The following is a 57671-nucleotide window of genomic DNA, read 5'->3' as shown; positions in this document are numbered from 1 at the left end:
CACGGACGTACCCGACGAGAGCGAGCGCGGCAAGGAACACCAGGGTCCCGACGGTGAGCGCCGTGAACGGTCCCTGCGGGACTCCCCAGATCTCGATGAAGTCGTATTCCAAGCCGAAGAGCCGCTCCAGTGTGCCGGGGAAGATTGCGACCCATGAGCCGAGCAAGACCCAGAGGAATGCAACGGCACCGAGCATGGTGAACCAGACGTTACCGCCGCCCACCTTGAACGGGCGCTCGAGATCGGGATACTGCCAGCGCAGCTTGACGGCGGCGGGAATGATAAGCAGATAGCTGAGCAGGAAGGTGGAGATTGAGATCGTCAGCACGACGCCGAAGAGCGCACCAGCGTCACCGCTCAGTTGCATCGCGGCGATGAGGAAGAGCGTGGCGACCGTTCCGGAGAGCAGGTTCACGTTCACCGGCGTGCCGAGACTGCGAGAGATCTTCCCGAAGAACCCGCCGAAGAACGACCCATCGGCTGCGGTCAGAGCCTGCATGCGGTCGCTCATAATCATCCACGCCGCACCCTGCGAGGCGAGGATGACGACGAACATGATTGCCGCTAGCGTCACCATCGCGTCGCCGGCCGGGCCGTAGACCGTGAACACCGTCTGCACCGCGTCGAGCAGGCCGCCGATGCCGGTGATCGTCTCTTGAGGCAGGACCAGCAGCATTGCCAGCACGGGGAGCAGGTAGCAGAGCGCAGACACGATCCCGGAGCGGGCGATCGACACCGGGATGTCGCGCTTCGGATTCTTCATCTCGTCCGACGCTGCGTTCGATGCTTCGAAGCCGAGGTATGAGAAGAGCAGCAACGGCACGAGCCCGAGGAAGCCGCTCAGGGTGGGGCTGAAATCGGCGAAGCTGAGCGGCTGCACTCCGTTCTGCGCGGCGTAGATAACCGTTGTGATCAGGAAGAAGGCGACGAAAATGATCTTGAGGAGTCCGCCCATAGTGGGCAGCCACTTCGCTTTGGCGAGTGAGAGGATCGCGGCGAGCACCGTGATCCAGATGAAAACGATCTTGAAGATCCAGTCGCCGACCGAGCCGGTGGCCAGGGGACTGATGAACTGATTCCACGTCTCGGTTGCGAGGAACGCCATCGATCCGCCGACCCACACGGGCTGGGTGACCCAGCTCAGAATCGACGCGATCGCGCCGGCGGGTCGCCCGAATGCCTGACGCACCCACAGGTACGCGCCGCCCTCTCCAATGAAGGTGCTGCCGGTCTCTGCGAAGATCAGCGCATACGGCACGAGGAAGAGCACCGCGAGCACGAGCGTCCAAGTGAACGTCTCGGCCCCGAAACCGGCGGTCTGCGCGAGCACTTCGATGCTGAGCACCGCGGACATCACGATGAGTACGATGTCGAAGCGCCCCAGGGTCTTTCGTAGGTGCTGCTTCTGTTCCTGCGCGAATGCGGTCGTCTGTTCGGGTGAAGTCACCGTCCACCTCCTTGTGAGTGGGCTTCATTCAAATTCTTTGATTTGCAACCAAAAGAATTGCACGGAACACTCAGAAGGGGTAGCAGAAGCGGTGGGATGCCCATACTGATCGCCGTTGCACTGGATCACTTGAGGAGATGGTCGTGATGGCGAGGCCCAAGAATCAAGCAGAACGAAGAGCTCAGCTCGTGGATGCCGCGAAACTTGCGATTGCGTCGCGGGGCGTCAACGGCCTACGCGCGATCGACGTCGCCGCTTTCTCAGAGCTCGGAGCAGGCTCCGTTGCCTACTATTACCCCGATCTCTCGGACCTGATCCGCGACGTACACCGCCACGCAGTCAGCCGCTTTTACTGGAGCCGGAGGTCACAGGGTGCGCCGAACGAGAGCGCAGGGACGGGGGATGCCCGGGTTCGGCTGGTGAACACAATCCGGAGTGGCGTGCCAGCATCGCGCGATGACGTCGACTTTCAAGTCCTGAACGAACTGCACACACATGCGTATCGCGATGAATTCCATGCGGGCCTGATGGCGGAGCTCTACCGTCTCGAGGCCTCCCTGTATTCGGATGTGCTCAACGAGGGCGTGACGGACGGCGTGTTCCGCATGCGTGTGCCGGTGCAGACCGCGGCGAGCAACCTCGTCGCGCTGGAGGACGCGTACGCCCTGCATCTCATGGGCGGTACGCCGCTCGACTCCGCGCGCATCTTCGAGCTGATTGTCGCGAACGCCGAGGTGCTCACCGGGTGCGCGCTGCAGTAAGCCGGCGCGCTGCGTACCCCTGCCCAGGCTCGCCGGCTCAGCGCACGTAGCCGCCGTCGCGCAGCCCCGCCTCGATCTCGAAGCGGTTGCGCAGCGGGTTGCGACCCGAGATGAGATAGAGGATCGGCAGCGCCATGCCGTAGTGCTGCCACTGGGCCCGGTGCACGCGCTCGTGCCTGAGCACCCGCCCCGAGACGTTGCGATCGGTGAGGTAGCACCCGCCGACGCAGCTCCCGCCGCGACCGAACGTCCACTTCGGCATCCCCTCGAACACCCACAACCCATCGCGCCGCTCAATGCGCCCGCGGCTCCAGATCGCGCCCCACACGAAGCCGACGACGGTCGCGTAGACGTAGCCGAGTCGCGCGAGCGGCCAGGCCGGCGTCCCGCGCGTGACACCGGTCTCGCCGCGCGCAGCTTCGCGCTCACCGGCCGATCCCTCGCCGACAGCGTGCCGCCCGGTGGCGCCCGCACCTGCGGACTCGGCCCGGCTCACGCGGCAGCTCCTGCCGTGGATCCCGAACCCGGCTGCGCCCCCGAGGTCAGCGCCGCGAGAATCCGCAGCACCGTGGGCAGATCGTCGGCCGCGGTCTGCTCGCTTGCCGGAGCGAATTCGCAGATCGCCGCGCCGACGAGGGGCACGGCCTCGACGGCCACCCGGAGCGCGTGCGTCAGCTCGGCGATCGTGATCCCGAACGGCACCGGCGAGTGCACCGAGGCGAATTCCGAGGGATCGAGCACATCGAGATCGAGGTGCACGTAGAGCGCGTCGGCGCCGGCAATGCGCTGGCGGATCGCGCGGCCGAGTGCCTCCGCATCGTTTTCGGCGGAGCCCGCCTCGGGGAGCACCGCGATGCCGCGCTCCCGGATCTCCGTGACCTCCTCGGGGTCGAGCGCTCGGGCACCGACGAGCGTGACCTGAGCCGCGTCGACGGACCGGCGCGCCGAGAGATCGGGGGATCCATCGCCCAGCGCGTGCCGCAGCGTCATTCCCGATGCGGCGCCGGAGGGTGAGGTGCTCGGGTGCTGCAGATCCGCATGGGCATCGAACCACAGCACCGCGAGACGATCATGCGCCATCGCCGCGGCCTCAAGACCCGGCAGCGACGTGGCGCAGTCTCCGCCGAGGATGATGGCGGGCCTGCCCTCCCGCACCACGGGCGCGAGCTCGGTGCGCGCCGCGTCCCGAGCGCGGATCAGGCTGCTGAGCCGGGCGACCGGGGTGCCCATTGCGTCGCCCGCCTCGAGCGGTACGGCGATCTCGCGCATCGCCGACGCGGGCAGATCCTCGCGGAGCAGCGCCGCCCCGTCGGTGAGCTGCATGGCTCGTGAAGACTCGGAGCCCTGCCACTCGGGCATGAGCAAGAACATCGGGCTGGCCACTGCACCCTCCTCGCGACTCGACCTCATCAGAATACGCTCGTGGGTGCTGTGAGCGCGCGGGGGAAGCGCGGAGGCAGGAACCGTGAGCAGCAGCCTCAGCCGACGGTCACGAAGTCGATGAGGTGCTCGACCCGACCGACGAGCTCGGGCTCGAGGTCCCGGAAGTTGCGCACCCGTCCGCGGATGCGCGACCAGGCGTCAGCGATGTCGGCGGGTTCGTCGCTCGGCCATCCGAGGGCTCGGCAGATCCCGGCCTTCCACTCGATGTTGCGGGGGATCGTGGGCCAGACTTCGAGGCCGACCCGGCCGGGCTTCACCGCCTGCCAGATGTCGACGAAGGGGTGGCCGACGATGAGCACGTGCGCCCCGAGGGGGCCGCGTGCGATGGCGTCGGCGATCCGCGTCTCTTTGCTGCCGATTACGAGGTGGTCGAGCAGCACGCCCGCGCGCCGCTCCGCGCACGGCCCGAATTCCGCGAGCACCTGCTGCAGATTGTCGGCGCCCTGCAGCAGCTCGACCACGACGCCCTCGACGCGCAGATCGTCGCCCCACACCTGTTCGACCAGCTCGGCGTCGTGCTTGCCCTCGACGAAAATGCGACTCGGCATCGCGACGCGGGCGCGCTGCTGGGGCGCCGCGAACGAGCCCGATGCCGTGCGCGTTCTGCCTCCCTTCGGGGCCGCCGGGCGCACGAGCCGCACGGGCTTGCCATCGATGAGGAAGCCGTCGCTCAGCGGAAACGTGCGCACCTTGCCGCGGAAGTCCTCGAGCTGCACGAAGCCCTCGCGCGCTCCGACCACGGCGCCGCACCACTCCGACTCGGTGTGCTCGACAACGAGGCCCTTCGCGAGCGGCACATCGGTGCGCTCGACGGGCCCGCGACGCGGTTTCATGCGGGCGACGGGATCGAGATCGTAGCGGTCGTCGAACATGGGATCGAGCCTATCGCCGCACTGGCACGGCGCAGGCCGCGCGCGCCGCGCACGCCGCGCTGACGCTGCATGCTGCGTCCGCTGCGTCTGCTGCGTTTTCCGCGCACACCGTGACTCCGAGGGTCCTCGAGCGCCGGTAGTCTAGGGCGGTGAGCGAACGGAGCGGTGAGTCGGAGAACCGCCGCCGCAGTCTCCGCTCGCTGCTCGTCGATACGACGCCGCTCCGCGCCAGCCCCGCATTCGCGAAACTCTGGACGGGCACCTCGATCGCTCAGATCGGCGCGCAGGTGACGATCGTGGCGGTCGGCCTGCATATCTACGAGCTGACGCACTCCACATTCGCGGTGTCGCTGGTGGCGCTGTGGGCGCTCGGCCCGATGATTCTCGCGGGGTTCGTCGGTGGCGCGCTCGCCGACATGTTCGACCGCCGCCTCGTCTCGCTGGTCACGGCGATCGCGGCGTGGGGGAGCATCGGCACGATGACGACGATCGCGTTCATGGACGTGCGGGCGACGTGGCCGTACTACGCGCTCGCCGCGGTGAATGCGGCATCGGCCACCATTATGGGCGCGACGCGCGGGGCCATGCTGCCGCGCCTGCTCCCGACGCAGTTGCTCCCGGCGGCAGCTGCGCTCAGCGGCATCACCATGGGGCTCGCGATCACGGTCGGCCCGGCAGTCGCGGGCGTGCTGGTCGCGACCGTCGGCGTGCCCTGGACCTACCTCCTCGATGCCGTCCTCTTCACGGGCGCGTTCCTCGGCATCCTGAGTCTGCCCCGCATGGTTCCCGAGGGGGATCGCGTGGCGCCGGGCTTCGGCTCCGTCATCGGCAGCTTGAAGTTTCTGCGGCGAGCGCCGAACGTGCGCGCGACCTTCATCTGGGACCTCGTCGCGATGATTTTCGGCACGCCTCGCGTCGTGTTTCCCGCAGCGGGCGCGCTCGTGCTGGGCGGCGGGCCGGTCACGGTCGGCGTGCTCACGGCCGCCTTCGCCGTCGGATCGCTGCTGAGCGGGCTGTTCTCCGGCCCGCTCGGAAGCGTGCGACGGCAGGGGCGTGCGGTGACGCTCGCGGTGGCGACGTTCGGGGTGTTCACGGGGCTGTTCGGCCTGGTGCTGCTTGTGACGGCATTGACAGCGGGCACGGCGGAGCGTTCGGATCACCCGATCCTGCCGGCCATCATTCTCGCCGGGGTCGCGCTTGCGGGCACGGGGGCCGCGGACAACGTGAGTGCCGTCTTCCGCACCACGATCCTGCAGTCAGCAGCGCCCGACGATGTGCGCGGCCGCATGCAGGGCCTGTTCTACGTGGTGGTCGCGGGGGGCCCGCGCGTCGGAGACCTGCTCGCGGGCGGAGTCGCAACGCTGGTGGCGCTCTGGGCGCCGCCGCTCTTCGGCGGCATCGTGATCTTCGCGGTGATGCTCGTGCTGCTCCGCACGGCGCGGGGATTCCAGCGCTACGACTCGCACCACCCCACGCCGTAGAGCGGGAAGCGGGAGGGCGGGAGCCGCCGACACATCGGCCGCCAACGGTATCGCGCCGTAAGAGCCTCGACGGTCGATGTCCGCGGCCGATGCTAGCGTGCAGATATGAGTCACGCCGAGCCGCATCGCGACCCCCAGCCGACCCCTGAGCCCCTCGTGCTCGCACGCCGTGACGGCGCTGTCACTCACCTCACCTTGAACCGACCGCGCGCGATCAATGCGCTCTCGAGCGAGATGTTCAGCCTGCTCGACGAGGCCATCACTCGAGTGCAGACGGACGGCAGCGAGGCGATTCTGCTCGACGGAGCTGGCGAGCGCGGCTTCTGCGGTGGCGGAGACATCAAGGAGATCTCCGGCGGCAACGGGCGTCGCATTCTCGCGACCGAGTATCGCGTCGATCACGCGCTCGCGGTCTCAGCAGTGCCCGTGGTTGCGGTGATGGACGGCATCGCGATGGGTGGTGGCATCGGCTTGGGCGGGCACGCGCGCGTGCGCGTGGTTACCGAGCGGAGCAGGCTCGCGATGCCCGAGGTGCGCATCGGGATCGTGCCCGACGTGGGTGGCCACCTGCTTCTCGCGCGTGCGCCCGGCAGGCTGGGCGAGCTGCTCGCGGTCACCGCCGGGGAGATGAGCGGCGCCGACGCGATCGCTCTGGGCTTCGCCGACTACTTCGTACCGTCGGAGCGGCTGGGTGCGCTGCGGGAGGCACTCGTCGCGGGCGAGGAACCCGGCGCGGTCGCCCGTCGACTCGCGGAGGCAGCTCCGACCTCGGAGCTGCTCGACGCGGCCTCGTGGTGGGAGCCCCTCCTCGAGACGGCGGTCGAGCGCGCGGGCGGCTCAGCGTTCAGAGCGCCGAAGCAGACGGCGCTGCACCTCGTCGCGCTGCTCGAGGAGGAGTCGCACGCGCGCCGCTCGGCGGTGGCGGCGACGATGCGGGCGATGAGCCCGACCTCCATCGCCGTGACCCTCGCCCAGCTCGAGCGCACCCGCGAGCGCTCCCTCGATCTCGCGGCGGTGCTCGCCGACGACCTCCGGGTGCTCGGGCGGCTCGACGACCTTCCCGACTTCGCGGAGGGGGTGCGGGCACAGATCATCGACAAGGACCGCGCTCCGCGCTGGTCGCCCGCGAGCCTCGAAGACCTGAACGACGAGGTGCTCGCCCGGATTCTCGACCCGGAGCCTCGGGTTGGAGAAGCACCACTGGTGCTGTGAGGGGCGGCGAGCGGTAGCCTGTGAGCGTGACTGAGCCCTGGAGCGCCGACGGGCCGAGCCGGGTGATCGAGGGCGACAACCTGCCGATCCTGCGCCGCCTACCGAGCGCCGCATTTGCCGTCGCCTATCTCGACCCGCCGTTCAACACGGGGCGTGAGCGCCGCACGGAGCGGGTGCGCGGCACGCGAGTCGAGCCGGGGCAGAGCGGCGAGCTCGGCGGGCGACTCGGCTTCCGCGGGCAGGGCTACCGCGTCACGCGTGAGATGACGCACGCGTACGACGACCGCTTCGGTGACTACTGGGACTTTCTCGAACCGAGGCTCGAGGAGGTGTGGCGGGTGCTCGCGCTCGACGGGCTGCTCTATCTGCACCTCGACTACCGCGAGGTGCACTACGCGAAGGTGCTGCTCGACGCGCTCTTCGGGTCGGAATGCTTCATCAACGAGATCATCTGGGCCTACGACTACGGGGCGCGCTCGAAGCGACGGTGGCCGGCGAAGCACGACAACATCCTCGTGTACGCGAAACACCCCGACTGGTACTACTTCGATGCAGAGGCGGTGGATCGCGAACCGTACATGGCGCCGGGGCTCGTGACGGCGGAGAAGGCCGCCCTCGGCAAACTGCCGACCGACACGTGGTGGCACACGATCGTCTCGCCGACCGGGAGCGAACGGACGGGGTACCCGACTCAGAAGCCCGTCGGGATTCTGCGGCGGATCATCCAGGCGTCGAGCAGGCCCGGGGACTGGGTGCTCGACCCGTTCGCGGGGAGCGGCACGGCGGGCGCGGCGGCAGCGGAACTCGATCGCCGGTTTCTGCTCATCGACGAGAACCCGGAGGCGCACGCGGTGATGCGCGCGCGGCTCGACCGCAGCGGGGCGCAGTTCTCATGAGCGGTTCTGAGGGGGTCGCGGCCGCGGGCGCCGCGGGCGGGCGCCATATTGACGATTTCCCCGTGCATCTCGATCGCGACTCGGACGCCCCGCTTCCATCGCAGCTCGCGGCCGCGCTGCGCGAGGCGATTGACGCGGACCTCATGCGGCCGGGGGAGATGGTGCCCGCGACGCGCGAGCTCGCGAGGCGTTTGGGCGTAGCGAGGGGCGTCGTCGTCACCGCGTACGAGCAGCTCGCCGCCGAGGGGTATCTCGAAGCGTCGCAGGGGCGCCGGACGCGCGTACACCCGGCGCTCGCGCGAGCGGCGGAGAGCGTGCACGCGGGTGCTCGTGGCGACGGCGCTGTTCGGGGCCATTCTGCTGACGGTGAGGATCGTCCGCACGTCGGGCGCCCCAACGCAGAGGTCTCCGCGCAAGCGCCCGCGGGCAGCGGCGGTGCGAGTGAGGTCTCCGCACCCGATGGAACCTCGGGTGCGGGCAGTCCTGGAGCCTCAGCTCGTCGACCGATTCCCGCGTCAGCGGCGTCGCTGTTGGAAGGGTCGGCGGCCGGCGCGGAGCCGGGCTCAGGTGCCCTCGTTGCCGGATCCGATGGTGAACTGGAGAACACCGGCGCTCCGTCTCCGCTCGCCCCTGGGGTCGCGATCACTGAGGGCGTGGTGGGTCCATCCTGGCGCGCGGCGTGGCGGGCCGCCGCCAGTGACGCGACGGCGGCACCGGCGCTCGGCGATCCCGAGCTGCGCCGGGAGATCTCCGAGCACCTGCGCCGCACCCGAGGGACACCGCGCGCCGCGCACGACGTGCTCGTGACGGCGGGCACCCGTGACGGGCTGTGGCTGCTCCTCACGGCGCTCGGCGTCACCCGTGGTCGCGAGCTCGTGGTCGGCGTGGAGGATCCGGGTCTGCCGTCGCTCCGCGGCGTCGCCCTGCGCGCGGGCGCCCGGATCGTCGCGCTCCCCACGGACCAGGACGGCCTCGACACCGCGCGGTTGCCCGATGGGGTGCTCGACCTCGTCATCGTGACGCCGAGCCACCAGTACCCGCTCGGTGGTTCGTTGCCGCTCGTGCGGCGCCGCGAGTTGCTCGCGTGGGCGAGACGCAACGGTGTTGTCGTGGTCGAGGACGACTTCGATTCCGAGCTGCGGTACACGGGGTCGCCGCTGCCCACCCTCGCGGCGCTCGACGATCCGGCGCACGGGGTTGTAGTGCTGCTCGGTACGTTCTCGCGAACGCTCACCCCCGCCCTCGGCGCGGGCTATCTCCTCGCTCCCGCGGGGCTCCGCTCGCGAATCGAGCCGCTGCGGCGAGACCTCGGTGGCCCGGTGTCGAGCGTCGTGCAGGCGGCGCTCGCGCGCTACCTCGCGAGCGGAGAACTCAGGCGTCACACCACGCGGATGCTGCGCCGATACGCGGCACGACGCGATCTCGTGTCGGATCGACTCGCGGGGGCCAACGACGTGCGTGTGCGCCCCATGGACGGCGGGTTGCACGCGGTGCTGCAGTTCGTCGGGGAGGCGACCGCGGCGCGGCGGCGCGAGGCCCGCGCGTTCGCGGCGTCGGAGCGCGACGGGCTCGGAGCCCAGGCGCTCGGACGCTACTGGCAGCGACAGACCACCGACGGAATGTCGGGACTCGTGATCGGTCTCGGCGGAACCGACGACGTCGTCTTCGATGCGGCGCTGGGGCGCCTCAGGGGAATTCTCGACGCGCACTGACGGCGGTCACGCGCTGCGGCGGAAAGCCGAGGGGAGCGCGGCTCGCGACCAGCCGAGCGCGGGTGCGACCGCGAGCATCTCCATGGCCGGGGAGCTTGTCACGCAGTCTCGCACGGGTGCTCACTGAGTTCGATTGCGTATCAGCGGCGCGGCTGCGCCCCGGGGCCTTTAGCCGGAAGGCTTCCTTCAATTGCGCCCACGACGAGCTAGACGAACCCGCGGGTGCTTGTTATGCTTGCCGAAGCGTTTCGGCTCGGGTGTCCTTGTGACTCCATTCAGTATCGAAACGTTTCAACATCAGCATCGCGGCTGCAACCGCGGGAGGGAATGGCAGAGACCATGACGGAACAGACAACGACGTCCTTCGATGAGACGATGTGGAACGGCCTGCTGCACGGTGGCCTCGGCGGCACCTTCATGGGCGTGCCGAAGGTCGAGCTGAACCGGGACGCGATCCGGGCGGCCGGCGCCAAGGCGGTCGTCTACGGCTTCCCCTTTGATGCGACGACGATCAGCCGCAGCGGCGCGAACTACGGGCCGCGCGCGATCCGCGAGACCTCGGTGCAGTTCACGAACTTCCAGGCGACGTTCGACTTCGACCTCTTCGCGCACCTCCCGCTCCTCGATGGCGGCGACTGCCACGTCGCGCTCGGCAACACGCCGAAGACCTTCGAGCGCGTCGAGGCCGACATCGCCGAGATCGTCGCCGGTGGCGCGATCCCCGTCGTGTTCGGTGGTGACCACTCCGTCAGCATCCCCGTGGGCAAGGCGGCGAAGCGGCCGAACACGAGCCCGGGCTGGGTGCAGTTCGACACCCACCTCGACGCCGCCCCGAACGTCGGCGGTGAGGAGCTCAACCACTGCTGCACCATCACGCGCGCGGTCGACAACGGCTATGACCCGGCGAAGATGGTGCTCGTCGGCATCAGCGGCTGGATGAACCCCAAGACCGAGCTGCAGTACTGCCGCGACCACGGCATCCGAGTGATCTGGCTCGAGGATATCTGGCAGCGCGGCGCTGCGTGGGCGGTCGAGCAGATCCTGGAGCGCGTCGGCGACGACGGTTTCTACCTCACCTTCGATGTCGACGCTCTCGACGCGGCGTTCGCGCCCGGCACGTGCGCACCGACCCCGGGCGGCATGACCATGCGCGAGGCGCTCGAGATCGTGCGCGGCATCGGCTCCGCCGGACTGATCGGCCTCGACATCGCAGAGCCCGCTCCCTCGCTCGACCACTCGACGCGCACGCAGCTCGTCGCGGCGCGCATCGCGCTCGAGGCGCTCGCTTCGCACGCGGGCGCACCCACGACGCCGATTTACGTCGGCTAAGTCGCAGGATCGACCTGCCGCACCCGCTTCGACGGGCGCGGCAGGCGCTCGGCGCCGGCTCACCCGAGACGCGGCGCACCTTACTCGTTTCACCCGCAATCGATCTCGCGCAAGATACGCGAGATCACGTAATACCAAATCGTTTCGGCCCGAGTAGCTTGTCCCACGATCGATGATGCCGTGGGCAGAGGAGGCCAGGAGTCGAGCGATCAGTCAACTGGGGTGCGGCACCGCGCCTCGCCCTTTCGCCGCTCTAAACAAGGGAGTTTGTATGACCACGGCGCCAACGGTGATGAAGAGAGAATTCACCATGTTTTCCGCGTTGTCAGTGGCCTTCGCGTTCGTGTCTCCGATCGTCGCGGTCTACAGCGTGCTCGGGATCGGCCTCAGCGCCTCGGGTCCGTCCTTCGTGTGGGGCGGCCTCGCGCTCTACGCCGGACAGTTCGTCCTGGTGCTCACCCTCGGCATTCTCGCGTCGAAGTGGGCCGATTCCGGCGGTATCTATCAGTGGTCGCGACGGCTGCTCGGCCACCGCTACGGCTGGTTCGCTTCGTGGGTGTACATCTGCACGTTGCTGATCACGCTGCCGGCCGTAGCGTACGCGGGAGCGGTGCTGCTGCCGCCGATCTTCGACATTCCCGACGCGGGACACGTCGCGGTCACCTGGCTCGCGGTCGGTCTGCTGGCCTTCTCGACGATCGTCAACCTTGCGGGCCGCGGCTTCATCAAGGTCCTCGTGGTCGGAGTCATCGTCGCGGAGGCGATCGGCTCGGTCGGTGTCGCCGTCTGGCTGCTCTTCTTCGAGCGCCACCAGACCCTCGACTACATCTCCCCTGCGAATCTCGGCGACTTCCAGGGGCTCTTCTTCTCGGCCCCGTTCATCATGGCGATCGCGTTCTCCAGCTACTTCGCCATCGGCTTCGAGAGCGCCAGCTCGATTGCCGAGGAGGTGCAGCGACCGAAGCGCGCGGTGCCGAAGGCCATGGTGGTCTCGTTCTTCGCCATCATGATCATCGTCATGCTCAGCACCCTCGCGTTCACGCTCGCCGTTCCGAGCGACGCGTTCCTGCAGGACCCCGACAATGCCGCTGACCCGGCCGTGGCCATCCTCGCGATGTCGTTCCCCGCCCCGGTGTTCCGCGGCATCCTGGCGCTCTTCGTGATCGCGTTCGCCGCGAGCCTCATGACGATTCAGATCACGGCCTCCCGCCTTATCTGGGCCACGGCCCGGAACGGCGAGCTGCCCTTCGCTCGCAAGCTGACGGCCCTGTCGGGTGACACTGGACTGCCCCGCACCGCGGTGCTCGTCGCGGCGGTGCTCGCGGCGCTCCTGTTCATCCCGTTCCAGAACGAGGGCATCCAGATGGCGCTCATCTCGTTCTCGTCGGTCGGATTCTTCATCTCGTTCCTCTTCCCGGTGCTCGGTCTCGCGATCGCTCGAGTGCGGGGGAGCTGGCGGGATGAGCCGGGATTGTTCCTCGGACGCGCGGGTCGCGTCGTGAGCTGGCTCGCGCTCGTCTGGCTCCTGTTCCAGATCGTCAACGTGGCCTGGCCCCGAGAAACCGGCGCCGGATGGGCGACCGACTGGTCGACCATCATCGGTGTCGGAGTGGTGGGCGTGCTGGGCGTCATCGTCGAGGCGTGGGTGCACCGGAAGCGGCTGCACGCGGCCAGCACGGGAAGCACCATCGTCGTCTTCGAGCGCGATGAGTCGGAGGACGACATCGAGGAGTTCAATTCCGTCAGGGCGTGAGTGCCGCGGCTGGACGCCGCAGTCACAGCCGAAGGGCGGCGCGCGGGAGCACCCGTGCGCCGCCCTTGGCGTGTCGCTGGCACGCGACGAGCGATCCGCCCCGCCCTCTCACGTGTCAGTCGGAGAGCGTGGACTCGCGCACGTTCAACGAGATCGACACCAGCTCCCTTCGACGCTCGGCGTGCCCATCGATCGAGTCCACGAGGAGGCCCACTGCGACCTCGCCCAACTGCATCGGATGCAGGTCGAGGGCCGTGATCGGCGTCTGGAGCCCGTAGTCGAGGTACCGGCTGTCCGAGAGGCTCAGCACCTGCAGGTCGCCGGGGATGTCGAGGCCGAGGAGGAGCGCGCTCCGCTCGGTGGCGTGCGCGAGCGTGTCGAGGGTCGTCATCACCGAGTCGAAGCGGCGATCAGGAGCCGCGAGCGCCGCCTGAATCGTCGGCTCCGCCTCGTCGACCCGGGGGCCCGGCGAACGGATGATGATCGGCTCGAAGCCCGAGTGACCGCACCAGTCGAGGTACGCGGAGACTTCGTCGCGCACGTACGACGAGCTGGTTTCGCTCAGGAAGAGCGCCGTGCGCGCGGGCCGGGCCGCATCGAGGTGAGCGAGCGCCGCAGTCGTTCCCGTGGCGAAGTCGTTATCCACCCAGCTGAGGTCGTCTGAGTTGCGCCCGATCGTGACGCAGGGGAGCCCCGCGCGCACCGCCTCTTCGATGAGCGGATCATCGTCAGCGGGGTCGACGACGATGAGTCCATCCGCGGAGGAGAGGAAGGTGCGCGACGATTCGTGCGAGGGCAGGATCGACAGCAGGTATCCCTGCTTGAAGGCCTGCAGATTCGCGCCGTTCAGCACCCGGAAGTAGTACTCGACGTCCCACTCCGGTTCGAGACCCGGCTCGCCCGGCTCGCTCGGCCGCGGCGAGACCGCGAGCACGAGGGAGCCGGTGCGCCCGGCGTTGAGGTTCTTAGCGATCCGATTCGCGGTGTATCCGAGGCTCGCGGCCGTATCGATGACGTTCTGCCGGGTGGCCGGGGCAACGCGGCCTTTCCCGTTGAGCGCTTCAGAGGCGGTCGCGACCGAAACGCCCGCTTCGCGCGCGACGTCTTTGATGGTCGTTCGGCGCGATTTCATGATTCCTCTGTCTCTGCTGCGTCCCCGGTGTCCGCTGCTTCCTCGGACTCTGCTGCTTCATCGGTCACTTCACCCGTCGCGATGAAGCGCTCGAGGCCGGTGAGCACGGTACGCGAGGCGAGCGCGAGCAGCTCCGGGCGTGCGGCAGGGGGCAGGATCGCGCGCGACTCATCGCGCAAATCGAGGATGCGGGCCGTGGCCTGTCCCAGCACTTCGGGGGAGTTCGCGACCTCCGCGAGTTGCTCGGGAGCGATTGCCTTGCGAGGCTCCGCGCCCGATGCGTTCGAGGCGCCTGCGGAGCGCTGTAACACGCGGTGCGCGCTCCAGAGCGGCCAGGTCGGAATCCCGTTGCGCAGATCAGCACCGTGATCCTTGCTGAGGTCGTGGGTGTCTTTCTCGATGTCGATCAGGTCATCGAGGAGCTGGAAGGCGAGGCCCAGCCGCTGCCCGCTCTCGTCGAATGCGCCGGCCACGGCGGCGTCGACGCCCGACGCTGCGGCACCGAGCTGGAATGCCGCGCCGAAGAGCGCTCCCGTCTTGAGCGTGTCGTAGCGCTCGATTGCTTCGAGGTCGTCCGACCAGTCGAGCCCCGATTCGACGAGCTGCCCCTCGCACACGCGGCGGAACGCGACCGCGAGCGGTGTGCTCGCCCGGGGGCCGAAGGGGGCCGCGAGCTCGTAGGCCAGGGCGATGAGAAGATCGGCGACCAGGATCGCGGTTGCCGAGCCCGCCGCGACGTGCAGCGCGGGCTGGCCGCGCCGCAGCTCTGACTCGTCGATGATGTCGTCGTGCAGCAGTGATGCGACGTGCAGGAGCTCCAGGGCGGCTGCAGTGTCGGTGGCGAAATCGGGATCGGGATCGCCGTACGCTCGCGCGACCAGCAGCACGGTGCGGGCGCGCAGCAGCTTGCCCGCGACGAGCGTGTCGACGAAGGCGGCCGGGTCGATGCCGAGGGGGAGCGGTGCGAGGCGATCGAGCGCGCTCTGACGCAGGCGATCCACGACGGCGGCGATGCCGGCTTCGATTTCGGTCGTGGCTTCGGCCGCGGATTCGGAGACAACGGCCGCGGATCCGGCTTCGAAATCCGCCGCCGCTTCCGCCGCCTCGCTCTGCATCTCGGCTGCTCGGTCGGCGACGAGCGTCGCTGCACCCATCACTTCGGGCTCGTCACAGCCGCTGGGGGAGTCGCACGCTTGGGCGCTCGAGCGGGTCATCGACGATCCCTTCTGAGGAGTGACATTGCACCACCTCTTCAGCATATTGGCGCGGCGGGAGGGTGCCAAATCGGTTCAGCACTCCAGTGCGCGTGGAGTTCCGTGTGAGTTGCCGCGCGGTGAGTTCCCGCCCGCGGCCACGAGGCTAGTCTGGGACAGGTGAGCGTCGACGAGCTGTCACCCAGCGTGCAGAATTACCTCAAAGTCATTTGGGGGCTGCAGGAGTGGTCCGACGCACCCGTTTCGAACTCCGCGATCGCCGAGTCGGCCGGTGTACGGCTCTCCACGGTCTCCGACGCCCTGCGCAAGCTCACCGAACTCGGCTTCGTCGGTCACGCCCCGTACGGCAGCGTGACGCTGACGGAGCTCGGCCGCGGCCACGCGATCACCATGACCCGCAGGCACCGCCTCCTCGAAACGTTCCTCGTGCGCCATCTCGCCTACGAGTGGGACGAGGTGCACGACGAAGCAGATCGCCTCGAGCACGCCGTCTCCGACGAGCTCATCGATCGCATGGACCGAGTGCTCGGGCATCCCCGGCGCGACCCGCACGGCGACCCGATTCCGAGCGCTTCCGGGGACGTGCATCGCCCCGACGCCATGCTGCTGCTCGACGCGCCAGCTCCGTGCCGCGTGCGAGTCGAGCGCATCTCCGACGCGGACAATGCGATGCTACAGTTCTTCGCGGGCCGCGGGATCGTGGTCGATGCCGAACTCGAGGTGCTGCCCGGGGAGCCGTACTCGGAGACGGTCACCGTGCGGGTCATCGGCGCCGCGGGCGGAGCGCAGGGCGACACCGGAACCCCCGGTCAGTCAGCCGCGCTCCTGAGTCTGGGCGCTGCCGCCGCGGCCGCGGTGTGGGTGTCGACGGAAGCGGAGCCCGGACCGACCCGGTGACTCACCCGGGTCTTTGACGAATTTCAGGCCGATGACGCAGCCGATGATCCCGGCGAGGAAGAGGAGCTTCACGAGCGAGGGCGGCTCGGTTCCCATCAGCATGGACACGCCGACCGTGAGCGCCGCGCCGAGGCCGGTCCACACCGCGTAGGCCGTGCTCACCGGGAGGCCGCGCATCGCGAACGCGAGCCCCAGCATGCTGAGCGTGCTCGCGATCGCAAAGATGACGGTCGGCCCCAGCACGGTGAACCCGTCGGCGGCGTCGAGGGCGAGCGCCCAGACCGCCTCGAGCATCGCGCTCGCGAGCAACACGAGCCAGTGAATCGGGCGCGCCACCTTGGCTTCCGGGCGTCGCGCGCTCTCGGTGCCGGGGCCCGGTATGTCGGTCGAGCTCTCACTGGGCTCAGAGGGGCGGCGGATCAGCGGAGCCATCTCAACTCACCGCCTTCAAGCCGACGACGCACGCGATGAGGCCCGCGAGCAGCAACACGCGGAGCACGGTCGCGCGCTCCTTGCGGGTCGCGATCGCCCACACGGCGGTGAGCACCGCCCCGATGCCGACCCACACCGCATACGCGGTGCCGACCGGGATCTCGCTCATCCCGTAGGAGAGCCCGAACATGCTCGCGAGATAGGTCGTGAGGAAGAGCACGCTCGGCCAGAACCTTCGGAAACCGCGCGAGGCGTCGAGCGCGGTTGCCCAGACGGCCTCGAGCATTCCGCTGCAGATCAGCAGCACCCAAGCCAATGACACAGGGGCATCTTTCTGGCAGTCGTCGATATGCGGGTACTGCTCCCTCGTCCGCATCCCGTCGCAGGGATCGGCACCAGTTTGCCACAGCGGTGCGTGCCGGGTGCTCGGCGTCTGCACAGGGTGCGGGTGGCGTGCGTGAAGTGTGCACAGCGAGCTCGATCGGCGGTGGCTCCACTGCTGCGCGTAGTCCAGCACCGGCGAGCGAGGAATACGCGATAATGGGGGAGTGCCCGAACCGGGCGGGAGGGAGCGCGGTGTTCAACTGGTTCAAGAAACGCAAGCGTAGCCAGTCGCGCACGCCCCGGCGTCTCCCTCGCCGCGTGCTCGCTCCGGTCGAGGAGATCGCGGAGCAGGGGCTCCTCGTCGCCGACGTCGCGGTGCGCATGACCGTGAAGAACGCGATCATCATGAACGCGCTCAAGCGGCACGTGGACTACGATGCAGCGAAGATCGACGAGATGGTACGGGAGACGACCATCGATCTCGCGATCGAGCGGGAGCGCGACGCCGAGCACATCGCCCGCATGCGCGACGAGATTCGCGACACCGGCCGCAGCTCCTGGAGCGAGTCCGACTACGGCAATGACGACAACCGCACACTGCGCCACCGGCAAGAGGTGTACGAGCGGGTCGCGCAGGAGCTGCGCGGCCGTGCTGCCGACGACGAGTACGTGCGGAGCGCTGCCGAGCGAGCGCGTGAGATGGCCTGGGGCGAGATCGGCACATCGCTCGCTGACCGCGCGACCCATCCGTACTACAGCGGTGGGGCGAGCGAGGAGTATCAGCAGGCTCGGGAATCCCGCATCCAGCAGCTCATCGAGAAGGATCTGACGGCGCTCATGCAGGAGCACGCGGGCGGCGGCGACGGGAAGCCTGCGGCGACGAACGGTGCGTCGAACAGCGGGTCGAGCGGCCTGAAGAAGGGCATGTTCAAGCGTCGGGATCGCGACTGATCGTCCACAGGAGCAGTGCGACTACCTCAGCAGCTCGGGGTGGCGGTGGAGGTAGCCGTCGATGAACCAGCACGAGGCCTGCACTCGTCGTCCCTCGACAGCGGGGCCCGTGACCGCGCGATGCGCGAGCACGCCGGAGAGGCCGGTGCGTCGAAATTCCGGCACAACCACCGTGTGATCGAAGTCGATCGCGTCGTCGCTGATAAGCCGGTAATGCGCCTCACCGATGAGCCGCTCGCCCTCCGCGTACAGCGCGTATCGCGCGCGCTCGGGCTCATGCACCACGGTGAAACCGGCCTCGGCCGCCTCGGCTTCGTTCTCGTAACGGGTCATGGCGCCAGACTAGCCCGGTGGGCGGCGCCCGTCTCGGGGTTGCGCGAGCGCGCCGGTAGTCTCAGATCGGTCGAAGAACGAATCGGGGAGCGCGATGGGTGCGATGTCAGGCGGGGCGGGCAGCGGCGGCGGTGACGCGAGCGTCGGGCGCGGCGAAAGCGGCGGAACGCGCCTCGCGATCGAACGCGCGGTGCGTGCGGCGGCTCGCGCGGGTAACCGACTGATCGCGGGGAGAACCGCGGCGCTCGAACTTTCTGATCTGCGCGAGCGCGAGCTGCTGGAGTGCGCGCTGCGCGCGATGGGCGCGCGGATCGCGGGCGCGAGCCAGAGCGCAGACTTCGTCTTTGTGGACGGACGTGCTGAGCAGCATAGGGCAGCGGGTGCGCCCCTCTCAGGCGAGAACTCGCCGAATGACGGTCTCGGCCTCCCGCAGGCGGTCGTCGGCCTCGACGGGACGCTGTCCTCCGCGCGCGGCTCCAACGCGGACGCTCGCATCGAGTGGGCGGCACGCGGCATGCCCGCGACCGCGGCGCTCGCGCGGGCACTCGGCGAAGCCCGCGCGGACCGCCGGCCCCGCATCGCGGTGAGTCTCGTGCTCGAGCCGAAGACCGCGGCGCTCGCGCGCATGCTCACCGACGCGGGCTGCGAGGTCGCGGTGTTCAGCGCGGTCTCGGAGACGGACCCCGAGGTCGCCGAGGCGCTCGCCGCCGATGGCCGGGTCGCGGTGTTCGCCCCGAAACGCGCGAAGTCCGCAGAAAGCGCCTCGGGAACCGACGCAGAGAGCGCCGCCAGCACTGACGCGGAGCACGCCGCGGCGATCCTCGAGTGGGCGCCCGAGTTTCTCATCGACGACGGATCCCACCTGGTGCGCCTCGCGCACACGGAGCAACGGGACGCGCTGACGGCACTCAGGGGAGCGGCAGAGGAGACGACGAGCGGCGTGCGCCCGCTTCGCGAAATGGCGGAGCAGGGTGAGCTGCGCATTCCGGTGCTCTCCGTGAACGACGCGCGCACCAAGACCGACTTCGACAATCGCATCGGTACCGGGCAATCGTGTGTCTTCGCGATCGCCGACGTGCGTGACGCCGCCGCTACGCCTGAGCGGCCGTATCTGGGCATGACGGGCGAGCACTGGGTCGTGATCGGCTACGGCCCCGTGGGGCAGGGCGTTGCACGTTTCGCGGCGGCGCTCGGAGCGCGCGTGACGGTGGTGGAGCGGGAGGCGGCCCGCGCGCTGTCGGCGCTCCACGACGGCTTCGAGGCTCGGGAATCCCGTAGTGCGTTGCCAGAGGCGGACGTGGTGGTGAGCGCCACAGGCGTGTGGCACACGATCAACGCCGAAGCGCTGCGCGCGCTGCGTCCCGGAACGATCGTCGCGGTGGCGGGCGGTATCGACGACGAGATCGCGCTCGACGAGCTGCGCGCCGAGGCGTGGACGCCGGTCGAGATCGGCCCCCGCGTGGTCGAGTGGCGCACGCCCGCGAGCGCTGGAAACTCGCATTCCGGCCCGCGGGTGCTCGCCGAGGGCGGCGGCATCAACTACACCGCCGCCGAGGGCAACCCCATCGAGGTCATGGATCTCTCGTTCGCGACACAGCTCGTCGCGCTCGCGCGACTGCTCGAGTCGCCACCCGAGCCCGGCGTACACCCACTCACTGCGGGCGACGAGGATCGCGTGGCCCGTGCCGCGCTCGCCGCCGCTGGCGGTGCGGCCGATCCGCTCCCCGAAGCGACCCGAGCGGGAGGCGCCGCGCAGCCGTGGACGGTGCACCGCTACCGTGCGTCTGACGGGGGCCAAAACCCTCTACACTCAAGCGAGTGACTCCCACCGCAGACCCCATCGTCGTCTACAGCGCCGCCCTTGTCTTCCCGGTGACGAGCCCCGCGATCGCCGACGGCGCGGTCGCGGTGCAGCGCGACCGCATCTTGCACGTCGGCGACCGCCGCTGGGTGCTCGGCATGCTCGACACGCGGGGAGCCGTCTACAGCGAGGAGCGGTGGGAAGGCGTGCTCACCCCCGGCCTCGTGAACGCGCACACGCACCTGCAGTACACGCACATGTCGGAGGTCTCGCAGCGCAACTACACGGGCTTCGACCACTGGGGTGATGCTTTCGACGCCGTGTACGAGCGGGGCGGGCACGACTGGGCCGCCGCCGCTGCCGATGGCGCCCGTCAGAGCCTCGCGGCCGGCGTGACCGCGGCGGCCGATGTCGTGACGGATCGCGAGGCGCTCAGCGCGCTGCACGACGCGGGTATGCACGGCATCGCCTACTGGGAGGTCTACGGCGCGAACAACGCGGACTGGACGCCCGAGGCGAAAGCGGCCGTGCGCGAGCAGATCCGCCAGATTCCGACCCCACCCGGCGCGGGCGTCTCGCCCCACGCGCCGTACTCGCTCGAGGTGCAGCCGCTGCTCGAGCTCCCCGACATCGTGCGCGAGGAGGGGCTGCGCCTACACATCCACCTCGCGGAGGCGCACATGGAGCGCGAGTTCGACGGGATCGACGGCTACGTCGGCGCGGGCCCCGGCGGGCACGGCGAGTGGCCGGAGCTCGGCGCCGATAGCTTCCGTGCGCTGCGCTCGCACGGCATCGGCGTGTCGTCGACGCAGTTCGTCGACCACCTGGGGGTGCTCGGGCCCGACTGCCACATCGCGCACGGCGTGTACGTGAGCGCCGAAGATCGCGCGCTGCTGCGCGCCCGGGGCACGAGCGTCGCCCTGTGCCCGCGTTCGAACGAGGTGATCGGGCTCGACATGCCGCCCGTGGCCGCGTACCTGCGCGAGGGGAATGCGGTCGCGGTCGGCACGGACTCGCTCTCGTCGTCGCCGTCGCTCGACCTCCTCGCCGATGTGGCAAAGCTGTATCGCGTCGCACGCGAGCAGGGGTACCGGGCGGACGACCTGCACGAGCGCCTCTTCGGGGCGGCGACCCTCGGCGGGGCGACCGCGCTCGGCCTGAACGTCGGCAAGCGCCGCATCGGTCAGCTCGGCGTCGGGGCCATGGCCGACCTCGCGTTCTTCGACGTGCCCGCGCACGACGCGAACGCGGCGCTCGCCGAACTCGTGGAGGCCGGGGCGGGGCGCGCGTGCCGCACCATCGTGGGCGGCGAGGAGCGCTTCGGTGCTTCGCTCGGGTGAGCCGGGCCTCGGATGGCTGAACGCCCCGCTCGGGTGACACTTCCATGCGTTATCCGAGCGCGCAGGTGCCGTAAATCGTCATCTGAAACACGCAACTTCAGAGCCCCATAGAATATTCATCGTCCGAGCGCCCGAAATGGCCGGCGCTCGCCCAGAACCAAGGAGACCCATGTTCCGCACCTCCCGCACTGTCGCGGTCGCCGTCGGCGCCGTCGCGATCCTCGCCCTCTCCGCCTGCTCGGGCGGCGACGCCCAGGAGAGCGGCAGCGGCACCGTCACCGAGGGCAAACTCACCATCGCGACCGGCGAGCCGGCCTACGCACCGTGGGTGATGAACGATGACCCCGAAAGCGGCGAGGGCTTCGAGGCCGCGGTGGCCTACGCCGTCGCGGAGGAGATGGGGTACGCCGAGGACGACGTCGAGTGGGTGCGCACGAGCTTCGACGCGGCCATCGCGCCGGGCCCCAAGGACTTCGACCTGAACCTGCAGCAGTTCTCGGTGAGCGAAGACCGCAAGAAGGCGGTCGACTTCTCCTCGCCGTACTACGAGACCACGCAGGCCGTCGTCGCGGCGGGCGGCACCGACGCCGCCGACGCGAAGAGCGTCGCCGATCTCAAGGACGCCGTGATCGGTGTGGCCTCCGGCACGACGTCGCTCACGGTCGCCGAGGAGGTCATCGCCCCGAACAAGGACCTGCAGGTGTTCAACAGCGTCGACGACGCGGTCGCGGCGCTGCAGAACGGCAACATCGACGCGCTCGTGACCGACCTGCCCGGCGCCTTCTATGTGCGCGACGCGCAGCTCGACGACGGCGTGATCGTCGGCCAGCTCGACTCGGCCGAGGGCGGCGACGAGTTCGCGTTCGTGCTGCCGAAGGACTCCGCACTGACTGAGGACGTCTCGAAGGCGGTCGACGCACTGCGCGAGGATGGCACGCTCGACGAGCTCGCCGCGGAATGGATCGCCGACCAGGGCGCTCCCGTTCTGAAGTAGCCGCCGCGTGAGCGAATCGTCTCCCGGGAGCCCGTCGCGCCGGGCGGGCTCTCCAGCTGACCATGGCACGGCGCCCGCCGATCCGCTCGCCGTCAGCGACATCGAGCTTGAGCGCCGCAAGTTCCGCCGCGCCAGAAAGCAGCGCTCGATCCTCATCAGCGTGCTCAGCACCCTCGTGTTCGCCGCGGTCATCGTGATCGTGCTCGTGAACAGCCCGGGGTGGTCGCGCGTCAGCGAGACCTTCTTCGACCCGCGAGTCGCGATCGACTCGTTCCCGCGCGTGATCAAGGGCCTGTGGCTCAACATCCAGGTGCTCTTCGTCGCGGCGATCGGCGTCGCGGTGCTCGGCACCCTCCTCGCGATCGTGCGCACGCTCAAGGGCGCGGTGTTCACCCCGCTCCGCCTCATCGCGGCGGGCTACACCGACCTCTTCCGCGGTATCCCGGTGCTGCTCGTGCTGTACCTCGTGGGCTTCGGCATCCCGGGGCTCGAACTCACGGGACGCCTTCCGGCGCAGTTCTGGGGCACGATCGCGCTGATCCTCTGCTACTCCGCGTACGTCGCCGAGGTGCTGCGTGCCGGGATCGATGCGGTGCACCCGTCGCAGCGGCTCGCGGCGCGGTCGCTCGGCTTGAGCCACGCGAAGACGCTGCGGCTCGTGGTGCTGCCGCAGGCCGTGCGCAAGGTGACGCCGGCGCTCATGAACGACTTCGTGTCGATGCAGAAGGACGTGGGGCTCATCTCGGTGCTCGGGGCCGTCGACGCCGTGCGCGGGGCGCAGATCGAGGTGGCGTCGAGCTACAACTTCACGCCGTACGTGCTGGCTGGGCTGCTGTTCGTGCTGCTCTCGCTCCCGTTCATCCGACTCACCGACTGGGTCACGGCGCGAGCGCAGCGGCGCGAGCAGATGGGGGGCGTCGTATGAGCGGCGAGGATCAGCGCGGCGTCGCAGTGCTCGAGGTGCAGGGCGTGCACAAGCGTTTCGGCGACCACGCCGTGCTGCGCGGGATCGACCTCACCGTGCATCGGCACGAGGTCGTCGTGCTTATTGGCGCTTCGGGCTCCGGCAAGTCCACGCTGCTGCGCACGGCGAACCTGCTCGAGCAGGTCGACGATGGGCGCATTCTGCTCGCGGGCGAGGACATCACGGATCCGCGCGCGGACGCCGACGCGGTGCGGGGGCGGATCGGCGTCGTGTTCCAGCACTACAACCTCTTCCCGCATATGAGCGTCCTCGACAACGTGACGCTGGCCTCGCGCAAGGTGTTCGGCACGCCGCGCGCGGCCGCCGAGCAACGCGGCCTCGAGCTCCTCGCCCGCATCGGGCTCGCGGAGAAGGCGGGGGAGTACCCGGACCGGCTCTCGGGCGGGCAGCAGCAGCGCGTGGCGATCGCCCGCGCGATCGCCACCGATCCCGAACTTCTGCTGCTCGATGAGATCACGAGCGCGCTCGATCCGCAGCTCGTCGGCGAGGTGCTCGACCTCGTGCGGGAGCTCAAGGAGGCCGGCTCGACCATCGTGATGGCGACGCACGAGATGTCGTTCGCCCGACGGGTGGCGGATCGTGTCGTCTACCTGAAGGACGGCGTGATCGTCGAGTCTGGCACCCCCGAGCAGATCTTCCTGCACCCGGAGCGGCCCGAGACGCGGGAGTTTTTCGCGCGGCTGAGCGACCCCTTCGCGTAAATAATTCCGGAATGCCGGAATGGAACCCGCGGTCGCGCGGTTAAACTGTGAAGTCTGCCTACGAGGAGCATCGCGCGCTCCTGGCCCGGGGCAGGAAGTCTTTTCAAGGAGTGCCGCTCGTGACACCCGATACCGCGTCCGTCCGCCTGCCGAAAACCGGCAGCGATACCATCGATCCCGCTGGCATGCGGGTCATCTGGCTGCTGCTCGTCGCCGCCTTCGTCGCCATCCTCAACGAGACCACGATGGCGATCGCGATTCCCGCGCTCAACGCGACCCTCGGCATTCCGCCGGAGCTGGGGCAGTGGCTCACGAGCGCGTTCATGCTCACGATGGCCGTCGTGATTCCGACGACCGGCTTCCTGCTGCAGCGCTTCACGACCCGACAGGTCTTCCTCTCGGCGATTTCGACGTTCGTGCTCGGCACCCTGATCTGCCTCGTCGCCCCCGGGTTCTCGATGCTGCTCGTCGGTCGCGTCGTGCAGGCCGCGGGCACCGGCATCATGATGCCGCTCCTCATGACCACGGTGATGAACGTGGTGCCCGCGCACTCTCGCGGGCGCATGATGGGTCGCGTCGGCCTCGTCATCAGCCTCGCCCCGGCGCTCGGGCCCACGCTCTCCGGCGTCGTGCTCGACACCCTCGGCTGGCGCTGGCTCTTCGGCATCATCCTGCCGATCGCTGTCGTCGCGCTGCTGCTCGGCGCGAAGTGGATGACGAACCTCGGTGAGACTACGCACGCGCCGATCGACGTGCTCTCGATCGTGCTCTCGGCGCTCGCCTTCGGTGGCATCGTCTTCGGCCTCAGCCAGTTCGGCGGGCACGGCGGATCGGCCGCGAGCGCGGCGACCCCGGGCATCGTGATCGGCTTGGGTGCCGTGTTCCTCGCGCTCTTCGTGTGGCGACAGCTCGCCCTGCAGAAGAAGAACGACGCGCTGCTCGATCTGCGCGTATTCGTCTCGCGGAACTATGTGCTGTCCGTGGTGATCATGACGATCGTGGCGCTCGCGATGTTCGGCACGTTCTCGCTGCTGCCGCTGTACCTTCAGAACGTCGCCGGGCTCGATCCGACCGCCGCCGGCCTCGTGCTGCTGCCGGGCTCGGTGCTCATGGGGGTGCTCGGGCCGCTGATGGGTCGCATCTACGACGCCCGGGGGCCGAAGACGCTGCTCGTCCCCGGCACGATCCTCATCGCCGCGGCGATGTTCGTGTACTCGACGGTCGGCACCCACACGCCGATGTGGTTCCTGATGTGCGTGCAGATCGTGATGTCGCTCGGCCTTGCGAGCTCGTTCACGCCGCTCTTCTCCGCCTCGCTCGGTTCGCTCGAGCGCTCGCTCTACTCGCACGGCTCGGCCGCGCTCAACACGCTGCAGCAGGTCGGCGGCGCGGTGGGCACCGCAGTGCTCATCTCGATCTACTCGAGCGCACTCCACTCGGGCGAGGCCGAGGGGCTGTCGACCGCCGACGCCGGGGCGCCCGGTGCGCACGCGGCCTTCTTCACCGCGGCGTGCATCGCGCTCGTGCCGGTGGCGCTCTCTTTCTTCATCAAGAAGCCCGAGGAGTCAGAAGGCGCGGTGCACGCGGGGCACTGAGTCCCGCTCGCGCGACCGTGGGAGTGTGCTGTCGCGCAGCTGCGCACTAGCGCGTCAAACGCCGGCGCCCGGGGGAAGCCCCCGGCGCCGGCGTTTTTCGCTACCCCAGCGCGCTGATGGAGCGGCGCACGGCCTCGGCGAGCTGCCGCACGGCGGCCGAGGGGCCACCGGGGCCCGCAGGCGCCGCGAGCAGCAGCTCGCGAGCAAAACGCGGATCGTCGATCGGCCGCAGCACCACCCCGTCAGGCGGGTTGAAGCTCACGAGGCTCGGCACGATGGCGACCGCCATGCCCGCGGCGATCAGCCCGAGCACGACGGAGTAGTCGTCGGTGCGGATCGCGACATTGACCTGCAGGCCCTCCGCGAAGAAGAGTTCACGCACCAGGTCGTCGAGTGTGTCGCCCGGCGTCGAGCCCATGACCCAGTTGTCACCGGAGAGCGAGAGAAGCGCCTCGCGGTCGAAGCTGCGGCGCGACGCTGCCGGATGCGACGCGGGGAGCGCGAGGAGCATCGGGTCCGTGAAGAGATGGGTGGTGTGCACCCCTGCCCGGAATGGCAAGCGGTAGCCACCTGCCGCGTACACGAGCGCCGCGTCGAGCGTGTGCTGGTTCACTCGGGTGATGAGCGGGGCGAGCTCCTCGAGCGTCGCGTCGAGCTCGATACCGAGCTCTGAAACACGGCTCACGATGCCGGGGAGCAGCAGCGAGGCGGCCGTGGGGAACGTGCCGAAGCGCAGTCGCACCTTGCCGAGCTGCGCGAGATCCCGCACGTCGGTGAGCGCGCGCTCGGAGAGACTGAGGATCTCCTCGCCGCGCTCGAGCATGAGCGTGCCGGCGGTCGTGAGCTGGCTGCCGCGAGTGCTGCGGGTGGTGAGATCGGTGCCGACGAGGCGGTCGAGATTCTTCAGGTGGTAGTCGACGGTCGGCTGACTCCACCCCAGGCGCTTCGCTGCGCGGGCGACGGATCCCTCCGCCGCGACCGCGCTGAGCGCCTGCAACTGTCGGAAGTCGATCACGCGGCACCTCGGTTTCACTGGAACGTCGCGGGCTCGAGCCCGGCAAAGCTCCAGACAGTATATGGCTCCCGAGAGAGCTTTGCTGTCTTCCCGCGCGCTGCGCCCAAGGCCAATCTGGAGACATGCTGGAGCACGAGACCCATGTCGATCCCCGTCAATCTCCCCTGGGGAACGAGGCTCCGACCGCGTCGCTCGTGGGCGGGGCGGCCGCGGCGGTGGAGCGCATCTCGGGCGCGCACGCGGCGACCGACGAAGGCGCAATCGAACTCGGGCGAGTGACGCTCTCCGCGGCCCAGCGACGCGCGCCGTACGCCGAAGCGGTGCGGCGCTTCGCCGACGCGGGCATGATGTCGCTCATGGTGCCGGGCCACAGCGGGGTCGCGTCGGAGGGCGCCGCGCACCTCACCGAACTACTGGGCGAGCGCGTACCCGCGGTCGACATCCCGCTCATGCTGCAGGGCGTGGACCTCGGCGACGACTCGCCGCTCGCCGAGGCGCAGCAGCTCGCCGCCGAGGCGTGGGGAGCGCGACGCACCTGGTTCCTCACGAACGGCGCCTCCCAGGCGAACCGGACGGCCGCCATCGCGGTACGCGGGCTCGGCGAGCGGATCCTCGTGCAGCGCAGCATGCACTCGAGCCTCACCGACGGCGTCCTGCTCTCGGGGCTGATACCCGCGTTCGTCGCGCCGAGCATCGACACGCATCACGGCATTGCGCACGGACTCACCCCGGAGGCGCTCGATGCGGCGCTCACCCGTGAGGCCGAAGCGGGCCGCGCGGTGTCGAGCGTGTACGTCGTGTCGCCGAGCTACTTCGGCTCGACCGCGGACGTCGCGGGTCTCGTCGAGGTCGCCCACGCGCACGACGCGGCCATCATCGTCGATAACGCCTGGGGCGCGCACTTCGGGTTCCATCCGGGGCTCCCCGAATCGCCCGCGCGGCTCGGCGCCGACCTCGTCGTCTCGAGCACCCACAAGCTCGCGGGCTCCCTCACTCAGTCGGCCATGCTCCACCTCGGCGACGGCCCGTTCGCGGAGCGACTCGAACCGCTCGTCGCCCGCGCCTACTCGATGACCGCGTCGACCTCGATGAGCGCGATCCTCATGGGTTCGCTCGACGAGGCCCGGCGCGCGCTCGTGCTCGGGGAGGAGCGCATCGAGTCGGCTCTCCGAGCCGCTGACGAGCTGCGGGATCGGCTGCGCGCCGACGAGCGCTTCGCCATCATCAGCGACACGTTCTCCGAGTTCCCGGATATCACCGAGACCGACCGGCTGCGCGTCGCCGTGGACGTCTCGAGGCTCGGGCGGAGCGGACACTGGGTGCGCGAGCGCATGAGCTCCGACCACCGCATCTTCCTCGAGATGTCGACGGCCACGAGCGTCGTCGCGGTGATCGGTGCGCTGACCGCGCCCGACGTGGATCGCGCGTTCGCCGCCTTCGACGCGGTCGCGACCGAGGCGATGCGCGATCCGCAGCCGAACGAAGCGGGGCAGTCGTTCCCGCAGCTCCCGGAGCCGGGTGCGCTGCGGTTGCTGCCGCGCGACGCGTACTTCGGGGAGAGCGAGGTCGTGCCGGCCGGAGACGCGGTGGGGCGCGTTTCGGCAGACACGCTGGCGGCGTACCCGCCCGGCATCCCGAACCTGCTCCCCGGCGAGGAGATCACCGCGGAGACCGTCGCGTTTCTGCAGGCGGTCGCGGCCTCGCCGACGGGGTACGTGCGGGGCGCCGTGGATGCGGCGGTCTCGGGCATCCGCGTGGTGCGCGGCTGACGCCGTAGGGCGCGCGCTGATCCCTGGGCCACGGGACCGGGCGCGCACGCGAAAGGGCGGCGATCCGCAGTCGGATCGCCGCCCTTCGGTGTTGCAGCGAGTGCGCCGCTTACTTCTTCTCGAACAGGTTGCCGACCAAGGTCGACAGCACGAGCACGATGAGCAGGAGCACGATGCCGACCGCGATGATGCCGGCGTAGTTCAGCGGATCGCCCGCGTGCGAGAGCGGCGGCACCGTATCGTCAGCCGCGAAGGCCGGAACAGCGACGAAGACCGAAGCGAGCGCGACGGTCACTGCGGTGGCGATGCGGGTGCGGATCTTCACGGGGACTCCTCAAACGTGCGTAACTCTGACGTGCGTATTACAACGTGCGTAACTCTGCCGTGCGAACTCTCGGCCCGCGCGACCCGGCTCCGGAGAAGTCGGGCGTGCGCGAGCGAGCTCGCAGTACTCGTCCCAGTCTAGCGGTGCCGCGCGAAGTTCCGTGCTTTCGCCGCGTCGCCTCGCGAGAGCCCGGCCGCGGCGCGTAGCGTGGAAGCATGACGGTAGAGCGCGAACAGACCGGGATTGATCGGATCGCCGAAGCATGGGTCGACACCCTGGTGCAGCACGACCCGACGATCGGCACCTACATCGGCCGCGCAACCGACGGCCTCCCCGACCTCTCGCCTGCGGGGCACGACGCCCTCGCCGAGGCCGAACGCCGCACGCTCGCGGAGCTCGTCGCGGCGAAGCCCGCCGACGCCGTGGACGAGGTGACGCGAGCCGACCTGGAAGCGGAGCTCCGGCTCTCGCTCGCGCAGCACGATGCAGGCGAGCACGAGCGCGACCTCAATGTCATCGAGTCGCCGGCGCAGGCGATCCGCGACATTTTCGATCTCATGCCGACGGAAACTGATGCCGACTGGGAGCAGGTGTCGGCGCGACTTCGGGCGGTGCCGGAGGCGCTCGAGGGCTACCGCGAGACCCTGGCCCAGGGCGTGCGGCACGGGCGGGTTCCGGCGATCCGCCAGGTCACCGAGGTCGCAGCTCAGTCGCGCCGCACTGCCGGAACGCCCGAGGATCTCGGCTTCTTCGGTCGGCTCGCGGGCACCGCAGGTATTCCAGCTGGCCTCGCGATCGAGCTCGCCTCAGCGGCTGCCGCGGCGTCGAGCGCCTACACTGATCTCGCGACGTTCCTGGAGCGCCAGATCGCGCCGCACGCGCCCACCGCTGATGCGTTCGGGCGGGATCGCTATGCGCTCGCCTCCGAGGCGTTTCTCGGCGCGAAGATCGATCTCGACGAGACATACGAGTGGGGTCTCGACGAGCTGGCGCGAATGGTCGCGGAGCAGGAGCGCACGGCGGCGGAGATCGTCGGCGGGTCACCGCGGCCGGGCATCGTCGCCGAGGCGATCGCGCACCTCGACCGGGACCACGCGCGGAAGCTGCACGGCACCAATGCGCTGCAGCGCTGGATGCAGGAGACGAGCGACCGCGCCATCGCGGAGCTCGCCGGCACGCAGTTCGAGATCCCCGAGGAGATCCGCGCGCTCGAGTGCCGCATCGCGCCCACGCAGGAGGGCGGCATCTACTACACCGGCCCGAGCGACGACCTCTCGCGCCCCGGCCGCATGTGGTGGTCGGTGCCGGAGGGGGTCACCGAGTTCGACACGTGGCGCGAGCTCACTACGGTGTACCACGAGGGCGTACCCGGGCATCACCTGCAGATCGGCCAGGCGGTGGTGAACCGCGGGTCGCTCAACGAGTGGCGCCGGCAGCTCGCGGGCACGTCGGGCCACGCGGAGGGCTGGGCACTGTATGCGGAGCGTTTGATGGAGCAGCTGGGTTATCTCGATGACCCTGCGGATCGCCTCGGCATGCTCGATGGTCAGCGCATGAGGGCCGCTCGCGTCGTGCTCGACCTGGGCGTGCACCTCGGCAAACGCCGCCCCGACGGCGGTGTGTGGGACGGCGACTACGCCTTCGAGTTCATGTCGGAGAACGTGAACATGAACGCGGGCTTCGTGCGCTTCGAGGTGCTGCGCTACCTCGGCTGGGCCGGCCAGGCGCCCTCCTACAAGGTGGGGCAGCGCATCTGGGAGCAGCTGCGCGACGAGGCCGCTGCTCGGGGCGGCGACGCCTTCGACATCCGTGCGTTTCACCGCGACGCGCTCGCGCTCGGCGGTGTGCGGCTCGACACCCTGCAGCGCGCACTGCGCGATTCGGCATGAGCTCGGTCGGCGAGGCGTCGGGGGAGCCGGGCGCTCCGTGCCCGTGCGGACGGGCCGCCTACGGTGAGTGCTGCGGTCCGCTCCACGCCGGCGAGCCTGCGCCCACGGCTGAGCGGCTCATGCGCTCGCGATACAGCGCGTTCGCGCTCGGCAACGCGGAGTACCTGCTCGCGAGCTGGGATCAGTCGACCCGACCGGCCGAGCTCGAGCTGGAGCCCGACGTCGTTTGGAAGCGGCTCTTCATCGAGACGACCGAGGCGGGCGGCCCCTTCGACGAGACGGGCACGGTGACCTTCACCGCGATCGCGCGCGGCCCTGATGGGCGCGTCGAGCTGCGCGAGCGCAGCCGCTTCACCCGCGCGGGCTCGGACCGGCGCTGGGTCTACGTCGACGGAGACGTCTCGGACGACCCGAGCGTCCGCTGACGGTACACGCAGGCGCTCCAGCGTCTGGAAACTGGAGCGCCTTCGGCATTCAACTATCTCGTCGACCTAGTCGACGACGGCAGTGCACTCGATTTCAATGAGTGACCCCGGTATCGCGAGTCCGGAAATGCCGACGATGGTCTGTGCCGGATCTTCGGCGCCGCCAGTCAGGGCGTGAATGGCCTTCGTGATCGTTTCGTATTCGGTCGGCTGCGTCGTGTAGATCGTGCGCCGCACGATCTGATCCCACGAAACGCCCGCGTCGCCCATGGCGGCTTCGAGGTTGCGCATGGCGGCCTCCGTCTGCAGGAACAGATCGTCCGCGCCGATCAGGTTGAACTCCGGGTCGAGGGCCATTTGCCCAGCGAAGTGGATCATCGTTGATCCGGTCGCGATCGCGATGTGGTTGAACCCGGGTGCCGGATGGAGGGACGCGGGGGAGCGGAGCTCACGAGCCATTGTGAACGTTCCTTTCGAAAGAGTCAGGGAGCGAGGACGAACATGTGTCGTCCTCGCTCCCTTTCTATCGTGTCGCGCAAAGAACCGCGAGGACCGTTACTTGCCCTGCGACTCGCGGATCCAGGCCTCGACCGCGTCCGCGGTGCGGGGGATGCCAGCGGAGAGGTTGACGCAGCCGTCCTCGGTGACGACGATGTCGTCCTCGATCCGCACGCCGATGCCGCGGTACTCCTCGGGCACGGTGAGGTCGTCGGGCTGGAAGTAGAGCCCCGGCTCGATCGTGAACACCATGCCGGCTTCGAGCACGCCGTCGAGGTACAGGTCGCGTCGTGCCTGAGCGCAGTCGTGCACGTCCATGCCGAGGTGGTGGCTCGTGCCGTGCACCATGTAGCGCCGGTAGTAGGCGGTGCCGTCCTCCTCGGGAAGGAACCCCCACTCGCGGGTGCGGCGCTCGATCACGTCCATCGCGGTGGCGTGCACCTCGCGGAACCTGATACCGGCGCGCACGATCGCGCGCGCCGCGTCAGCCGCCTCGAGCACGGCCTCATATACGCGCCGCTGCACCTCGGTGAACGTGCCCGAGACGGGCACGGTGCGCGTGATGTCAGCGGTGTAGAGGCTGTCGAGCTCGATGCCGGCGTCGAGGAGGAGCAGGTCGCCGTTGCGCACCTGACCGTCGTTCTGAATCCAGTGCAGCGTGCAGGCGTGCGGGCCGGCCGCCGCAATCGTTTCGTAACCGACCGTATTGCCCTCGAGTCGCGCGCGCTGGTTGAAGACACCCTCGACGATGCGCTCGCCCCGCGTGTGCGCGACCGCCTGGGGCAGTGCCGCGAGCACGTCCGCGAAGCCCTCTGCGGTTGCGTCGACCGCCGCCTGCATCTCCGCGAGCTCGAACTCGTCCTTCACGAGCCGCAGCTCCGACGCAACGCGGGCGACCTCCGCGTCGTCCAGCGTGCGATCCGCTTCTCCCGGAACGAAGTCGGCGAGGGGAGCGGTCGCGACGTCGAGCGCCGCGGCAACCTGCGCGAGCGACGGGCGCGGCCCTATCCAGAACTCGCCGATTTCCGGGTTCGCGAAGAATTCGTCGCTATCCCGCCCCGCCCGTTCGCGGAAGTACACGGTCGCCTCATGGCCGTCGGCACCCGGCTCGAACACGAGCACTGCGCCCGGCTCACTTGCGGAGCCCCAGCCGGTGAGATGCGCGAAGGCGCTGTGCGCGCGGTACTGATAGAAGGTGTCGTTCGAGCGCTGCTTCATCGCGCCCGCCGCGATCACGACTCGCTCGCCCGGGAAGTGCGCGGCGAATGTGCGGCGACGCTCGGCGGCGAACGAGGCGACCGGCCACGCGTTCGGGAGCGTCTCCGGGCGTTCCGCCCAGTGCTGCGAGAGGTATTCGACGAACGCATCGTTCTGCGGCGTCGTGCTCCGGTTGCTGTTGTCGATCTCCACCTCGTGAGTGGACTGCGCGCTGTCGGTCATGCCTCCATCTTCTCACCTGCGTTCGCGGGGCCGGCTGGGGAGGCAGCGCTCGCGGAGCAAGCGGCGTTCTAAGATGGCAGGATGACGGATTCCGCGGAGACGCAGCGTGGCTTCGATCTGCACACGCACTCCGTGTTCTCCGACGGGACGACGAGGCCGGCGGCGATCGCGCGGGAGGCCGCCGAGCTGGGCCTCGCGGGCTTCGCGCTGACCGATCACGACACGATCGACGGGTGGGACGAGGCCCGGGAAGCAGCGGAGGCCGCGGGCATCGACTTCCTGCCTGGGATCGAGATCACCACGAAGCAGGGCGGGCGCTCGCGCCACCTCCTCGGCTACGGGATCTCGCCGGTCGGCGGTGAGCTCTTCGAGGCCCTCGCTGCCGTGCGCCGGTCACGGCTGACGCGTGCGAAGGAGATGGTGCGCCTCGTCGCGGAGGACTACGCGATCACGTGGGAAGCGGTCGTCGGCGAGGAGGACGTGCGCACGGTCGGGCGGCCGCACATCGCCGATGCGCTCGTCGCGGCCGGCTACTTCCCCGATCGCAGCGCGGTATTCACCGAGCTGCTGCATCCGCGCTCGCCGTACTACCTCGGCACCGACGCGATCGACACGGTCGAGGCGATCCGCCTGGTGCGCGCGGCGGGAGGCGTTTCCGTCCTCGCGCACCCGGCGGCCTTCCGGCAGCGCACTCCCACCTCCGCGGCCGAGCTCGGCGAGCTCGCGCAGGCCGGGCTCGCGGGCGTCGAGCTGCGGCACCCGGAGCATCGCGACGACTGGATGCCGCCGATCATCGCCGCCGCCGCGAAGCTCGGTCTCGAGGCGACGGGGTCGAGCGACTATCACGGCGCCGGAAAGCCGAATCTTCTCGGCCAGCAGGTCACTGACGCCGCCACGGTCGCGCGACTGCGAGCGGGGCTCGCGACGCCGCGCTGATCGCGGGGCCGCCGCGGCTACTCGCTCGCCGCCTCCGAGGCGCCCGTGCTCGAGGCTCCGGCGTCCGAGGCTCCTGCATCCGATCCCGAGTTGTCCCCGGTGCTCGACGAGCCCGAGCCCTCGGCTGAGCTCGAGGCGCCCGAACCGCCCCGGCGCCGGCGACGGCGCTTGCGCGGTGCCGGCTCGCCCGATGCGGCAAGTGCATCCGCCGGGGTGAGGGGAGCGCCCGGCTCGCCGCCACCGTCGGCGTCGTGACCGTGCTGTTCATGTCCGTGCGCCTCGTGGCGGCCGCGCCCGAGCGGGTTCGCGCTGCGGGTGCGGCGACGCGTGCGGGTGCGTCCGCCCTCGCCCTCGCCCGACGCCGCGTCGTTCGAAGCCTCAGTCGATCCTGCCCGCTCTCCGCGCCCGCCCCGGTCGCCACCGCGCGCGCTTCGGTCGCCGCCACGCCCGTTCCGCTCTCCGTCGCGGCCGCCCGATCGCGGCGCACGCTCCTTCACGGGCGTCGCCTTCAGCCGCCCCTTGGCGCCCTCGGGAATGTTGAGGTCGCTGAAGAGGTGCGGGGAGGAGGAGTAGGTCTCGACGGGCTCCGGAACACCGAACTCCAGTGCCTTGTTGATGAGCGCCCATTTGTGCAGGTCGTCCCAGTCGACGAAGGTCACCGCGATGCCGGTGCGGCCGGCGCGGCCGGTGCGACCCACGCGGTGCAGGTAGGTCTTCTCGTCGTCGGGAACCGTGTGGTTGATGACGTGCGTCACGTCGTCCACGTCGATGCCTCGCGCGGCGACATCGGTCGCGATCAGGATGTCCTTCTTGCCCGCCTTGAACGACGCCATTGCGCGTTCGCGCTGGTCCTGGTTGAGGTCGCCGTGCACCGATGCCGCGTTGAAGCCGCGATCCACGAGCTCCTCCTGCAGCTTCGCGGCCGCGCGCTTCGTGCGCATGAAGATCACGGTCTTGCCTCGGCCCTCGGCCATGAGGATGCGGCCGATGACCTCGTCCTTGTCGAGCGAGTGCGCGCGGTAGATGATGTGCTCGATGTTCGCCTGCGCTGCGCCCTCGTCGGGGTCGCTCGCGCGGATGTGGATCGGGTTCGACATGAAGCGGCGGGCGAGCGTCACGATCGTGCCGGGCATGGTCGCCGAGAACAGCATGGTGTGACGCGTCGGCGGCGTCAGCGAGAACAGCTTCTCGATGTCGGCGAGGAAGCCGAGGTCGAGCATCTTGTCAGCCTCGTCGAGCACCATTTCGCGGACCTTGCCGAGGTCGAGGAGGCGCTGGTTGGCGAGGTCGAGGAGGCGCCCGGGGGTGCCGACGACGATCTGCGCACCGGCCTTGAGCTGCTCGATCTGCCCCTCGTACGCCTTACCACCGTAGATCGGCACCACCGTCGCCGCGCGATTCTTCGCCGCCAGCTCCAGATCCTCGTACACCTGCACGGCGAGCTCGCGCGTCGGCACGACGACGAGCGCCTGCACGCCCGGCGCGGGGTCGGTGCCGATCCGCTGCAGCACGGGAAGCCCGAAGCCGAAGGTCTTGCCGGTGCCGGTCTTGGCCTGGCCGATGATGTCCTGGCCCGAAATCGCGAGCGGGATCGTCTGCTCCTGAATGGGGAAGGCGTCGTTGATGCCTTCGCCGGCGAGCGCGTCGACGAGATCCCCGTCGACTCCGAGTTCGAGGAATGTGGTCACAGTGCGTCCAATCGATGTGTGCGTTGCTGCGCGCGTTTCGATCGAAGCGCAGCGGCCGAGGCTCCGGTGTCCCCGGCGGTGGTCGTTCGCGCTCAGTCTATTCCAGGGCTCCGGCCGGGCGGCGGTAAGCTGTCAGGGTGTTCGAGTGGATCAAGGGCCTGCGCCGGAAGAGCGCGCCGCTGCGCAAACTGCGCTCGCGAGGTGAAGCCACCGATACCGAACGCGTCGAGCTCGCCGAGTTCGCGCCCGGGATCATGCCGTTTCTCGGGCTCACCGCGTACCTGCAGCTCGAACTCTATGAAGCCGCGACTCGCGCGGTATCGGGCGCGCCCACGCTGCAGGCGAAGGACGTGCTCGCGCGGGTAGCCGGGCAGACGCTCTCGAAGCACCAGCGGCTCACCGGCGAGATTCGCTCCCGCGGTCACGAACCGCATGTCGTTATGGAGCCCTTCACCGCGGTGATCGACTCCTACGTCGAGCGCATCGACGCCGCCGACTGGCACCAGCACGTGCTCTCCCTCTATCTCGTGGGCGGGCTCTTCGACGACTTCTTCGCGAGCCTCGCGGGCGGGCTCAAAGACTCGTACCGTACCGAAGCCATCGCGATCCTGCGCAACGACACGGGCCGCGCCGAGCTGAAGGCGCTGCTCGAAGCGGAGCTCGAAGCCAACGAGCGCCTCTCGAGCTGGCTCGCGCTGTGGGGGCGGCGTCTCGTGGGTGACACGCTGCTCGTCTCGCGCGCGGTGCTGCTGCTGAGCGAGGGGCGCGAGTTCGTCGAGAGCGAGGTGGAGCCCGTCTTCACCGAGCTCATCGCGGATCATATTCGTCGCATGGACGGGTTGGGGCTCACCGCCTGAGGCGCGTCATGCTGACTCTTCCGCACTGCGAGTACTTCGAGGCGGGGCGCTGCCGTTCGTGCGTGCTCATCGAGACCCCGTACCCGACGCAACTCTCCGCGAAGGAGCGCCGCTGCCGCGAGCTCCTGCCGCAGGTTCCCGAGTCGCTGTGGCTCCCGAGCGTGGCGGGCGGCACCGCCGACTTCCGTAACAAGGCGAAGCTCGTCGTGGGCGGCTGGGCGGGGCGCGTGACGCTCGGCATTCTCGGGCCCGACGGCGAGGGCATCGACCTGCGCGACTGCCTGATTCAGGAACCCGGCATCCGCGACGCGATCCCGCATCTCGGCGCCTTCCTCGAGGAGACGGGCTTGCCGCCCTACGACGTGCCGCGCAAGCGGGGCGAGCTGAAGTTCGTGCACGTCACGCTCGCGCCCTCGGGCGAGCTCATGCTGCGCTTCGTCGTGCGCACGCAGCAGGCCCTGCAGACCCTGCGGAAAGCGCTGCCGCGCTTGCTCGTGCGCGTGCCGCAGGCATCGGTCGTGTCGGTGAACCTGCTGCCGGAGCACAAGGCGGTGCTCGAGGGGGAGCGGGAGGAGCTGCTGCTCGGGTCCTCGCTCGAGATGGAGCTCGGCGACGTGTCGCTGCACCTGCGCCCGCAGAGCTTCTTCCAGACGAACACCACTGTCGCGCGGGCGCTCTACGCCCAGGCGGCCGAGTGGGCGGCGCGGGAGCAGCCGGAGTCGATCTGGGATCTCTACTGCGGCGTCGGCGGGTTCGCGCTGCACTGCGCGGCGCCCCCGGTTCGTTCGGGCGCAGGATCATCCGCACCGCCGCGCGTCCTCGGCGTCGAGATCAGTGAATCCGCCGTGGAGTCCGCGCGCCGGAGCGCCGCGGACGCCGGCATCGACGCCGAGTTCGTCGCCGCCGACGCGACGGCCTACGCGCTGTCGGCACCGGCCGCGTCGATCCCGCACACCGTCATCGTGAACCCGCCCCGGCGCGGCATCGGCCCCGAACTGGCAGCGTGGCTCGAGGCCGCGCCCGCGCAGCGCGTCATCTACTCGAGCTGCAACCCCGAGAGCCTCGCCAGGGACCTCGCCGCAATGCCGTCGTGGGGCGTGCTGAGCGCGCGGGTCTTCGACATGTTCCCGCACACGCGGCACCTCGAGGTGATGGTGCTGCTCGAGCGGCGCGGCTAAGCGAGGCCCTCTTGTGGCGAGGTGGAGCTGCCGTGTGCCCGCTCGGCGCGGTAATGGGAAGATGGGCGCATGAACATCGTGCTCGGAGTCACTGGCGGCATCGCCGCGTACAAGGTCGTGCTGCTCGCCCGCACCCTCGTCGAGGAGGGGCATGACGTGCACATCGTGCCGACCGAGGACGCCCTGCGTTTCGTGGGGAAGCCCACGTGGGAGGCGATCAGCCGCAACCCCGTGACGACCTCAGTGCACGAGCAGGTGGCCGAGGTGCGGCACGTCGCGCTCGGGCAGCGCGCCGATCTCGTGGTCGTGGCGCCGGCCACAGCGAACACGCTCGCACGCATGACCGCGGGTCTCGCCGACGACTTGCTCGGCACGACGCTGCTCGCGACGCGCGCCCCCGTGCTCGTTGCCCCCGCGATGCACACGGAGATGTGGCAGCACCCGGCGACGCAGGACAACGTCGCGATCCTCCGCGCCCGCGGCGTGCACGTGATCGGGCCCGAGTCGGGGCGGCTCACCGGCGCCGACACCGGACCGGGGCGCATGAGCGAGCCCGAGGCGATTGCTGAGCGCATCCGGGAGCTGCTCGAAGGTGCCGACGGAGCCGGTGTCGCCGCTGGTGCTGGTGCTGATGCTGGCGCAGGTGCGGCGCAGGATCGCGGGAGCGCCGAGGGCCCTCAGCACGAGAGCGGCTCCGCCGATCCCGAACCGCCCCTCGAAACGACGGCCGCGGAGGCCTTCGATTCAGCTCGCATCGACACGGCGGGCGCGACGCGGGCGCCGGACCTCGCGGGGCTGCGGATTTTGGTGACCGCCGGCGGCACGCGCGAGCCGATCGACCCCGTGCGGTACCTGGGGAACCGGTCGAGCGGTCGGCAGGGCGTCGCGGTGGCGCTCGCCGCGGCGGACAGGGGTGCGAAGGTCGTGCTGCTCGCGGCGAATATCGATGATGGGGTGCTGGCGGACGTGCGGGATCGACCCGCGGTGCGCGTCGTGCCGGTCGGAACTGCGGCGGAGCTCGAGTCCGCCTCGCGAGCCGCGGCTGCGGGAGCGGAGGTGGTCGTGATGGCGGCGGCCGTCGCCGATTATCGGGTCGCCGATATCGCCGAGCGAAAGATCCGCAAGGAGGATGCACCGGGCGAGGCGCCCGTTCTCGAACTCGTGGAGAACCCCGACATCCTCCTCGGGCTCGTGCGCGATCGGCGCCCGGGGCAGGTGATCGTCGGCTTCGCTGCCGAGACCGTCGAGAGCGAGGAAGAGCTGCTCGAGCGCGGACGTCGAAAGCTTGCGCGGAAGGGCGTGGATGCGCTCGCCGTCAACGCGGTCGGATGGTCGGAGGGGTTCGAAACGTCGGAGAACACGCTGCACGTGTTGGGTCGGGATGGCGAGGTGCGTGCTGTCGCGCGGGGTTCGAAGCGTGAAGTGGCCGACGAACTGCTTAGTGTGGTGCGTGACGCGCTCCGGGAGTAACGGAGCGGGGCCCTGACCTCCGGGTACGCCAACGCCCTGCGATCCGCAACGGACCGCAGGGCGTTGGATCGAAACTGCTTAGCTGATGAAGCCGACCTTGCGGCCGCCCTCGCCGCCCAGCTCGACGTACAGGATCGCCTCGGTGTTGACGAGGTACTGGTGGCCCTTCACATCGGAGAGCGTGACGATCGCTGAGTCCTGCGAGACCGCGTTCTCGACGAGGCTGCGAACCTCATCCGCACTTGAGTTGGTGTCGAACGCGAGTTCACGGGGCGAGTGCTTGATGCCGATGCGGATTTCCACGGGGCCTCCTGGAGTGCGGTGGCGTGTTGCCACGGAACGGAATGCTTCGAGTCTACGGTTGTTGCCCGAGCCGGGGGCGCGGAGGCGGGGGCGTTCGCCAGCAGCGCAGTGCGGGGCGGTGCTCAAGGGGCTTCGGCTCCGAAGATCATGAATGTCGGTGGCCCTCAGTAGGCTGACGCCATGACCGATTTCGACCCATCGCAGCACCGCGTGTTGCAGCTCGATCCCGAGAATCACGCGCGGGTGCTCGGTGCGCCCGGCAGCGGGAAAACCGCGGTGTTGGTCGAGGCGTATCGCCGGGCGCTCGAGCGTCCCGGATGGAGTGAGGCGGACGTGCTCGCTATCGCTCCGAACCGCCTCGTGGCGTCGGAACTTCGCGCTCGAATCGAGCGCAGCGCGGGTCGGGCGCTGGGGGGAACTCCGGTGCGCACTGCCGCGTCGCTCGGTTTTGCGGTGCTCGCGCGGGAACACGCGCTCGCGGGTCGGGCCGCGCCGCGACTCCTGACCGGCACTGTCCAAGACGAAATCGTCGCCGGGGAGATCGAACGGCTCGGTGAGGGTCACGTCGGTGCGGGAGTCGAAGCGGAGCTGGGCGCCTTGCCGCCGCAGGTCTGGGAGTCGCCGGCGTTCCGCGCCGAGCTGCGAGATCTGTGGCGCGTGCTCGATGACTATGACCTGTCCCCGCGGGCCTTCGCCGCAGATCTGCAGCGGGTTGCCGCGGCGGAAGGGTCTGCGGTGTTCTCACGGGGGCCGGAGCCCGAGCTGCTGGATCGGTGGCTCGTGGCGGCGCGGTTGCTCGACGCCACTGAGCGGCGCGCGAACGCGGAGCGACCCGAGGAGCTCAGCTCGAGCGCGCTGCTGCGGGCGGCGCGCGGCGCGATCCGCAGGCACGGCGTGCGGTCGGATCTGTCGTTCGGTTCCCGCGAGCCATCAGTGGAGACAGGGTTCCCGGTGCCGAGGCTGATCTTGATTGATGACGCGCAGGAGCTGGGGGAGGGTGCGCTCGCGCTGCTGGCCGCGTGTGCTGAGATCGGCTCGAGCATTTGGGCATTCGGTGACCCCGATCTCGCGACCGGCGCGTTTCAGGGCGAGCGAGCGGGCATACTCGCCGGTCTGGTTCCGGCGATTGGGCGGCGCACGGATGCGGAGGCGGTTCGACGAGCCGCGCGTGCTCGAGATTCGCGGGCCGAGCAATTGGTCACGCTGGAGTTCGTGCACCGGCATGGCGCGGAGCTTCGCGGTTTCGTGCGCGAGCTGTCCGGGCGCGTGGGAGCGGCGGGTGCGGGCGCGCAGCGCCGAGCCGAGGCGTGGGGCGCGGGGGCTGGACGGGAAGCTCCATCGATGGAGCCCGACCCCGCAGTTGGCCGCGACGGCGCGATAGACCAAGCGATCGTGTTCGCCCGGGCATCGTCGCCCGCGGAGCAGCTCGGCGTGATCGCGCATCGGCTGCGCGCGCGGCACCTGGGCATTGACGGCGGGGAGGTCGTGCCATGGGGTGAGATGGCCGTGCTGTGCCGCAGTCGAGGTGAGGCGGTGCGCGCGGCGCGGGCGCTCGCGGTGCACCAAGTGCCCACGGAAGTGGCTGCGGGCGGCGTCGTGCTGCGCGAACATCGGATCGTTCGCGAGCTGATTCGCTTGCTGCAGCACGCGCTCGAGATCGAGGAGCTTTCGGCCACCGATGTCCTCGACATCGCTGGCGGTGTCATCGGCGGGCTCGATCCGATCGCGGTGCGTCGACTGCGCGGTTCGCTCGTGCTGCAGGAGCGGCGCGACGCCGCGGCGGAGGAGCGGGAGCCCGAGGGTATCGATGCGCTCGTGCTCGAGGCGTTCGCGTTTCCGGGTGCTGTCCCGGTGATCGACAGCGCGGGCGGGCGAGCCCTGCGTCGCCTGGGCCTGGTCGCCCAGGCCGCACGCCGAGTGCGCGAGGCCGGGGGCACGGCTCGCGAGGCGCTGTGGGCGGTGTGGGACGGTACGCGCCTCGCCGCGGGATGGCAGGAGGAGGCGCTCTCGGGGCGTGGCGCGCGGTCCGACGAGGCGAACCGATCGCTCGACGCCGTGATGGGGCTGTTCTACGCTCTGCAGCGACACGAGGAGGTCGACAGCGCCCAGCCGATGGCCGAGCTGCTGGAGGATCTGCTGGAGAGCGCGGTCCCCGAAGACACGCTCGCCCGCCGCAGTCAGCGAGCCGCCGTGACGGTCACGACGCCCCAGGGCGCGATCGGCCAGGAATTCGCGCTCGTCGCTGTGATCGGGGTGCAAGACGGCGCGTGGCCGAACCTCCGCTCGCGCGGTTCGCTCCTCGGCACCGCGGCGCTCGAACGCTGGCTGCGCGGGGGCGAGGCGATCGCGCCCTCCCGCCGAGACACGCTCCACGACGAGCTGCGTCTCTTCGTCCACGCCTGCGCACGCGCACGGCGCGAACTTCTCGTAGTCGCGGTCAGCGACGACGATCAGTACCCGAGCGCGTTCTTCGGTCTCGGACGTGATCACGAGCGCACCGGTCTGCCGAGCTCACGGCTGACGCTGCGCGGCCAGGTCGCGGCGATGCGGCGGCGGGTGGTCGCAGGCGTCGCAGCGGACGAGGACGATGCGGTCGCGCTCGCGACGCTGGCGACCCTCGCTGCCGCCGAGGTGCCCGGGGCTCACCCGGACGACTGGTACGGGGTACTGCCGACGAGCACCGATGCTCCGCTGGTCGACCTCGACGGGGATGCTGATGCGCGGGTGTCGGTCAGTCCGTCGCAGCTCGAGCGCGCCGAGAACTGCCCGCTCGACTGGGTCGCATCGACGCTCGGGGGCGGCGCGAGCACCGTGCAGGCGAGCCTCGGCACCCTGCTGCACCACGCCTTCGAAACCTCGAGCTCCGCCGACCCCGATGAACTGCTCGCGATCGTGCAGGAGGAATGGGACAAGCTCCCGTTCGCGGCACCGTGGGAGGCTGAGCGCACGGAGCGACTCGCGCGCGCCATGACCTCCGGGCTCGCGGAGTACCTGCGCGAGTTCGCGCACTCCGACCGAGAGCTCATCGGTACCGAGAGCGCGTTTCGCGTGGAGATCGGGCCCGCGGTGCTCCGCGGGGTCGCTGATCGGTTGGAACGACGCGTCACGAATGATGGCGAGGAGGAGATTACCGTGCTCGATCTGAAGACGGGGCGCACGCCCCCGAGCGCCGCGGCCGCGGAATCGCACGTGCAGCTGCAGGCATATCAATTGGGCGTGGTGCTCGGGGCGTTCGAGCGCGACGACGACGCAAACGGTGATACGGCTCCGCAGCCCGAGGGCGAGGACTCGGGAGTGGGAGCGGCGCGCAGTGGTGGAGCGCGTCTCCTCTACGTGCACCCGGATGCGGCCAAGCAGCGGAACTTCCTCGAGCGCGCGCAGCAACCCATCTCCGATGAGGCACGCAAGGAGCTCACGCAGCGCGTCGTGGAAGCGGCGCGCGTCATGGGGGGCGGGCACTTCACCGCTCGGGTCGAGCACCATTGCTCGGATCCGCACCAGCCGGGAAACTGCCGCCTCCACATCATTCCGGCAGTGAGCCGCGCATGACCATCGAGACACTGACCGCGCAGGAGTACGTCTTCTCTGCGACGCGCATCGCCGAGATCCTGACCACCCCGCCTGCGACCCCGCTGGTGCCCACGCCCGAACAGCGCGCCGTGATCGAGCACCCCCTGGGCGGAACGGCGCTGGTCGTCGCCGGTGCGGGGAGCGGCAAGACCGAAACGATGGCGAACCGCGTGGTGTTTCTCGTCGCGAACGGGTGGGCCGCGCCCGATGAGGTGCTCGGCCTGACATTCACACGGAAAGCTGCGGGTGAGCTTCGCGAACGCATCTCCGGCCGACTCGGGGCGTTCGCGGAGCGACTCGCCGATGCGTCGGAGCGAGGACTCCTGGACGAGCGTGAGAGCGCGCGCGCCGAGGAGCTCAGCGAGCTCCTCGCGGATGGGCTCGAGGTCCCCGATGTGAGCACCTATAACGCGTTCGCGGCGGGTGTGCTGCAGGAATTCGGCGTCGCTGCGGGCATCGCTCCCGGTGCCTCGGTCATTGACGAAGCCACCGCTTGGCGTATCGCCAGAGAAGTGCTGCTCGAGAGCCGAGACCCGGGCCTCGTCGAGAGCGAGCTGCGTGTGCCCGAACTGATTCGCCACATCCTCTCCCTCGACCACGCGGTCGCCGACCATCTGACTTCGCTCGATCGGGTGGATCGAGTGGTCGAAGAATTCGCGCGCGTCGGGCATCTTCCGTACAACGAGCGTGAGATCGGCCGCGAGCCGAGCGGCAAGCAGTACGCACCCGTGCGAGACGCGATCGCGAGTCTCGCCGAGACGCCGCTGATTACCCGCCTCGCTCGCGCCTACGGCGAGGAGAAACTGCGGCGCGGCGTGATCGAGTTCTCCGACCAGCTCGCGCTCGCCACTACGGCGATCGACCACTCGTCTGACGCGCGACGACTCCTGCGGCGCCGGCACCGCGTCGTGCTTCTCGATGAAGTGCAAGACACCTCCGTCGGTCAGACCCGGTTCCTGTCGAAGATCTTCGCCGGGGGTTCGGTGATGGCGGTCGGCGATCCGCACCAGTCGATCTACGGCTGGCGCGGAGCATCGGCCGAGGGCCTGCAGTCCTTCCACGCCGACTTTGCCGGGCGTGCGAACGACCGGGCCGCGGATGTTCAGGTTCCGGCGGCGACGCTCACGCTGTCCACGAGTTGGCGCAATCCGGCGAGTGTGCTCGATGTGGCCAACGAGATCGCGGCGCCTCTGGCCGCCGACTCCGCGATCGAGGTGCCGACCCTCGCTCCGAGACCTGGCGCTGCCGAGGGCACGGTGGAGTGGCGATACCCCGAGACGGTGCACGAAGAACGCGTGGCCGTCGCCGAATGGCTGCGCGACGCTCGTGAGAGCCATCTGGCAGCTCATGGCGAACTCCCGACCGCGGCGGTGATTTTCCGCACCCGGGCTCCGATGGCATCGTTCGCGGCGTCGCTCGCGGAAGCGGGTGTGCCGGCTCAGATCGTCGGGCTTGGTGGCCTGCTCACGACACCGGAGGTGACGGACGTCGTCTGCACGCTGCGATGCCTGTGGTACGCGGACGCGGGAAACGAACTGCTCCGGCTCCTCGCAGGGCCGAGGTTCCGAATCGGGGTATCCGATCTCGCGGGGCTGCGGGAGGCGGCGCGCTGGTTCGGTGAGCGCGACGTCGCCCAGCGGCCGCTCAGCCCCGAGGAGCGTGCCCCCGACAGTGTGCTTCCGGACCCCGATCGCAGTTATACGGTCATCGACGCGCTCGATCAGATCGCCGGGATGCGGGAACTCGAGCACCGAGCGCTCGCGAAGATCAGTCCGGCGGGACGAGAGCGACTCCGGGAGGCGGGGCGCGTGCTCTCCACGCTCCGGCGCAATCTGGGTGGCAGCATCCCCGAGCTGATCGGGCTCATCGTGCAGGCGCTGCGCATCGACATCGAACTCGACGCGAACGAGGCGAGCGTGCACGCCGGCACCTCGGCGGCACACGCGAATCTCGACGCCTTCACGGAGCTCGTCGAGGGGTACCTCGCGATCGATAGCCGCGGCACACTCGCGTCCGTGCTCGAGTGGATTGAGCGCGCGACCGAGGCCGATGACGTCGCGGAGCACGTGGCTCCGCCCGCGCCGGGCACCGTGCAGCTGATCACCGCGCACGGTTCGAAGGGCCTGGAATGGGACCTCGTGGTCGTGCCACGGCTCGTCGCGGGCGAGTTCCCCGGGTCGGCGCGGGCGGGGGCAGGGTGGCTCCGCACCGGGCAACTTCCCGATGAACTGCGTGGAGACGCAGCGGCGCGCCCGCAATTGAACTGGCGGGTCGCGGAAACGCAGCAGGAGCTGCGCGACCGAATCGCCGAGTACCGGGAGGCGCTGAAGGAGCGGTTCCAGGAGGAGGAACGCCGCCTCGCGTATGTGGCCACCACCCGCGCGGCCGACCGCCTGTTGCTCACCGGATCATTCTGGGGCGGCCAGAAGGCGGCGCGCGTGCCGTCGCTCTTCCTCCAGGAGCTTGCCTCTGCCGGACTCATCGGGGGACTGCCCGTGGAGTCTGCGCACACGGAGGACCCGAGCGAGCGCGCCGAACTCACGCTCGAGTGGCCGCTGGACCCGTTGGGTTCTCGCGGGGCGGCGGTGCACGCCGCGGCGGAGCGGGTGCGAGGGGCACTGCTCGCGCTTCCCTCCGAATGGTGCGACGGCCTCGATGGGGGCGGTCCGCTCGGCCGCGGTGAGGAGGACACGCTGATCGATCCCTCCGTGCGGCTGCTCCTTGCCGAACGCTCGGTCGCGGACTCGTCCGAGCACGAGCGCGCCGAACTTCCCGAGCGACTCACGGCATCGACGTTCCACGAGTTCATCGAGGATCCGCGCGCGGCGGAGCGCGCTCGACTCCGACCGATCCCGCAGCGGCCGTATCGGCGCACCCGCGTCGGCAACCGATTCCACGAGTGGGTGGAGCGCCGTGCCACGACCGCGCGCGGAACGGAACTGCCGCTTGCGGGGCTCGAGGAGCCGAGTTGGGAGCGCCCGGTCACGGACGAGAACGACCCCGAGGCGAGCGAGCGGGACCGCGCCGAGGCGGCGGAACTCGCGCCCCTCATTGAGGCGTTCGAGCGGTCGCGATGGGCTGATCTGCAGCCCATCGCCGTGGAACAGGAGGTCACGCTGCCGTTCGCTGGTCGCACCCTCGTGTGCAAGCTCGACGCGGTGTACCGCACGGATGGCGGCCGCATCGAAGTCGTCGACTGGAAGTCCGGTCGCTCTCCGCGCACCGAGGAGGAGCGCGCCTCCCGCTTCTTCCAACTCGACCTCTACCGCCACGCGTACGCGCAGTGGGCGGGCGTACCGGCCGAGTCCATCGACGTGTCGCTGTTCTACGTTTCCGAGGGCGTCGAACTGAGCGGCGGAGCGCTGAGATCGCTCGAGGAGCTCGAACAGCTCTGGAGAGATGCGGCGAGTCGCGCGAGGCGGATCCGCGAGAGCTAGCGATGCTCGCGGGGCAGATCCTGATCGTCGATCGGCTCGGTGAAGAGCTCGTCCTCAGCCAGTGGCGAGCTCGGTGATCCCGGGGCGGATGCGCCACGGGACGTCTCAGAACCTGTCCCGCGGTCCTTGGAGTCCAACGGCTCGAGAACGTCCGTGATTCCGTCCGAGTCCGAGTCGAGCGGCTCGAGAACGTCCGTGACTCCATCGGGATCCAGGTCGGCCTGAGGGTTCGAAGGCGCGCTCGGCTTCGCGGAACTCTCCGACCCATCCGAGTCCGCAGAGGTGCTCGCCTTGCCGTCCTGGTCCGCCTCCAGCGGCTCGATGAAGTCGGTATCGAAGCCGAACATGCGATCCTCATCGAGCGCCTCATACGCCGCGGTATCGGTGCTCGCGCTCTCCACCTCGGGAGTTTGCGACAGCAGTGCGATGACCTCGTCCGAGTTCAAGGGCGATGCCGAGACCGCAGCCGTGAACGCCGCACCGAGCGCGCCGCCCGTGCCGACGAGACGGTCAAGCATCGTCACCGCGTCATCGATGACCGCCTGGTCGTGGGTTTCGGTGCCGTGGAGCAGCCAGCGCGCCACCTCCAGCTCGTGATACAGCGACGCGCGGGCTCTCAGGTGTGGCAGCGACTCCGCGTTTCGCGCCCGCGAATACCGAGCGATCACGCCGTCCAGCACTTCAGAGCCCGCGGCGAGCAGCCAGGCCAGATCTGTTGCGGGGTCGCCCACAGCAAACTCGGACCACCCGAGAACCGCCGAAATGCGGTCGTCCGTGACGCGCAGCTGGTCGGCGTCGAGCGACCCGTGCACCAGCGTGGGCGTGAAGTCCCAGAGCTCCGCCGTCTCGAGCACGTGCGTCCACCGCCGACGCACCGTCTCCGGGAGCAAGCGCGTGGCATCGGCGCGATCGACCAATCGGGTGGCGATGAGCCGCAGATCCTGAGCGGAGCGCACCGGCAGCCCGCCATTGTGCGCAACGGTGATCGGCAACTCATGAATCGCGGCGATCGTTTCGGCGATCGGCTCGAGCAGAATCGCGTCGTGCGACAGCTCCTCCGCGGAGAACCGGGCGCCGTCGAGGTGGGTAGTGACCACGGCTCGAGTGTCCCCGGCCCGCGTCATGCCGAGCGCGCTCGGAACGTCGAAGGGCAACCGGCTGCGCGGGCCGTCGGTGAGAGCCGCGAGCCCGAGCAGTTCAGCGGACTGCTGCACCTCCGCCTGGTGGGTCCGCGGAACGCGCACGAGCAGCTCCGCGTCCTCCGTGATGACCACCGCCGAGACGAACGCGTCGTCGCTCTCGTGCTCACGAACCCCGAACACGGTCAGCCCGGGCACGGCCGAGGTCGAGAGCGCGGCTAGAGTGAAAGGGATGCTGGCCATGTAGACAGGGTAGGCACGCCCGTGGGCTCGGTCGATACGCCACGCGCACCGGCTCGGAGCCCGACGACAACTCGAAGCAGTGACACGGGGCCGCTGCACCAGTACTCGCGTCTGAGAGAGGTTCCTTATGAAATCGACCCCGCCGCTCGCGGGTGGTGCGCTGGATCGTGACGCGGCGACGCGCATGAGCGCAGACCATTTAGGTGCCGCCTGGGCGGATCCGGGGGCGCGGCTGCTTCGGATTCGCGGCGCGGAGATCCCCGTTGTCGAGTCCGGCGGTTCGCTCGGTCTTGCCTGGGTCGCGACGAGCGGTGAGCTCCGGGTTGCGACGTCGGCGAACGTGGTGCCCGATGTCTACTTGGGTCGGATCGACGGCGCGCCGAGATTCGCGAGGCTGCTGCCGGCGCCGAGCCCTGACGCCGCCCAGAGCCCGGACAGCGCACGCGATGGCAGCGCGGACGAGGAGATCCTGGGCGAGCGCTGGAGCCACCCGTTCCCCGTGGGTTCGCGCCTCGTTGAGGCGGAGCGTGAGGCCGTCGGTGTTGCATCCGCGCTCCTGCGCTGGCACGAGGCGGCGGGCTTCTCCCCGCGCGACGGTCGCCCGACCGAGCCCGCGCAGGGAGGCTGGGCACGCCTCGACGAGCACGGCGGCGAGCACTTCCCGCGCACCGACCCGGCCGTCATCGTGCTCATCGAGCATGAAGACCGCGTGCTGCTCGGCTCGAACGCGCTGTGGGAGTCCGGACGATTCTCACTCCTCGCGGGCTTCGTCGAGGCGGGGGAGTCGCTCGAACAGGCGGTCGCGCGCGAGGTATTCGAGGAGTCGGGTGTTCGCCTCGACGACATCACCTACGTCACTTCGCAGCCGTGGCCGTTCCCGCGATCACTGATGCTGGGGTTCCGGGCGCGTCTCGCTTCGGACGCCGACCCCGAGGATCTCACGCCCGATCCGACGGAGATCTCCGAGCTCCGATGGTTCACGCGCGATGAACTGCGCGACCCCGGGCCCGGCCTCATCTTGCCGATGCCGCTGTCCATCGCCCGCTGGATGATCGATCGCTGGGTCGATGAGGACGGCGCGGGAACCGAGCGCACCGAGTCGCGAAGCGGATCGAGCTCCGAGTCGCTCCCGGTGGCGAGTGCCGAAGGGACCCGTGTGGAGGGTGTCGATGGCGTCTGACGCCGATGCGGTGCTCTCCGCGCTCGACCCCGAGCAGCGCGAGATCGCCGAGAGTCTTCGGGGTCCGGTCGCGGTGCTTGCCGGTGCGGGCACCGGCAAGACGCGCGCCATCACGCACCGCATCGCATACGGCGTGCGAACGGGGGCCTACGACCCGGAGCGCGTGCTTGCGGTGACGTTCACGCGGAAGGCCGCGGGGGAACTGCAGGGACGTTTGCGGGCCCTCGGGATCGACGGGGTGCGCGCCCAAACCTTCCACGGGGCGGCGCTCGCGCAGCTGAACCACTTCTGGCCGCAGCTCGTGGGCGGCGCGGCCCCAAAAATGCTGCCGGGTAAGGTTGCTGCCTTGTCGCAGGCGGTGGAGTCGCTGGGGCTCAGACTCGGAGGCGAGGCGCTGCGCGATGTGGCCGCGGAGATCGAATGGCGGAAGACCTCCATGCTCGGGATCGACGCATACGCGTCGCGCCTCGAGGATCGGCCGATCCCGCAAGGGCTCACCGGGGAACAGCTGGTGGACGTGCACCGCGCGTACGCGAAGCTTCTTGAGGAGCGGCGGCAGATCGATTTCGAGGACGTGCTCGTGCTCATGACCGGCATGCTCGAGGCCGAACCTCGGGCGTCGCTCCAGGTGCGTGAGCGCTACCGCTTCTTCACGGTCGACGAGTATCAGGACGTCTCGCCGCTGCAGCACGCACTGCTGCGCGTCTGGCTCGGGGACCGCGACGACGTCTGCGTCGTGGGAGATGCGAGCCAGACCATCTACTCCTTCGCCGGTGCCTCGAGCTCGTATCTGCTGCGCTTCGGTCGTGAGTATCCGCGAGCGCGCGAGATCCGGCTCGAGCGCAATTACCGCTCAACGGAGCCGATCGTGCGCATCGCGAATCGGCTCATGCGCGACCGCCCCGGCGCGCTCACGTTGCGGGCGACCCGAACGACGGAGCCGAGCACCCAAAGCCGTTCGGCGCGAGCGAGCGCGGCCGACGCGCCGACGTTCGAGTGGTTCGCCTCGGAGCACGACGAGGCGAGCGCGGTGGCCGACTCGATCGCGGCGGCCGTGCGCTCAGGCACGCCGGCCTCGGAGATCGCGATTTTGTACCGCACGAATGCGCAGTCGGCGCGGTTCGAAGAGGCATTGCGTCAGCGCGGCTTGAGCTTCAGAGTGCACGGTGCTCAGCGCTTCTTCGAGCGCGCGGACGTGCGCCAAGCGGTCATGCTGATCCGCGGCGAGGCGAAGGTCGCCGACACGCGGCCGCTCTTCCAGATCGTCAGCGACGTGCTCCGGGCCGGGGGCTGGAGTGCCCAGGCGCCCGAGGGCGCGGCTCAGCGCGAGAAGTGGGAGGCGCTCGGCGCGCTGCTCGGGCTGGTCGACGAAATGCCGCCGGGCACCGGTATCCGGGAGTTCAGCGAGGAACTGCTCTCGCGGCAGCGGATGCAGCACGAACCGACGATTGACGCAGTGACCCTCAGCGCGATCCATGCCGCAAAGGGGCTCGAGTGGTCGTTCGTGCATGTCGTGGGTCTGAGTGAGGGTCTGATGCCGATCGCCCACGCGCAGAGCGAGGAAGCGATCGACGAGGAGCGTCGTCTCTGCTACGTCGCCTTCACCCGAGCGCGCGACGTGCTGCGGCTCTCGGGCGTGGCGGGGGGTGCTCGAAGCGCGCGGCAGCCCTCGCGCTTCATCGGCGAGGCGGGCATGATCGCGGCGGGGCGCTGACGCTTCCGAGCTGCGCGCATGCGCAATCCGGGTGCGGAAGGACCGTTTCGACCCTTGGCAGCATGTGAGATAGCCCTGCCGCAACCGGCAGCACCACCCGAGTGGTCAACGCGCGGTCTTCGCCAGTGATCCAGGCTTCGATGTGCTCCGCGGCGAAGGCGGCCGAGAGCATCACCGTGCCGCGGTTCTCGCTCGAGGTGCGCGTTCCCGCGAGCTGAGCGGCGAGCACTCCGGTCGCCGGGTCGTTCTCGACCCGAGCGAGCGACACGCACGTGTGGCACGGAGAACCGCCGGCGCCAACGAGCGGGCCGACGTGCACCTCGCCATCGGTGAACCGAAGCAGCAGGTGCGGCACGTCGTCCATCAGCCAACGCTGCGCGCGGCCCAGCGGCGACCAATAGCGCTCGACAAAGATGACGAGTTCCGGCCGTTCAGGAGAGTTCGGCGCCGCGCCGAGCCGTGCCGGGCGGCACAGCGACGTCGCTGCCAGTGCGTCACCGAGATGGCGGACCGGCAGATCGTCGTCGCAGATCACGGTGCGCACCGCGGGAGAATCGTCCCGGGGCTCCGGCGCACGACGCCGTGGCGGCAACCCTGACTGACCCGGGGACCCCACCGGGAGCCGAGCGAGCGCCGGCCGCATTTCATCGAGGGTGGAGCGCGCCTCGGCAAGTGTGGCTCCGGTGCGCCTCGCCTCCTCGGACAATCTAGAAGGATCGACTCCCTCGCGAAGTGCGCTGACGAAGCGCTGCATTCCCGGGGTGGGGGAGTTCAGCCGCGCAACCGGGCGCTCGAATCCGACGCGCAGGGTCTCCGGATCTTCCCAGCAGACCGGGAACGTGGGGTCGAGTCGAGTATGCGTCGTGTCCATACGACGAGTGTGCTCGGGAGGGAACGCGGCAACGCGGTTATTCACAGGTCGCCGGTGAAACTCCCCGGATCCGCCCGATTCACGCCAGCTGTGGACGCGTCATGATCAGTCGTCGCGGCGATCCGCATCTCCGGCGTCGTCGGCGCTCCCGCCACCCCCGCCGTCTCTGTCGTCCGCACGATGCGGCGGTAGCCCGCCCTCGAGCAACTGCGCGAGCGCCGCATCGAAGTCATCCTCGGCGGGCGTCCCGTCGGAGCCGGCCAACCCCAGTCGCTCGAGCAGGCGAGCAGGGTGGTCGATCTCCTCGGAGGTGGGCAGCAGGTCGGGGTGTGCCCAGAGCCCATCGCGCGTCGCGACATCGCTCCGGTCGCCGACGAGCCGCCACAGAGCCGCCGCCTCCCTCAGCCGACGGGGGCGCAGCTCGAGACCCGCGAGCGCGGCGAACGCGTGCTCGGCCGGCCCCCCGGTCGCGCGTCGTCGCCGCACCATCTCCGCGACGGCGTCGGCGCCGGGGATGCGCTTCGCCGCGTCGGCGGTCACCACATCGACCCAGCCGTCGATGAGCGCGAGCATCGTCTCGAGCCGTGCGTGAGCGGCCTCCTGCGCCGGGGTCTTCGGCGGAATCAGCGCGCCGTTCGAGAGCGCCTCCTGAATCTGCTCCGGATGCTCGGGGTCGAGGTCGCGAACGAGCTCCTCAATACGATCCGTGTCGATGTGGATTCCGCGGGCGTAGTCGCCGATCGCGGTGAGTAGATGGAGCCGTAGCCACTTCGAGTGACGGAACAGCCGGGCGTGCGCGAGCTCGCGAATGGCGAGGTAGAGGGTGACGGTCTCGGGATCCTGATCGAGCCCCTCCGCGAAAGCCGCGACGCCACCGGGCAGCAGCGCGCCGCCCTCGTGTCCTGCACCCGACAGCAGCGGGATGCCGATATCTCCGGCGCCCACGACCTCTCCCGAGAGACGCCCGACGATCGTGCCGAGCTGCACCGCGAAGAGCGCGCCGCCGACGCTGCGCAGCATGGGCGTCGCACCCTGCAGCGCGCCGCTCATCTCTTCGGGCATCTGGCTCTCGAGCGCGTGCATGAGCGCCGCCGTGATCGACTCGGCCACGGGCTCCGCGAGCCCCACCCAGGTGTCGATCGACTGCTGCACCCATTCGATCCGCGACAGAGTGCGCGGAGCATCGGGGGTCGGGCCGAGCTCGGTCGCCTCGTCGAGCCAGAGCGCCGCGACGGGGAACGCGCGCATCGCTGGCTCCGAGTCAGCGCTTTTCGCGTGCTCGCTCGCCACTTCGATGGCGGTCTTGCGCGCGATGGACCAGTCGATCTTGTCGCTCGGGTTCTGCATCGCACCCTGCAGCGACGAGAAGAGGCCCTGCAGTGCCTGCGGATCCATCGGGATCCCCGCCGATTGCGCGAAGCGCTGGGGATCGAACCCTCCCGCGCCCGCGTCGCCAGAGCCCGAGAGCATATCGCGAAGGATCCGCTGCAGTTCTTCGAAATCGCCCTCGGAATTGTCCCCGAAACCGGGCCGGTCCGCGCCGCTGTCGTCGTTCGCGCTCATGGCAGCTCCTTCGTGATCGCTTCCCTGACCACGCTACGGCACAGCGGCCATCGACGCCTGCTAGATTGGCCGTCACTTGGCGCTTTCCGTTGCGCCCAGTGCGAACAGGTCGAGGCGCGAGCGAGGTACGGGTGGGCAGGCACGACACGAGCGCAGAACGGGTTCGCCTCACGGGCGCGTACGGCGCAGCTCCCCGCTCTCGCGCATGGGTGCTGCTCGTCATCGCGATTCCGCTGCTGCTCGCGGGAGCGATTCCGTCGCCGTACGCGATCGAGCGCCCGGGCCCGGTGGTCGACACGCTCGGAGAGGTGCGGATCGACGGCAAGTCCCAGCCCGTGGTCTCGTTCGCCGACGCGAAGACGTACCCCACGACGGGGCGCCTCAACCTCCTGACCGTGCAGATTCTCGGAAGCCCCGATCGGCAGCGGAGCTGGCTCTCGCTCGTCCCGGCGCTCTTCGACCCGTCGCAGCGGATCGCCCCGCTCTCCGACTTCTTCGTCGAGGGGCAGACCTCCGAGGATCGCGATGCGCAGAACACGGTGCTCATGGCGAGCTCGCAGTCGACTGCGGCCGCTGCCGCGTTCCGAGAGCTGGATGAGCCCGTCTCCGAGGTACTGACGGTCGCGCAGATCGCGCCGGAGAGCGCCGCCGACGGAGTGCTGCAGCAGGGCGACGTGCTCACGACGCTCGACGGCGAGCCCCTGGCCGACTTCGCGATGCTTCGGGAGCGAACGATGCAAGCGGGTGACGGCGGCGTGCTGAAGCTCGGGATCGAGCGCGACGGCGAGAAGCGCAGCGTCGAGGTCGAACCGAGCGTCCCCGAGGGTGGTGACGAGCCGCTGATCGGGGCGACGATCTCGATCAGCTACGACCTCCCGAGCGAGGTCGACGTGAAGCTCGAGGACATCGGTGGGCCGAGCGCGGGCATGGTGTTCTCCATCGCGATGGTGGATCAGCTCACCCCGGGCGACCTGCTCGGGGGCATGACCGTGAGCGGCACCGGCACCATGTCGGGCGACGGTGAGGTCGGCCCGATCGGCGGGCTCGAGCAGAAGATGTGGGCGGCCTCCCGCGCCGACAGCGACCTCTTTCTCATGCCCCTGGGCAACTGCGCTGACCTCCCCGACCGCATTCCCGAGAGGGTGCGGATCGCCCCAGTTGCCACACTTTCCGAAGCGATCGATGCGGTGGAGACGGCCGCGTCCGGCGGCACGCCCGCCGGGGTCGAGCGCTGCGGTGCCGCGACCGCGGCGCCGCAATGATCCTGCCCCGTGCTGCGGGACCGCGCCAGCGGGCGCGCAGCGATCCGCCCGGATACCGCCCCCGGGTTTTGTCAGCCGTTGCCGATAGGGTGAAGTGAACCAGCCCGCCCGGCACCTTCAGGTGCGCTCAGGACAGGAAAGTGAACGAAGACGTGACCGACCCGAATAGCCCGGCCGAAACTATCCGTCGCCGTCGGCTCTCGCCGCTCGCTATCACGATTGTGCTCGTGGTAGTGCTCATTCTCGGCTTCCTCGCGGTCGCCTCGGTGATGGCAGAGGTGCTGTGGTACCGAGACCTCGGGTATCTCCCGGTGCTGACGACGCAGTGGATCGCGGCGGCGGTGATGTTCGTGATCGGCTTCCTCGGGATCGCGGTTCCCGTGTTCCTCGCGATCGACATCGCGTATCGCAAGCGCCCGGTGTACGCCCGCCTCACTGCGCAGCTCGACCGGTATCAGGAGCTCTTCGAGCCCCTGCGCCGCTTGGTGAAGTGGGGGCTCCCCGCGGTGGTCGGCCTCTTCGGCGGATTCAGCACGGCGACGCAGTGGCAGAGCGCACTGCTCTGGCTCAACGGTGAGTCGACGGGGGAGAAGGACGCTCAGTTCGGCTTAGACATCTCGTTCTACCTGTTCGATCTGCCGATGCTGCATGGAATCGTGGCGTTCGCCTCGGCGGCGACACTGCTCGCGCTGATCGCCGGCGTCGCCACGAGCTACCTCTACGGCGGCATCGCGATTTCCGGCCGCGACGTGCGCGTCTCGAAGGCGACACGCATCCAGGCCGCAGTGCTTGCGACGCTGTACCTCCTGCTTCAGGCGGTGAGCCTCTGGCTCGACCAGTACCGCACACTGACGGAGACGAACGGCATCCGCACGGGTGCGCTCTTCCAGGACGTGCACGCGGTGATCCCGGGCAAGCAGATTCTCGCGGGCATCGCGATCATCGTGGCTGTCCTCTTCCTCATTACGGCCTTCACGGGCAAGTGGCGCCTGCCCGTCATCGGCACCGCGCTGTTCCTCGCGTCGAGCATTGTGCTCGGCGTCGGGTACCCGTGGGGCGTGCAGCAGTTCCAGGTCGGGCCCGACGAGAAGAGCCTCGAGTCCGAATACATCGACCGCAACATCGAAGCCACGCGCGCGGCCTACGGCATCGACAAAGTCGAGGTCGAACGTTACGACGCGTCGACGGACGCCGAGCCCGGTGCGTTGCGCAACGACGCGGCGACCACGGCGAACATTCGCATCATCGATCCCGAGGTCGTGTCGCCGACGTTCTCGCAGCTCGAGCAGATTCGCCAGTACTACCAGTTCCCGAAGTCGTTGAACGTCGACCGCTACGAGATCGACGGAGAGGTCGAAGACACGGTGTCGGCGATCCGTGACATCAACGTCGAGGACCAGACGGGCTGGTACAATCGCACGCTCGTTTACACCCACGGTTACGGCTTGGTTGCCGCGTACGGCAACCAGCGGTCGCCGGGCGGCGAGCCGGTCTTCCTCGAGAACGGGATCCCGACGAGCGGCAAGCTCGGCAAGTTCGAGCCTCGCGTGTATTTCGGCATGAACTCGCCCAAGTACTCGATCGTCGGTGGCGAGCGTACAAAGTCCATCGAGCTCGACTTCCCCGCGGATGCGGAGAGCTCAGCGGAGGCGACAGCCGAGGACGCGAAGCCTGCTGATGAGGACGCGGCTGCGAGCGAGCAGTCGACCGAGGAGCAGACCACCGAGACCGAGGAGGGCGAAGGTCGTCAGAACATGACGACGTTCGAGGGCGACGGCGGCCCCGTGCTCGACAACATCTTCACCAAGCTCATCTACGCCCTGAAGTTCCAGGACATGGAGGTGCTGCTCTCCGGTGCTGTTGTCGACGGATCGCAGATCCTGTACGACCGCAATCCGGTCGATCGCGTGCAGAAGGTCGCGCCGTACCTGACGATCGATAAGGCGCCATACGCCTCGGTGGTCGACGGCCGCATCGTGTGGATCGTCGACGGGTACACGACGTCCGACAACTACCCGTATTCCGAGAACGCCGATATGAACTCGCTGACGGTGGACGCGGATAATCCGGATCGCGAGCCGCTCGGCAAGCCGATCAACTACATCCGCAACTCAGTGAAAGCCACGGTCGATGCCTACGATGGCTCGGTGTCGCTGTACGCCTGGGACAAGGAAGATCCGCTGCTGAAGTCGTGGGGCAACATCTTCCCGGGCACGCTCAAGGACTCCTCCGAGATGAGCGGCGATCTCCTCAGCCACGTGCGCTACCCGAGCGACCTGTTCAAGGTGCAGCGAGCGATGCTCGGCGAGTACCACGTGACCGATTCGGACGCGTTCTACTCGGCCGAGGACAAGTGGCGCACGCCCGATGACCCGGTATCGGGTGCGACGGCCGGTGCTCAGAAGCTCGCCCAGCCGCCGTACTACCTGACCCTCGCGGCCGGTGCTGATGCGAAGCCCAATTACTCGATCTATTCGACGTACATCCCGGCGCAAACGGGCGAGGGTTCCCGAGACATCCTCACGGGATATCTCGCGGCGAACTCGAACGCGGGATCGACCGATGGCAAGGTCTCGAAGGATTACGGCACGCTGAAGTTGCTGCAACTGCCGAAGGGCGACCCGATTCCGGGCCCGGGTCAGGTGCAGAACAGCTTCACGACGGATTCGAACGTCTCGAACCTCCTCAATATCCTGAGGCAGGGCGAGAGCCAGGTCATCAGCGGAAACCTGCTGACGCTACCCGTCGGCGGGGGACTCCTGTACGTTCAGCCCGTGTACGTACAGGCGAAGACCGGCACGAGCTTCCCGATCCTGCAGAAGGTGCTCGTCTCGTTCGGTGATCAGATCGCGTTTGAGGACACGCTCGACGAGGCCCTGGACGAGCTATTCGGCGGCAACTCGGGGGCGCAGGCCGGCGACACGGGTACGACGCCGACGACGCCGGATCCCGCGGACGGCGAAGCAGGCGATGAGGGCGACGCGGGCAACGCCGATGACTCTGCGGGTGGCGGCTCGAACGCGGGAGTGCCGCCCCTCGAGGAGTCGCTGAAGGAGCTGCAGGACGCCTTCAAGGCTCGGGACGACGCAATGAAGAAGGGTGACTGGACCGCCTACGGAGAGGCCGACGAGCGCGCCAAGCAGGCGCTCGAGGACGCACTCGCGGCTGAATAGCGGGGCGGATCGCGAAGGGGCCCGGCACGACGAAGGTCGTGCCGGGCCCCGTCGCGTGCAACGAGACCTGATGCGTTAACAGCCATCAAACTGAGGCGGGATTTTATGAGGTTCAGACCAG

Annotated in this window: 46 protein-coding genes (1 of these 46 running past the window's edge); 28 read left to right on the top strand and 18 right to left on the bottom strand. The window is 69.4% G+C overall.

Annotation, left to right across the window (positions count from 1 at the left end; translation table 11 throughout):
- Nucleotides 1-1447, bottom strand: partial view of an APC family permease gene (locus WFH00_RS00230; RefSeq protein WP_336658508.1) — the 5' portion only. Its footprint begins 89 nt before the window's first position; only the first 1447 of its 1536 coding nucleotides appear in the window; the start codon lies at nt 1445-1447; the stop codon falls past the left edge of the window.
- Nucleotides 1448-1887: 440 nt separating this feature from the next.
- Here WFH00_RS00230 and WFH00_RS00225 point away from each other — a divergent pair, with 440 nt between their 5' ends.
- Nucleotides 1888-2208, top strand: a complete 321-nt coding sequence (locus WFH00_RS00225; RefSeq protein WP_336658507.1) for a hypothetical protein — start codon at nt 1888-1890, stop codon at nt 2206-2208.
- 37 nt (nt 2209-2245) lie between these two features.
- On the opposite strand, the gene WFH00_RS00220 is transcribed toward WFH00_RS00225, so the two are convergent.
- From WFH00_RS00220 to WFH00_RS00210, 3 genes are all read right to left on the bottom strand, one after another.
- Nucleotides 2246-2704, bottom strand: coding sequence for a Fe-S oxidoreductase (locus WFH00_RS00220; RefSeq protein ID WP_336658505.1), 459 nt, complete (start codon nt 2702-2704; stop codon nt 2246-2248).
- Nucleotides 2701-3591 carry an arginase family protein gene (locus WFH00_RS00215; protein WP_336658503.1) on the bottom strand — a complete coding sequence of 297 codons (891 nt, stop codon included), beginning with the start codon at nt 3589-3591 and terminating at the stop codon, nt 2701-2703. Before WFH00_RS00215 ends, WFH00_RS00220 begins: the two co-directional genes overlap by 4 nt.
- A gap of 95 nt (nt 3592-3686) precedes the next feature.
- Nucleotides 3687-4523 carry a DUF3097 family protein gene (locus WFH00_RS00210; RefSeq protein WP_336658502.1) on the bottom strand — a complete coding sequence of 279 codons (837 nt, stop codon included), beginning with the start codon at nt 4521-4523 and terminating at the stop codon, nt 3687-3689.
- Between the two features lie 149 nt (nt 4524-4672).
- Here WFH00_RS00210 and WFH00_RS00205 point away from each other — a divergent pair, with 149 nt between their 5' ends.
- From WFH00_RS00205 to WFH00_RS00180, 6 genes are all read left to right on the top strand, one after another.
- Nucleotides 4673-6004: an MFS transporter gene (locus WFH00_RS00205; protein ID WP_336658500.1), complete on the top strand. Its 1332-nt coding sequence runs from the start codon at nt 4673-4675 to the stop codon at nt 6002-6004.
- A 105-nt stretch (nt 6005-6109) separates the two neighbouring features.
- The gene (locus WFH00_RS00200; RefSeq protein ID WP_336658499.1) at nt 6110-7216 is read left to right on the top strand and encodes a 3-hydroxyisobutyryl-CoA hydrolase; all 1107 of its coding nucleotides are present in this window, start codon (nt 6110-6112) and stop codon (nt 7214-7216) included.
- A 26-nt stretch (nt 7217-7242) separates the two neighbouring features.
- Complete coding sequence (locus WFH00_RS00195; protein ID WP_336658498.1) at nt 7243-8112, top strand: DNA-methyltransferase; 870 nt, start codon at nt 7243-7245, stop codon at nt 8110-8112.
- Nucleotides 8109-9824: an aminotransferase-like domain-containing protein gene (locus WFH00_RS00190; RefSeq protein WP_336658497.1), complete on the top strand. Its 1716-nt coding sequence runs from the start codon at nt 8109-8111 to the stop codon at nt 9822-9824. Before WFH00_RS00195 ends, WFH00_RS00190 begins: the two co-directional genes overlap by 4 nt.
- A 339-nt stretch (nt 9825-10163) precedes the next feature.
- A complete protein-coding gene (speB, locus tag WFH00_RS00185; protein ID WP_336658496.1) occupies nt 10164-11153 on the top strand; it encodes an agmatinase in 990 nt (329 codons plus the stop codon).
- A gap of 271 nt (nt 11154-11424) precedes the next feature.
- Entirely contained in the window at nt 11425-12906 is a 1482-nt protein-coding gene (locus WFH00_RS00180; RefSeq protein WP_336658495.1) for an APC family permease, read from the top strand.
- Nucleotides 12907-13021: 115 nt separating this feature from the next.
- Here WFH00_RS00180 and WFH00_RS00175 read toward each other — a convergent pair whose 3' ends face one another.
- Nucleotides 13022-14038, bottom strand: coding sequence for a LacI family DNA-binding transcriptional regulator (locus WFH00_RS00175; protein ID WP_336658494.1), 1017 nt, complete (start codon nt 14036-14038; stop codon nt 13022-13024).
- The gene (locus tag WFH00_RS00170) at nt 14035-15252 is read right to left on the bottom strand and encodes a polyprenyl synthetase family protein (RefSeq protein ID WP_336658493.1); all 1218 of its coding nucleotides are present in this window, start codon (nt 15250-15252) and stop codon (nt 14035-14037) included. The genes WFH00_RS00175 and WFH00_RS00170 overlap by 4 nt, the downstream gene beginning before the upstream one ends.
- Before the next feature lie 159 nt (nt 15253-15411).
- On the opposite strand from WFH00_RS00170, the gene WFH00_RS00165 reads away from it, so the two are divergent.
- Nucleotides 15412-16149 (top strand): metal-dependent transcriptional regulator, encoded by a 738-nt coding sequence (locus WFH00_RS00165; RefSeq protein WP_336658491.1) that lies wholly within the window; start codon nt 15412-15414, stop codon nt 16147-16149.
- On the opposite strand, the gene WFH00_RS00160 is transcribed toward WFH00_RS00165, so the two are convergent.
- Nucleotides 16066-16581 carry a DMT family transporter gene (locus tag WFH00_RS00160; protein WP_336658489.1) on the bottom strand — a complete coding sequence of 172 codons (516 nt, stop codon included), beginning with the start codon at nt 16579-16581 and terminating at the stop codon, nt 16066-16068. The two genes, WFH00_RS00165 and WFH00_RS00160, sit on opposite strands and share 84 nt — an antisense overlap.
- A 1-nt stretch (nt 16582) precedes the next feature.
- Complete coding sequence (locus WFH00_RS00155) at nt 16583-16897, bottom strand: DMT family transporter (protein ID WP_336659157.1); 315 nt, start codon at nt 16895-16897, stop codon at nt 16583-16585.
- Nucleotides 16898-17157: 260 nt separating this feature from the next.
- On the opposite strand from WFH00_RS00155, the gene WFH00_RS00150 reads away from it, so the two are divergent.
- Nucleotides 17158-17856: an asparagine synthase gene (locus WFH00_RS00150; protein WP_336658487.1), complete on the top strand. Its 699-nt coding sequence runs from the start codon at nt 17158-17160 to the stop codon at nt 17854-17856.
- Between the two features lie 21 nt (nt 17857-17877).
- On the opposite strand, the gene WFH00_RS00145 is transcribed toward WFH00_RS00150, so the two are convergent.
- On the bottom strand, nt 17878-18189 hold the full coding sequence (locus WFH00_RS00145) for a GNAT family N-acetyltransferase (RefSeq protein WP_336658486.1): 312 nt from the start codon (nt 18187-18189) through the stop codon (nt 17878-17880).
- 94 nt (nt 18190-18283) lie between these two features.
- Here WFH00_RS00145 and WFH00_RS00140 point away from each other — a divergent pair, with 94 nt between their 5' ends.
- The 6 genes from WFH00_RS00140 (at nt 18284) to WFH00_RS00115 (ending at nt 25605) form a co-directional block, all read left to right on the top strand.
- On the top strand, nt 18284-20011 hold the full coding sequence (locus WFH00_RS00140) for an adenosylhomocysteinase (RefSeq protein WP_336658485.1): 1728 nt from the start codon (nt 18284-18286) through the stop codon (nt 20009-20011).
- A complete protein-coding gene (locus WFH00_RS00135) occupies nt 20008-21330 on the top strand; it encodes an amidohydrolase family protein (RefSeq protein ID WP_336658484.1) in 1323 nt (440 codons plus the stop codon). Before WFH00_RS00140 ends, WFH00_RS00135 begins: the two co-directional genes overlap by 4 nt.
- Nucleotides 21331-21499: 169 nt before the next feature.
- Nucleotides 21500-22324, top strand: a complete 825-nt coding sequence (locus tag WFH00_RS00130) for an ABC transporter substrate-binding protein (protein WP_336658482.1) — start codon at nt 21500-21502, stop codon at nt 22322-22324.
- 100 nt (nt 22325-22424) lie between these two features.
- Nucleotides 22425-23249 (top strand): amino acid ABC transporter permease, encoded by an 825-nt coding sequence (locus tag WFH00_RS00125; protein ID WP_336659156.1) that lies wholly within the window; start codon nt 22425-22427, stop codon nt 23247-23249.
- Nucleotides 23246-24010, top strand: coding sequence for an amino acid ABC transporter ATP-binding protein (locus WFH00_RS00120; protein WP_336658480.1), 765 nt, complete (start codon nt 23246-23248; stop codon nt 24008-24010). Before WFH00_RS00125 ends, WFH00_RS00120 begins: the two co-directional genes overlap by 4 nt.
- Before the next feature lie 119 nt (nt 24011-24129).
- The gene (locus WFH00_RS00115) at nt 24130-25605 is read left to right on the top strand and encodes an MDR family MFS transporter (RefSeq protein ID WP_336658478.1); all 1476 of its coding nucleotides are present in this window, start codon (nt 24130-24132) and stop codon (nt 25603-25605) included.
- Nucleotides 25606-25705: 100 nt separating this feature from the next.
- Here WFH00_RS00115 and WFH00_RS00110 read toward each other — a convergent pair whose 3' ends face one another.
- Complete coding sequence (locus tag WFH00_RS00110; protein WP_336658477.1) at nt 25706-26620, bottom strand: LysR family transcriptional regulator; 915 nt, start codon at nt 26618-26620, stop codon at nt 25706-25708.
- A 122-nt stretch (nt 26621-26742) separates the two neighbouring features.
- Between WFH00_RS00110 and WFH00_RS00105 the strand changes: the two genes are divergently transcribed.
- Nucleotides 26743-28389 carry an aminotransferase class I/II-fold pyridoxal phosphate-dependent enzyme gene (locus WFH00_RS00105; RefSeq protein WP_336658476.1) on the top strand — a complete coding sequence of 549 codons (1647 nt, stop codon included), beginning with the start codon at nt 26743-26745 and terminating at the stop codon, nt 28387-28389.
- Between the two features lie 109 nt (nt 28390-28498).
- Here the strand turns inward: WFH00_RS00105 and WFH00_RS00100 are convergent, their stop codons facing one another.
- Nucleotides 28499-28714, bottom strand: a complete 216-nt coding sequence (locus WFH00_RS00100; protein ID WP_336658475.1) for a hypothetical protein — start codon at nt 28712-28714, stop codon at nt 28499-28501.
- A 215-nt stretch (nt 28715-28929) separates the two neighbouring features.
- On the opposite strand from WFH00_RS00100, the gene WFH00_RS00095 reads away from it, so the two are divergent.
- Entirely contained in the window at nt 28930-30603 is a 1674-nt protein-coding gene (locus WFH00_RS00095) for a DUF885 domain-containing protein (protein WP_336658474.1), read from the top strand.
- On the top strand, nt 30600-31028 hold the full coding sequence (locus tag WFH00_RS00090) for a YchJ family protein (RefSeq protein WP_336658472.1): 429 nt from the start codon (nt 30600-30602) through the stop codon (nt 31026-31028). The genes WFH00_RS00095 and WFH00_RS00090 overlap by 4 nt, the downstream gene beginning before the upstream one ends.
- Nucleotides 31029-31094: 66 nt before the next feature.
- Here the strand turns inward: WFH00_RS00090 and WFH00_RS00085 are convergent, their stop codons facing one another.
- Nucleotides 31095-31487, bottom strand: coding sequence for a RidA family protein (locus tag WFH00_RS00085; protein WP_336658471.1), 393 nt, complete (start codon nt 31485-31487; stop codon nt 31095-31097).
- Between the two features lie 96 nt (nt 31488-31583).
- Complete coding sequence (locus tag WFH00_RS00080) at nt 31584-32966, bottom strand: aminopeptidase P family protein (protein ID WP_336658470.1); 1383 nt, start codon at nt 32964-32966, stop codon at nt 31584-31586.
- 81 nt (nt 32967-33047) lie between these two features.
- Between WFH00_RS00080 and WFH00_RS00075 the strand changes: the two genes are divergently transcribed.
- The gene (locus tag WFH00_RS00075) at nt 33048-33902 is read left to right on the top strand and encodes a PHP domain-containing protein (protein ID WP_336658469.1); all 855 of its coding nucleotides are present in this window, start codon (nt 33048-33050) and stop codon (nt 33900-33902) included.
- A gap of 17 nt (nt 33903-33919) precedes the next feature.
- Here WFH00_RS00075 and WFH00_RS00070 read toward each other — a convergent pair whose 3' ends face one another.
- Nucleotides 33920-35590 (bottom strand): DEAD/DEAH box helicase, encoded by a 1671-nt coding sequence (locus WFH00_RS00070; RefSeq protein WP_336658468.1) that lies wholly within the window; start codon nt 35588-35590, stop codon nt 33920-33922.
- Between the two features lie 137 nt (nt 35591-35727).
- On the opposite strand from WFH00_RS00070, the gene WFH00_RS00065 reads away from it, so the two are divergent.
- From WFH00_RS00065 to WFH00_RS00055, 3 genes are all read left to right on the top strand, one after another.
- Complete coding sequence (locus WFH00_RS00065; protein WP_336658467.1) at nt 35728-36447, top strand: ferritin-like fold-containing protein; 720 nt, start codon at nt 35728-35730, stop codon at nt 36445-36447.
- A gap of 8 nt (nt 36448-36455) precedes the next feature.
- Nucleotides 36456-37625 carry a methyltransferase domain-containing protein gene (locus WFH00_RS00060; protein ID WP_336658466.1) on the top strand — a complete coding sequence of 390 codons (1170 nt, stop codon included), beginning with the start codon at nt 36456-36458 and terminating at the stop codon, nt 37623-37625.
- 69 nt (nt 37626-37694) lie between these two features.
- A complete protein-coding gene (locus WFH00_RS00055) occupies nt 37695-39095 on the top strand; it encodes a bifunctional phosphopantothenoylcysteine decarboxylase/phosphopantothenate synthase (protein ID WP_336658465.1) in 1401 nt (466 codons plus the stop codon).
- A gap of 78 nt (nt 39096-39173) precedes the next feature.
- Here the strand turns inward: WFH00_RS00055 and WFH00_RS00050 are convergent, their stop codons facing one another.
- Nucleotides 39174-39398, bottom strand: a complete 225-nt coding sequence (locus WFH00_RS00050; protein WP_336658464.1) for a DUF3107 domain-containing protein — start codon at nt 39396-39398, stop codon at nt 39174-39176.
- Nucleotides 39399-39578: 180 nt separating this feature from the next.
- On the opposite strand from WFH00_RS00050, the gene WFH00_RS00045 reads away from it, so the two are divergent.
- Both WFH00_RS00045 and WFH00_RS00040 read left to right on the top strand, forming a co-directional pair.
- Nucleotides 39579-42947, top strand: a complete 3369-nt coding sequence (locus WFH00_RS00045) for a PD-(D/E)XK nuclease family protein (RefSeq protein ID WP_336658463.1) — start codon at nt 39579-39581, stop codon at nt 42945-42947.
- Nucleotides 42944-46405 carry an ATP-dependent helicase gene (locus WFH00_RS00040; protein WP_336658462.1) on the top strand — a complete coding sequence of 1154 codons (3462 nt, stop codon included), beginning with the start codon at nt 42944-42946 and terminating at the stop codon, nt 46403-46405. The genes WFH00_RS00045 and WFH00_RS00040 overlap by 4 nt, the downstream gene beginning before the upstream one ends.
- Here the strand turns inward: WFH00_RS00040 and WFH00_RS00035 are convergent.
- A complete protein-coding gene (locus WFH00_RS00035) occupies nt 46402-47787 on the bottom strand; it encodes a phosphotransferase (RefSeq protein WP_336658461.1) in 1386 nt (461 codons plus the stop codon). The genes WFH00_RS00040 and WFH00_RS00035 overlap by 4 nt on opposite strands.
- Before the next feature lie 127 nt (nt 47788-47914).
- Here WFH00_RS00035 and nudC point away from each other — a divergent pair, with 127 nt between their 5' ends.
- On the top strand, nt 47915-48967 hold the full coding sequence (gene nudC, locus WFH00_RS00030) for an NAD(+) diphosphatase (RefSeq protein WP_336658460.1): 1053 nt from the start codon (nt 47915-47917) through the stop codon (nt 48965-48967).
- Complete coding sequence (locus WFH00_RS00025; protein ID WP_336658459.1) at nt 48957-50681, top strand: ATP-dependent helicase; 1725 nt, start codon at nt 48957-48959, stop codon at nt 50679-50681. Before nudC ends, WFH00_RS00025 begins: the two co-directional genes overlap by 11 nt.
- Here the strand turns inward: WFH00_RS00025 and WFH00_RS00020 are convergent.
- Nucleotides 50644-51552, bottom strand: coding sequence for a TOMM precursor leader peptide-binding protein (locus WFH00_RS00020; RefSeq protein ID WP_336658458.1), 909 nt, complete (start codon nt 51550-51552; stop codon nt 50644-50646). The genes WFH00_RS00025 and WFH00_RS00020 overlap by 38 nt on opposite strands.
- Before the next feature lie 105 nt (nt 51553-51657).
- Nucleotides 51658-53115, bottom strand: a complete 1458-nt coding sequence (locus WFH00_RS00015; protein WP_336658457.1) for a zinc-dependent metalloprotease — start codon at nt 53113-53115, stop codon at nt 51658-51660.
- Nucleotides 53116-53246: 131 nt separating this feature from the next.
- Between WFH00_RS00015 and WFH00_RS00010 the strand changes: the two genes are divergently transcribed.
- Nucleotides 53247-54377, top strand: a complete 1131-nt coding sequence (locus tag WFH00_RS00010; protein ID WP_336658456.1) for a YlbL family protein — start codon at nt 53247-53249, stop codon at nt 54375-54377.
- 152 nt (nt 54378-54529) lie between these two features.
- On the top strand, nt 54530-57550 hold the full coding sequence (locus WFH00_RS00005) for a UPF0182 family membrane protein (RefSeq protein ID WP_336658455.1): 3021 nt from the start codon (nt 54530-54532) through the stop codon (nt 57548-57550).
- The last annotated feature ends 121 nt before the right edge of the window (nt 57551-57671 follow it).

The organism is Leucobacter sp. USHLN153, assembly GCF_037145615.1.
Classification (GTDB): domain Bacteria; phylum Actinomycetota; class Actinomycetes; order Actinomycetales; family Microbacteriaceae; genus Leucobacter.
This window is presented reverse-complemented; position numbering and strand designations above follow the sequence as displayed.

Bases quoted from the DNA above. Each gene is read 5' to 3' on its own strand.
- WFH00_RS00210 (WP_336658502.1), bottom strand. From the start codon at position 4,523: ATGTTCGACGACCGCTACGATCTCGATCCCGTCGCCCGCATGAAACCG.
- WFH00_RS00200 (WP_336658499.1), top strand. From the start codon at position 6,110: ATGAGTCACGCCGAGCCGCATCGCGACCCCCAGCCGACCCCTGAGCCC.
- WFH00_RS00190 (WP_336658497.1), top strand. From the start codon at position 8,109: ATGAGCGGTTCTGAGGGGGTCGCGGCCGCGGGCGCCGCGGGCGGGCGC.
- speB (WP_336658496.1), top strand. From the start codon at position 10,164: ATGACGGAACAGACAACGACGTCCTTCGATGAGACGATGTGGAACGGC.
- WFH00_RS00180 (WP_336658495.1), top strand. From the start codon at position 11,425: ATGACCACGGCGCCAACGGTGATGAAGAGAGAATTCACCATGTTTTCC.
- WFH00_RS00175 (WP_336658494.1), bottom strand. From the start codon at position 14,038: ATGAAATCGCGCCGAACGACCATCAAAGACGTCGCGCGCGAAGCGGGC.
- WFH00_RS00170 (WP_336658493.1), bottom strand. From the start codon at position 15,252: ATGACCCGCTCGAGCGCCCAAGCGTGCGACTCCCCCAGCGGCTGTGAC.
- WFH00_RS00160 (WP_336658489.1), bottom strand. From the start codon at position 16,581: ATGGCTCCGCTGATCCGCCGCCCCTCTGAGCCCAGTGAGAGCTCGACC.
- WFH00_RS00145 (WP_336658486.1), bottom strand. From the start codon at position 18,189: ATGACCCGTTACGAGAACGAAGCCGAGGCGGCCGAGGCCGGTTTCACC.
- WFH00_RS00140 (WP_336658485.1), top strand. From the start codon at position 18,284: ATGGGTGCGATGTCAGGCGGGGCGGGCAGCGGCGGCGGTGACGCGAGC.
- WFH00_RS00130 (WP_336658482.1), top strand. From the start codon at position 21,500: ATGTTCCGCACCTCCCGCACTGTCGCGGTCGCCGTCGGCGCCGTCGCG.
- WFH00_RS00120 (WP_336658480.1), top strand. From the start codon at position 23,246: ATGAGCGGCGAGGATCAGCGCGGCGTCGCAGTGCTCGAGGTGCAGGGC.
- WFH00_RS00105 (WP_336658476.1), top strand. From the start codon at position 26,743: ATGCTGGAGCACGAGACCCATGTCGATCCCCGTCAATCTCCCCTGGGG.
- WFH00_RS00095 (WP_336658474.1), top strand. From the start codon at position 28,930: ATGACGGTAGAGCGCGAACAGACCGGGATTGATCGGATCGCCGAAGCA.
- WFH00_RS00090 (WP_336658472.1), top strand. From the start codon at position 30,600: ATGAGCTCGGTCGGCGAGGCGTCGGGGGAGCCGGGCGCTCCGTGCCCG.
- WFH00_RS00085 (WP_336658471.1), bottom strand. From the start codon at position 31,487: ATGGCTCGTGAGCTCCGCTCCCCCGCGTCCCTCCATCCGGCACCCGGG.
- WFH00_RS00080 (WP_336658470.1), bottom strand. From the start codon at position 32,966: ATGACCGACAGCGCGCAGTCCACTCACGAGGTGGAGATCGACAACAGC.
- WFH00_RS00075 (WP_336658469.1), top strand. From the start codon at position 33,048: ATGACGGATTCCGCGGAGACGCAGCGTGGCTTCGATCTGCACACGCAC.
- WFH00_RS00060 (WP_336658466.1), top strand. From the start codon at position 36,456: ATGCTGACTCTTCCGCACTGCGAGTACTTCGAGGCGGGGCGCTGCCGT.
- WFH00_RS00055 (WP_336658465.1), top strand. From the start codon at position 37,695: ATGAACATCGTGCTCGGAGTCACTGGCGGCATCGCCGCGTACAAGGTC.
- WFH00_RS00045 (WP_336658463.1), top strand. From the start codon at position 39,579: ATGACCGATTTCGACCCATCGCAGCACCGCGTGTTGCAGCTCGATCCC.
- WFH00_RS00040 (WP_336658462.1), top strand. From the start codon at position 42,944: ATGACCATCGAGACACTGACCGCGCAGGAGTACGTCTTCTCTGCGACG.
- WFH00_RS00035 (WP_336658461.1), bottom strand. From the start codon at position 47,787: ATGGCCAGCATCCCTTTCACTCTAGCCGCGCTCTCGACCTCGGCCGTG.
- nudC (WP_336658460.1), top strand. From the start codon at position 47,915: ATGAAATCGACCCCGCCGCTCGCGGGTGGTGCGCTGGATCGTGACGCG.
- WFH00_RS00025 (WP_336658459.1), top strand. From the start codon at position 48,957: ATGGCGTCTGACGCCGATGCGGTGCTCTCCGCGCTCGACCCCGAGCAG.
- WFH00_RS00020 (WP_336658458.1), bottom strand. From the start codon at position 51,552: ATGGACACGACGCATACTCGACTCGACCCCACGTTCCCGGTCTGCTGG.
- WFH00_RS00015 (WP_336658457.1), bottom strand. From the start codon at position 53,115: ATGAGCGCGAACGACGACAGCGGCGCGGACCGGCCCGGTTTCGGGGAC.